The 56,672-nt window shown below is 64.9% G+C and carries 51 protein-coding genes and 1 pseudogene (2 of these 52 running past the window's edge); 26 read left to right on the top strand and 26 right to left on the bottom strand.

The features are described 5' to 3' along the window. A protein-coding gene (locus QW868_RS10925) for an N-acyl homoserine lactonase family protein (RefSeq protein ID WP_315738992.1) crosses the window boundary here: on the top strand, positions 1-493 show its 3' portion. 302 nt of this gene lie to the left of the window's left edge; only the last 493 of its 795 coding nucleotides appear in the window; its start codon lies beyond the left edge, outside the window; its stop codon occupies positions 491-493. 12 nt (positions 494-505) lie between these two features. Here QW868_RS10925 and QW868_RS10920 read toward each other — a convergent pair whose 3' ends face one another. Beyond that, positions 506-1,348: a uroporphyrinogen-III synthase gene (locus QW868_RS10920; protein ID WP_315738991.1), complete on the bottom strand. Its 843-nt coding sequence runs from the start codon at positions 1,346-1,348 to the stop codon at positions 506-508. 156 nt (positions 1,349-1,504) lie between these two features. On the opposite strand from QW868_RS10920, the gene purU reads away from it, so the two are divergent. Beyond that, the gene (gene purU, locus QW868_RS10915; RefSeq protein WP_315738990.1) at positions 1,505-2,368 is read left to right on the top strand and encodes a formyltetrahydrofolate deformylase; all 864 of its coding nucleotides are present in this window, start codon (positions 1,505-1,507) and stop codon (positions 2,366-2,368) included. A gap of 15 nt (positions 2,369-2,383) precedes the next feature. Here the strand turns inward: purU and QW868_RS10910 are convergent, their stop codons facing one another. Next, the gene (locus QW868_RS10910; protein ID WP_315738989.1) at positions 2,384-2,635 is read right to left on the bottom strand and encodes a hypothetical protein; all 252 of its coding nucleotides are present in this window, start codon (positions 2,633-2,635) and stop codon (positions 2,384-2,386) included. A gap of 332 nt (positions 2,636-2,967) precedes the next feature. On the opposite strand from QW868_RS10910, the gene QW868_RS10905 reads away from it, so the two are divergent. From QW868_RS10905 to QW868_RS10880, 6 genes are all read left to right on the top strand, one after another. Beyond that, positions 2,968-4,146: an ABC transporter substrate-binding protein gene (locus QW868_RS10905; RefSeq protein ID WP_315712906.1), complete on the top strand. Its 1,179-nt coding sequence runs from the start codon at positions 2,968-2,970 to the stop codon at positions 4,144-4,146. Positions 4,147-4,384: 238 nt separating this feature from the next. Continuing rightward, a complete protein-coding gene (locus QW868_RS10900) occupies positions 4,385-5,254 on the top strand; it encodes a branched-chain amino acid ABC transporter permease (RefSeq protein ID WP_315738988.1) in 870 nt (289 codons plus the stop codon). Positions 5,255-5,261: 7 nt separating this feature from the next. Then, positions 5,262-6,299, top strand: coding sequence for a branched-chain amino acid ABC transporter permease (locus QW868_RS10895; RefSeq protein WP_315738987.1), 1,038 nt, complete (start codon positions 5,262-5,264; stop codon positions 6,297-6,299). After that, the gene (locus tag QW868_RS10890) at positions 6,296-7,042 is read left to right on the top strand and encodes an ABC transporter ATP-binding protein (protein WP_315738986.1); all 747 of its coding nucleotides are present in this window, start codon (positions 6,296-6,298) and stop codon (positions 7,040-7,042) included. Before QW868_RS10895 ends, QW868_RS10890 begins: the two co-directional genes overlap by 4 nt. Then, positions 7,042-7,758, top strand: coding sequence for an ABC transporter ATP-binding protein (locus tag QW868_RS10885; RefSeq protein ID WP_315782789.1), 717 nt, complete (start codon positions 7,042-7,044; stop codon positions 7,756-7,758). The genes QW868_RS10890 and QW868_RS10885 overlap by 1 nt, the downstream gene beginning before the upstream one ends. Before the next feature lie 423 nt (positions 7,759-8,181). Continuing rightward, positions 8,182-9,300 carry a cobalamin-independent methionine synthase II family protein gene (locus QW868_RS10880; RefSeq protein ID WP_315777076.1) on the top strand — a complete coding sequence of 373 codons (1,119 nt, stop codon included), beginning with the start codon at positions 8,182-8,184 and terminating at the stop codon, positions 9,298-9,300. Positions 9,301-9,601: 301 nt separating this feature from the next. On the opposite strand, the gene QW868_RS10875 is transcribed toward QW868_RS10880, so the two are convergent. From QW868_RS10875 to QW868_RS10855, 5 genes and pseudogenes are all read right to left on the bottom strand, one after another. Then, positions 9,602-9,931: an addiction module antidote protein gene (locus tag QW868_RS10875; protein WP_315777077.1), complete on the bottom strand. Its 330-nt coding sequence runs from the start codon at positions 9,929-9,931 to the stop codon at positions 9,602-9,604. A gap of 3 nt (positions 9,932-9,934) precedes the next feature. Then, positions 9,935-10,227 (bottom strand): annotated as a pseudogene (locus QW868_RS10870) (type II toxin-antitoxin system RelE/ParE family toxin). A gap of 100 nt (positions 10,228-10,327) precedes the next feature. Beyond that, on the bottom strand, positions 10,328-11,452 hold the full coding sequence (locus tag QW868_RS10865) for an acyltransferase (RefSeq protein ID WP_316230546.1): 1,125 nt from the start codon (positions 11,450-11,452) through the stop codon (positions 10,328-10,330). Between the two features lie 86 nt (positions 11,453-11,538). Next, on the bottom strand, positions 11,539-12,231 hold the full coding sequence (locus QW868_RS10860) for an SGNH/GDSL hydrolase family protein (protein WP_315796585.1): 693 nt from the start codon (positions 12,229-12,231) through the stop codon (positions 11,539-11,541). Positions 12,232-12,288: 57 nt separating this feature from the next. Next, positions 12,289-12,666 carry a DUF2147 domain-containing protein gene (locus tag QW868_RS10855; RefSeq protein WP_315738976.1) on the bottom strand — a complete coding sequence of 126 codons (378 nt, stop codon included), beginning with the start codon at positions 12,664-12,666 and terminating at the stop codon, positions 12,289-12,291. Positions 12,667-12,954: 288 nt separating this feature from the next. Here QW868_RS10855 and QW868_RS10850 point away from each other — a divergent pair, with 288 nt between their 5' ends. The 3 genes from QW868_RS10850 (at position 12,955) to ahcY (ending at position 17,101) form a co-directional block, all read left to right on the top strand. Further along, positions 12,955-14,304, top strand: coding sequence for a hypothetical protein (locus QW868_RS10850; RefSeq protein WP_315796586.1), 1,350 nt, complete (start codon positions 12,955-12,957; stop codon positions 14,302-14,304). 57 nt (positions 14,305-14,361) lie between these two features. Continuing rightward, positions 14,362-15,558: a methionine adenosyltransferase gene (gene metK, locus QW868_RS10845; RefSeq protein ID WP_315738974.1), complete on the top strand. Its 1,197-nt coding sequence runs from the start codon at positions 14,362-14,364 to the stop codon at positions 15,556-15,558. 121 nt (positions 15,559-15,679) lie between these two features. Beyond that, entirely contained in the window at positions 15,680-17,101 is a 1,422-nt protein-coding gene (gene ahcY / locus QW868_RS10840) for an adenosylhomocysteinase (protein ID WP_315759149.1), read from the top strand. A 234-nt stretch (positions 17,102-17,335) separates the two neighbouring features. Here ahcY and QW868_RS10835 read toward each other — a convergent pair whose 3' ends face one another. The 5 genes from QW868_RS10835 to QW868_RS10815 form a co-directional block, all read right to left on the bottom strand. Next, positions 17,336-18,358, bottom strand: a complete 1,023-nt coding sequence (locus QW868_RS10835) for a hypothetical protein (protein ID WP_316230545.1) — start codon at positions 18,356-18,358, stop codon at positions 17,336-17,338. 262 nt (positions 18,359-18,620) lie between these two features. Further along, complete coding sequence (locus tag QW868_RS10830; protein WP_315782779.1) at positions 18,621-19,202, bottom strand: cytochrome b/b6 domain-containing protein; 582 nt, start codon at positions 19,200-19,202, stop codon at positions 18,621-18,623. 47 nt (positions 19,203-19,249) lie between these two features. Then, positions 19,250-19,522 carry a PepSY domain-containing protein gene (locus QW868_RS10825; protein ID WP_315777082.1) on the bottom strand — a complete coding sequence of 91 codons (273 nt, stop codon included), beginning with the start codon at positions 19,520-19,522 and terminating at the stop codon, positions 19,250-19,252. Positions 19,523-19,792: 270 nt separating this feature from the next. Beyond that, positions 19,793-22,147 carry a TonB-dependent receptor gene (locus tag QW868_RS10820; protein WP_316230544.1) on the bottom strand — a complete coding sequence of 785 codons (2,355 nt, stop codon included), beginning with the start codon at positions 22,145-22,147 and terminating at the stop codon, positions 19,793-19,795. A 327-nt stretch (positions 22,148-22,474) separates the two neighbouring features. After that, entirely contained in the window at positions 22,475-22,852 is a 378-nt protein-coding gene (locus QW868_RS10815) for a hypothetical protein (RefSeq protein WP_315771464.1), read from the bottom strand. Between the two features lie 466 nt (positions 22,853-23,318). Here QW868_RS10815 and QW868_RS10810 point away from each other — a divergent pair, with 466 nt between their 5' ends. After that, complete coding sequence (locus QW868_RS10810; protein ID WP_316230543.1) at positions 23,319-23,810, top strand: ATP-binding protein; 492 nt, start codon at positions 23,319-23,321, stop codon at positions 23,808-23,810. Between the two features lie 147 nt (positions 23,811-23,957). Here the strand turns inward: QW868_RS10810 and QW868_RS10805 are convergent, their stop codons facing one another. Both QW868_RS10805 and QW868_RS10800 read right to left on the bottom strand, forming a co-directional pair. Beyond that, on the bottom strand, positions 23,958-24,689 hold the full coding sequence (locus tag QW868_RS10805; protein ID WP_316230542.1) for an alanyl-tRNA editing protein: 732 nt from the start codon (positions 24,687-24,689) through the stop codon (positions 23,958-23,960). Positions 24,690-24,864: 175 nt separating this feature from the next. Beyond that, complete coding sequence (locus QW868_RS10800; RefSeq protein WP_315738964.1) at positions 24,865-25,590, bottom strand: hypothetical protein; 726 nt, start codon at positions 25,588-25,590, stop codon at positions 24,865-24,867. 60 nt (positions 25,591-25,650) lie between these two features. Here QW868_RS10800 and QW868_RS10795 point away from each other — a divergent pair, with 60 nt between their 5' ends. Then, positions 25,651-27,201: a flavin-containing monooxygenase gene (locus tag QW868_RS10795; protein ID WP_410051289.1), complete on the top strand. Its 1,551-nt coding sequence runs from the start codon at positions 25,651-25,653 to the stop codon at positions 27,199-27,201. 172 nt (positions 27,202-27,373) lie between these two features. Here QW868_RS10795 and QW868_RS10790 read toward each other — a convergent pair whose 3' ends face one another. Continuing rightward, the gene (locus tag QW868_RS10790) at positions 27,374-27,826 is read right to left on the bottom strand and encodes a MarR family winged helix-turn-helix transcriptional regulator (protein WP_315739133.1); all 453 of its coding nucleotides are present in this window, start codon (positions 27,824-27,826) and stop codon (positions 27,374-27,376) included. A 101-nt stretch (positions 27,827-27,927) separates the two neighbouring features. On the opposite strand from QW868_RS10790, the gene QW868_RS10785 reads away from it, so the two are divergent. From QW868_RS10785 to QW868_RS10775, 3 genes are all read left to right on the top strand, one after another. Then, on the top strand, positions 27,928-29,850 hold the full coding sequence (locus tag QW868_RS10785; protein WP_316230541.1) for an FAD-binding monooxygenase: 1,923 nt from the start codon (positions 27,928-27,930) through the stop codon (positions 29,848-29,850). Between the two features lie 136 nt (positions 29,851-29,986). Next, positions 29,987-30,232, top strand: coding sequence for a PilZ domain-containing protein (locus QW868_RS10780; RefSeq protein WP_315712872.1), 246 nt, complete (start codon positions 29,987-29,989; stop codon positions 30,230-30,232). Between the two features lie 85 nt (positions 30,233-30,317). After that, positions 30,318-31,187 (top strand): tetratricopeptide repeat protein, encoded by an 870-nt coding sequence (locus tag QW868_RS10775; RefSeq protein ID WP_315738962.1) that lies wholly within the window; start codon positions 30,318-30,320, stop codon positions 31,185-31,187. Positions 31,188-31,269: 82 nt separating this feature from the next. Here the strand turns inward: QW868_RS10775 and QW868_RS10770 are convergent, their stop codons facing one another. The 4 genes from QW868_RS10770 to cpaB are packed head-to-tail and all read right to left on the bottom strand — an operon-like array spanning position 31,270 to position 35,608. Next, positions 31,270-32,538, bottom strand: a complete 1,269-nt coding sequence (locus tag QW868_RS10770; RefSeq protein ID WP_316230540.1) for a CpaE family protein — start codon at positions 32,536-32,538, stop codon at positions 31,270-31,272. Continuing rightward, positions 32,535-33,272: a CpaD family pilus assembly protein gene (locus tag QW868_RS10765; protein ID WP_316230539.1), complete on the bottom strand. Its 738-nt coding sequence runs from the start codon at positions 33,270-33,272 to the stop codon at positions 32,535-32,537. Before QW868_RS10765 ends, QW868_RS10770 begins: the two co-directional genes overlap by 4 nt. Before the next feature lie 33 nt (positions 33,273-33,305). After that, positions 33,306-34,775: a type II and III secretion system protein family protein gene (locus QW868_RS10760; protein WP_316230538.1), complete on the bottom strand. Its 1,470-nt coding sequence runs from the start codon at positions 34,773-34,775 to the stop codon at positions 33,306-33,308. 17 nt (positions 34,776-34,792) lie between these two features. Continuing rightward, positions 34,793-35,608, bottom strand: coding sequence for a Flp pilus assembly protein CpaB (gene cpaB, locus QW868_RS10755; RefSeq protein ID WP_316230537.1), 816 nt, complete (start codon positions 35,606-35,608; stop codon positions 34,793-34,795). Positions 35,609-36,282: 674 nt separating this feature from the next. Here cpaB and QW868_RS10750 point away from each other — a divergent pair. From QW868_RS10750 to QW868_RS10735, 5 genes are all read left to right on the top strand, one after another. Then, complete coding sequence (locus QW868_RS10750; RefSeq protein ID WP_316230536.1) at positions 36,283-36,975, top strand: PilZ domain-containing protein; 693 nt, start codon at positions 36,283-36,285, stop codon at positions 36,973-36,975. Positions 36,976-37,150: 175 nt separating this feature from the next. After that, the gene (locus tag QW868_RS10745) at positions 37,151-37,306 is read left to right on the top strand and encodes a hypothetical protein (RefSeq protein WP_315738952.1); all 156 of its coding nucleotides are present in this window, start codon (positions 37,151-37,153) and stop codon (positions 37,304-37,306) included. Positions 37,307-37,528: 222 nt separating this feature from the next. Then, positions 37,529-38,458, top strand: coding sequence for an aspartyl/asparaginyl beta-hydroxylase domain-containing protein (locus QW868_RS10740; protein ID WP_316230535.1), 930 nt, complete (start codon positions 37,529-37,531; stop codon positions 38,456-38,458). A 276-nt stretch (positions 38,459-38,734) separates the two neighbouring features. After that, positions 38,735-39,148: a GIY-YIG nuclease family protein gene (locus tag QW868_RS33530; RefSeq protein ID WP_410051288.1), complete on the top strand. Its 414-nt coding sequence runs from the start codon at positions 38,735-38,737 to the stop codon at positions 39,146-39,148. 256 nt (positions 39,149-39,404) lie between these two features. Then, positions 39,405-42,341 (top strand): hypothetical protein, encoded by a 2,937-nt coding sequence (locus tag QW868_RS10735; protein ID WP_316230534.1) that lies wholly within the window; start codon positions 39,405-39,407, stop codon positions 42,339-42,341. Between the two features lie 1,003 nt (positions 42,342-43,344). Here the strand turns inward: QW868_RS10735 and QW868_RS10730 are convergent. The 3 genes from QW868_RS10730 to galE form a co-directional block, all read right to left on the bottom strand. Then, positions 43,345-44,046, bottom strand: coding sequence for a fumarylacetoacetate hydrolase family protein (locus QW868_RS10730; protein ID WP_316230533.1), 702 nt, complete (start codon positions 44,044-44,046; stop codon positions 43,345-43,347). 32 nt (positions 44,047-44,078) lie between these two features. After that, entirely contained in the window at positions 44,079-45,884 is a 1,806-nt protein-coding gene (locus QW868_RS10725; RefSeq protein WP_316230532.1) for an ABC transporter ATP-binding protein, read from the bottom strand. A 102-nt stretch (positions 45,885-45,986) separates the two neighbouring features. Beyond that, positions 45,987-47,000: a UDP-glucose 4-epimerase GalE gene (gene galE, locus QW868_RS10720; RefSeq protein WP_315738944.1), complete on the bottom strand. Its 1,014-nt coding sequence runs from the start codon at positions 46,998-47,000 to the stop codon at positions 45,987-45,989. Between the two features lie 129 nt (positions 47,001-47,129). Between galE and QW868_RS10715 the strand changes: the two genes are divergently transcribed. Then, entirely contained in the window at positions 47,130-48,176 is a 1,047-nt protein-coding gene (locus tag QW868_RS10715; RefSeq protein WP_316230531.1) for a glycosyltransferase family 4 protein, read from the top strand. On the opposite strand, the gene QW868_RS10710 is transcribed toward QW868_RS10715, so the two are convergent. From QW868_RS10710 to waaF, 3 genes are all read right to left on the bottom strand, one after another. Next, on the bottom strand, positions 48,158-48,685 hold the full coding sequence (locus tag QW868_RS10710) for an HAD family hydrolase (protein WP_315759124.1): 528 nt from the start codon (positions 48,683-48,685) through the stop codon (positions 48,158-48,160). The genes QW868_RS10715 and QW868_RS10710 overlap by 19 nt on opposite strands. Next, on the bottom strand, positions 48,686-49,225 hold the full coding sequence (locus QW868_RS10705) for a D-sedoheptulose 7-phosphate isomerase (RefSeq protein WP_409998114.1): 540 nt from the start codon (positions 49,223-49,225) through the stop codon (positions 48,686-48,688). Between the two features lie 110 nt (positions 49,226-49,335). Next, positions 49,336-50,400, bottom strand: a complete 1,065-nt coding sequence (gene waaF / locus QW868_RS10700; protein WP_316230530.1) for a lipopolysaccharide heptosyltransferase II — start codon at positions 50,398-50,400, stop codon at positions 49,336-49,338. A 147-nt stretch (positions 50,401-50,547) separates the two neighbouring features. On the opposite strand from waaF, the gene rfaD reads away from it, so the two are divergent. The 4 genes from rfaD to QW868_RS10680 are packed head-to-tail and all read left to right on the top strand — an operon-like array spanning position 50,548 to position 56,222. Continuing rightward, on the top strand, positions 50,548-51,528 hold the full coding sequence (rfaD, locus tag QW868_RS10695) for an ADP-glyceromanno-heptose 6-epimerase (RefSeq protein ID WP_315798960.1): 981 nt from the start codon (positions 50,548-50,550) through the stop codon (positions 51,526-51,528). Positions 51,529-51,565: 37 nt separating this feature from the next. After that, entirely contained in the window at positions 51,566-53,038 is a 1,473-nt protein-coding gene (rfaE1, locus tag QW868_RS10690) for a D-glycero-beta-D-manno-heptose-7-phosphate kinase (RefSeq protein ID WP_316230529.1), read from the top strand. Further along, the gene (locus QW868_RS10685; RefSeq protein WP_316230528.1) at positions 53,035-54,312 is read left to right on the top strand and encodes an O-antigen ligase family protein; all 1,278 of its coding nucleotides are present in this window, start codon (positions 53,035-53,037) and stop codon (positions 54,310-54,312) included. The genes rfaE1 and QW868_RS10685 overlap by 4 nt, the downstream gene beginning before the upstream one ends. Continuing rightward, positions 54,309-56,222: a nucleoside-diphosphate sugar epimerase/dehydratase gene (locus tag QW868_RS10680; RefSeq protein WP_316230527.1), complete on the top strand. Its 1,914-nt coding sequence runs from the start codon at positions 54,309-54,311 to the stop codon at positions 56,220-56,222. The genes QW868_RS10685 and QW868_RS10680 overlap by 4 nt, the downstream gene beginning before the upstream one ends. A gap of 4 nt (positions 56,223-56,226) precedes the next feature. Here QW868_RS10680 and QW868_RS10675 read toward each other — a convergent pair whose 3' ends face one another. Continuing rightward, positions 56,227-56,672, bottom strand: the end of a protein-coding gene (locus QW868_RS10675) for a glycosyl transferase (protein WP_316230526.1). The gene runs 556 nt beyond the window's last position; 446 of the gene's 1,002 nt are visible here — the last part of the coding sequence; the start codon falls outside the window, past its right edge — the gene reads right to left on this strand; the stop codon is at positions 56,227-56,229.

The following is a 56,672-nucleotide window of genomic DNA, read 5'->3' as shown; positions in this document are numbered from 1 at the left end:
GGCGACGGTCATTCTGTCTCATGCGCATTTCGACCATGTCGGCAATGCGCGGCTGTTCGCGCATGCCACGTGGCACATCCAGCGGGACGAGCATCGGGCGATGTTCGGTCCCGACTATCGACAGCATGGCTATGTGCCTTTGCTTTATGAATGCCTGAGGCAGGCAAAGGTCGAACTGATGGACGGAGACCATGACATGTTCGGTGATGGTTCGATCCGTGTGATCGCGACCTCAGGACATACGCCAGGGCACAGTTCGCTGCTGGTCCGGCTCGCGAACACCGGGCCGATCCTGCTGTCAGGCGACGTTGCGCATGACCGCTACAACATGGAGCATCGCCGCGTGCCGACCATGAACGCCGATGCGGAGCAGTCGCAACGATCGATGGCGCGCGTCGATGCCGTCGTTCGGGCCGAGGGGGCGCAGCTCTGGATCAACCACGATATCGTGCAGAATGCGACGATCGCACACGCGCCGTCCTACTTCGATTGAGTTCCGGGCCGTTCAGCTCGTCGCCGTCCGCGGCGGCTTTCCACTGAGCGTCACCGCCATGGCCGAGATCAGCGGTTTCATGAAATAGGCCTCGCCCGCGGGCGTGATCGTCGGCGCAACGCCATGGGCATGCAGCTCCTCGGTGACCACAGGCCCCACGGAGGCGATCGGCGTGCGCGCCAGTCCCTGGCGCAGGCGGTCTTCGACGCCATGTGCCTTGGCGACGTCGAACAGCCGCCGCGGCTGGCCCGAGCTCGTCAGCGCGATCGCGTCGACCTTGCCGGCGATCATCTCGTCGATCGCGGTGAGGATGTTCGCATCCGCGGCCTTGGCGTCGTAGACGTAGGGCAGCACCGGATCGACCTCGGCGCCCGCGGCCGCGATGGCGCCGATCAGCGCCGCATGATCCTTGTCGGGATAGAGCTGGAGGCCGAGCCGGTGGCCTTTGAGGTCGAAGCGCGCCAACAATTCGGCGACGCCTTCCGACGTCGGCTTCTCGGTCGTGACCTGCGGCTCGAGCCCGAGCTCGCGCAAGGCGCGGCCCGGCTTGGGGCCGCGGGTGAACTTGCGGGCCTTGCGAAGCGCCGCGATGAATTCGGTCTCGAGCCCGATTCTCCGCACCACCGTCATCAACCGCCGCAGACCTTCGCCGGTCATCAGCACGAGATCATCCAACGGCCGCTCGATGCAGCGGCGGATCCAGGCTTCGATCGGCGCGGGGTCCGGCGCATCCTGGATCGTGAACATCGGACATTGCAGCACGTCGGCGCCTTGCTCGGCGAGCAGCCGCGAGAACTGCGCCTCCTCGCGGGTTTCCAGGATCAGGATGCGGTTGCCGGTCAGCCTGTCAGCCATGGCGATGCTCGAAGTTTGAGAGTTGATGTTTTGTTCATCCTGCCCCCGCGCCGAGCGTTGGCGCAAGGGCGTGGAGGGTGATAGAGCAGGGCCCGAACGGGCGCCAAGCCTGCCGCATCATTCATCCTCACATCATCCGCCCGGTACGTCATCGCCATGTCCGACCACCAGTATGTCCTGACCCTGTCCTGCCCGGATCGTCCCGGGATCGTCTCGGCCGTCTCCACCTTCCTCGCCCATAACGGCCAGAACATCCTCGATGCCCAGCAGTTCGGCGACTTCGAGACGGGGCACTTCTTCATGCGGGTGGTGTTCACGGCCGCCGATCTCGCCGTCAACCTGCCGGCGCTGCAGACCGGCTTCGCCGCGATCGCCGAGCGCTTTGCGATGGACTGGCAGATGCGTGACCGCGCCGGGCAGCGCCGGGTGATGCTGCTGGTGTCGAAGTTCGACCATTGTCTGGTCGACATCCTCTATCGCTGGCGCACCCGCGACCTCGCGATGATTCCGACCGCCATCGTCTCCAACCATCCGCGGGAGACCTATGCCGGGCTCGATTTCGGCGACATCCCGTTCCACCACATGCCGGTGACCAAGGACACCAAGCGCGACCAGGAGCAGGCGATCCTGAAGCTGGTCGATGAGACGAAGACCGATCTCGTCGTGCTGGCGCGCTACATGCAGATCCTGTCGGACGAGATGTCGGCGAGCCTGTCGGGCCGCTGCATCAACATCCATCATTCGTTCCTGCCGGGCTTCAAGGGCGCAAAACCCTATCACCAGGCCTATGAGCGCGGCGTCAAGCTGATCGGCGCCACAGCTCACTACGTGACCCGGGATCTCGATGAGGGTCCGATCATCGACCAGGATGTCGAGCGCATCAGCCATCGCGACACGCCGGAGGACCTCGTGCGCAAGGGCCGCGACATCGAGCGGCGCGTGCTGGCGCGGGCGATCCGCTATCACCTCGAGGATCGCGTCATCCTCAACGGGCGCAAGACCGTCGTCTTCATGGATTGATGTCGCGACCGCCCGTCAGCGGCCGGGGACGGTCGCCTGCGCGTTGGCGTTCGACTGCGTCTCCTTGTCGCGTTCGGCGGCCGGCATCTGCCGCTGCCGCTCGCGCTCCTGCATGAAACGGTCGTATTCCGGGGTTCCTGGACGGGGCGGCGCACCGGCCGGCAGGCCGCCGGCCCATTGCGGCATCAGATCGCCCATCCCCGCGCCGACCTTCTCATTGATCGACGAGCAGCCGGCGAGGATCGGCCCGGCCACGGCCAGAAGCATCGTTGCGGCCGGAAAGAGCCTGGTCCGAGGGTGGCGTCTGGCCAGCATTGATGGGGGACCTTTCGTGCTGCGGGCGACCCGCGGCCCGGACCCTAACGATTTGCCATCAATTGGTAAAATTTGGCCGTTCGATGATGTCGGTATTAATATACCAATCACGGATTGGTGGTCCGTTGCGGAAACCTACCGTTCACGAAGCCTCCCATGATCGCCATTGACAACGGGGTCCCGAGTCCGCAGCGATGCGCCCGCGATATCGTGAACGAGATCGCACGGTTAAGACAACAATGGCCGGGGGCTGCGGTCCTGATCCGACCAGGGAGGTAGTTTCAATGTTCGTGCGAAGCAAGACACTGACGCTCGCCAGTGCGGCTCTTGCCGCGGCTGCGCTCGCGTCCGGTGCGGCGCGGGCCGAAGACGCATTCAAGATCGGCTTGATCGTGCCGATGACCGGCGGCCAGGCGTCGACCGGCAAGCAGATCGACAATGCCATCAAGCTCTATATGCAGCAGAACGGCGACACCGTCGCCGGCAAGAAGATCCAGGTCATCCTCAAGGACGACGCCGCGCTGCCCGACAACACCAAGCGTCTGGCGCAGGAGCTGATCGTCAACGACAAGGTCAACGTGATCGCCGGCTTCGGCGTGACGCCGGCGGCTTTCGCCGCCGCGCCGCTTGCCACCCAGGGCAAGATTCCGGAAGTCGTCATGGCCGCCGGCACCTCCATCATCACCGAGAAGTCGCCGTACATCGTCCGCACCAGCTTCACCCTGCCGCAGTCCTCCACCATCATCGGCGACTGGGCGGTCAAGAACGGCATCAAGAAGGTCGCCACCCTGACCTCGGACTACGCGCCGGGCAACGACGCGCTGGCCTCGTTCAAGGAGCATTTCACCGCCGGCGGCGGCGAGATCGTCGAGGAAATCAAGGTTCCGCTGGCGAACCCCGACTTCGCTCCCTTCCTGCAGCGCATGAAGGACGCCAAGCCGGACGCCATGTTCGTGTTCGTGCCGGCCGGCCAGGGCGGCAACTTCATGAAGCAATATGCCGAGCGCGGCCTCGACAAGAGCGGCATCAAGGTGATCGGACCGGGTGACGTCACCGACGACGACCTGCTCAACGACATGGGCGACGCCGTGCTCGGCGCCGTCACCGCGCACATCTATTCGGCGGCGCATCCGTCGGCGAAGAACAAGGAGTTCGTCGCGGCCTACAAGAAGGCGTTCAACAGCCGTCCAGGCTTCATGGCGGTCGGTGGCTACGACGGCATCCATCTGATCTACGAGGCGCTGAAGAAGACCGGTGGCAAGACCGACGGCGATTCCCTGATTGCTGCGATGAAGGGCATGGCCTGGGAGAGCCCGCGCGGTCCCATCTCGATCGATCCGGAGACGCGCGACATCGTTCAGAACGTCTACATCCGCAAGGTCGAGAAGGTCGACGGCGAGCTCTACAACGTCGAGTTCCAGACCTTCGACGCCGTCAAGGACCCGGGCAAGGCCAAGAAGTGACGCGATAGGCGTCATCTCAAGCGCGCACGGACCGTGCGCTCCTTCCCCCGCCTGCGGGGGAGGGCTGGGGTGGGGGCACCCCACGGCACACGCGTCGTGTGGAGAGATTTCCCCCACCCGGATCACATCGTTCCGATGCGATCCGACCTCCCCCGCAAGCGGGAGAGGCGCAGACCGAGCAAGCGTTGTATGCATGCCCTTCGGATGAAGGGATGACCGGGGACTGAAACTCGACTCCATGACCGCCATCCTCACCAACCTGTTCGACGGCGTCGCTTACGGCATGCTGCTGTTCGTGCTGGCCTGCGGGCTCGCCGTGACGCTCGGCCTGATGAACTTCGTCAACCTCGCCCACGGCGCCTTCGCCATGGCCGGCGGCTATGTCTGCGCCGTGCTCGTCAACCGAATGGGATGGCCGTTCTTCGCAGCGCTGCCGCTGGCCTTCGTCGCGAGCGCCATGATCGGCGCGCTGCTGGAGCGGACACTCTATCAGCATCTCTATGCGCGCAGCCATCTCGACCAGGTGCTGTTCTCGATCGGACTCGTCTTCATGACGGTGGCCGCTGTCGACTACATCATGGGCTCCTCGCGAATCTTCATCAAGCTGCCGGACGTGCTGCAGGGCCAGTTCGACGTCTTCGGCGTCGGCATCGGCCGCTACCGGCTGATGATCATCGTGATCTGCGGCCTGCTCACAGTGGGGCTGCAGCTGGTGCTCTCCAAGACGCGGTTCGGCAGCCGGCTGCGCGCCGCGGTCGATGATCCGCGCGCGGCGAGCGGCCTCGGCATCAACGTGCCGCAGGTGTTCGCCTTCACCTTCGCGTTCGGCTGCGGACTGGCCGGCCTCGGCGGCGCGCTCAGCGCCGAGATCCTCGGCCTCGATCCGTACTTCCCGCTCAAGTTCATGATCTACTTCCTGATTGTGGTCACCGTGGGCGGCTCGTCCTCGATCACCGGGCCGTTCCTGGCCTCGCTGCTGCTCGGCATCGGCGACGTTGCCGGCAAATATTACGTGCCGAAGCTTGGCCCTTTCGTCATCTACACCATCATGATCGTGATCCTGATCTGGCGCCCGAACGGTCTGTTCGGTCGCACGGCGACGCGGTGAGGATCGCATGACGACGAATGCACAAACCGAGGTCGGATTTCACGCCAGGCAGCACGGCCGCTGGCACTGGAGCGAGTTCGCCTTCTGGATCGTCGTGCTGGCGGTTGGCCTCGCGTTTCCATCGCGCTACCTGATCATGACCGAGATCCTGCGGCTGGCGCTGTTCGCTCTGTCGCTCGACCTGATCCTCGGTTACGCCGGCATCGTCTCGCTCGGGCACGCGGCCTTCTTCGGCGTCGGGGCCTATTGCGCGGGCCTGCTCTCGGTGCACGGCATCATCAATGAGCCGGTGCTGGCGCTGATCGTGGCGGGACTTGCCGCCACTGTGCTTGGCTTCGCCACCAGCTTCCTGGTCATCCGCGGTGTCGACCTGACGCGACTGATGGTGACGCTCGGCATCGCGCTCTTGATGGAGGCGCTGGCGGAGCGCTTTTCCAACATCACCGGCGGCACCGACGGTCTCCAGGGCATCGACATCCAGCCGATCTTCGGCGTGTTCGCCTTCGACATGTTCGGCAAGACGGGGTTCTTCTATGCGCTTGCGGTGCTGTTCGTGCTGTTTCTGCTGGCGCGGACGATCGTGCACTCGCCGTTCGGCCTGTCGCTGCGCGCGATCAAGAACAATCCGCTGCGGGCCGCCGCCGTCGGCATTCCCGTCAACAAGCGCCTGATCGCGATCTACACGGTCGCGGCGTTCTATGCTGGCATTGCCGGGGCGCTGTTCACCCAGACCACGGCACTGGCCTCGCTCGACGTGTTCTCGTTCGAGCGCTCCGCAGACCTGGTGCTGATGCTGGTCATCGGCGGCTCCGGCTATCTCTATGGCGGGCTGATCGGCGCCGCCGTGTTCCGGATGCTGCAGGAGCTGTTCCAGTGGATCACGCCGCAATACTGGATGTTCTGGATCGGCCTCGTGCTCGTCGTCATCGTGCTGGTGGGCCGCCACCGCATCCACGCCTATGCGCTGTGGTTGCCCAACCTCATCCTGCGCCAGATCGCCGGCCGCAAGGCCGCGGTGGCCCTCACCGATAACGAGGCGCCATGACCTACGCATTGGAAACCCGCGGCCTCGACAAGCATTTCGGCGGCCTTCACGTCACCCGCGACCTGTCGCTGCAGATCGTGCCGGGCGCGCGCCACGCGCTGATCGGCCCGAACGGCGCCGGCAAGACCACGGTCATCAATCAGCTCACCGGCGTGCTGGAGCCGAGTGCGGGGCGCATCCTGCTCGAAGGCCAGGACATCACGGATCTGCCGGTGCACAAGCGCGTGCTGCGCGGCCTGTCGCGCACCTTCCAGATCAATCAGCTCTATCCGGACCTGACGCCGCTGGAGACCATCGGGCTTGCCGTGTCCGAGCGCCTCGGCGGCGGCGGCAATTGGTGGCGGCGCATGGGCACGCGCGACGACATCAATGCCGAGATCGCCGAGACGCTGGAGAGCTTCCGCCTGCTCGACGTGATGAATGATCGTACCTCGACCTTGCCCTATGGCAAGCAGCGCCTGCTCGAGATCGCCGTCGCGATCGCCGCCAAGCCCCGCGTGCTGCTGCTCGACGAGCCCGCCGCCGGCGTGCCCGAGGGCGAGCGCAAGGACATTCTCGCCGCCGTCGCCGCGCTGCCGCGCGACGTGACGGTGCTGCTGATCGAGCACGACATGGATCTCGTCTTCTCCTTCGCCGACCGCATCTCGGTCCTGGTCTCCGGCGCTCTGCTGGTCGAAGGCACGCCGGACGAGGTCGCGCGCGATCCGCAGGTCAAGGCGGTCTATCTCGGCGAGGCTGCGTGATGACCGATCTGCTGACCATCGAGAACCTGCGCGCCGGCTACGGTCAGGCGGTCGTGCTGCCGAACATGTCGCTCAAGCTGCCCGAGGGACAGGTGCTGGCGCTGCTCGGCCGCAACGGCACCGGCAAGACGACGCTGATCAATTCCATCGTCGGCGTCACCCGCCGCTTCTCCGGCAAGCTGGCCTTGGCGGGCACCGACATCACGAGCCTGCGCGCCGATCAGCGCGCCCGTGCCGGCATCGGTTGGGTGCCGCAGGAGCGCAACATCTTCCGCTCGCTCACGGTGGAGGAAAACATGACCGCGGTGGCGCAGCCCGGCCCCTGGACGGTCGAGCGCGTCTACCAGATGTTTCCGCGGCTGAAGGAGCGCCGCAACAATTTCGGCAACCAGCTGTCGGGCGGCGAGCAGCAGATGCTGGCGATCGGCCGCGCGCTGACCCTGAACCCGAAGGTGCTGCTGCTGGATGAGCCGACCGAGGGCCTGGCGCCGATCATCGTCGAGGAGCTGCTGGCCGCGATCGGCACCATCAGCCGGGCCGGCGGGCTGTGCTCTGTTATCGTCGAGCAGCACGCGCAGAAGCTGCTCGCGCTGGCCGATCGTGTCGTCATCCTGGAGCGCGGCACTATCGTGCATGATGCACCGTCCAGCGCGTTGAAGGCCGATCCGGCGCCGCTTGAGCGGCATCTGGGGGTTGCGAGCGCGGCGGCGCATTGACCCGATCAACCGGCTCGACGGCAGCCGAGCAGCGTTATCTTCGGTTGCAGTTGTGATATGGTTCACGCACGCGGTGCGGGGGTCGATTGCGGTGTGCCGCGCCGCCTCTGCCACATTGGTATGCAGGATTCGCCATCGCAGGGAACGATCGTGAAGCGCCGACAAAGGGCAACCCGGCCCTTCCGCCTCGGCCCACCCGGAGACGGTCGCAAAATCACCCCTGGATGATTTCTGGCAGCCCAGGCGAGCGGTGTGGCTGGGGACCGGGCCAAGCTCCCCGTTCCAACGGAATTGTATACCGATCGGATACGGGGTAGGGGATGGACCCGTCCATGACGCTTTGCCCGGATCGCACGCCAAGGCAGATCGCAACCAGCCCAACAAGTCTATCCAACGAATCGACGCCTTCCAAGGAGTGAGCACATGCAACGCACCAAGCCCCCATTCCGCGCCGACGAAGTCGGCAGCCTCTTGCGGCCCCAGAAGATCAAGGAAGCCCGCGCCAAACTCGAGAAGGGCGAGATCTCGGCCGACGATCTCCGAAAGATCGAGGACATGGAGATCGAGAAGGTCGTGCACCGCCAGGCCTCGACCGGCCTGAAGCTTGCGACCGATGGCGAGTTCCGCCGCTCCTGGTGGCATTTCGACTTCCTCGCCAAGCTGACTGGCTGCGAGCTGTTCCATCCCGACACCGGCATCCAGTTCACGGGCGTGCAGACCCGTCATGACGCGGTGCGCGTGATCAGCAAGCTCGACTTCCCGACCGATCATCCGATGCTCGACCATTTCCGCTTCCTGAAGAAGCACGCCGACACTGCGCATGTGACGGCGAAGATGACGATCCCGTCACCGGCCGTGCTGCACTTCCGTGGCGGCCGCAAGTCGATCTCCAAGGACGTCTATCCCGATCTCGACGCCTTCTATGAGGATCTCGGCAAGACCTATCGCAAGGCCGTCAAGGCGTTCTACGACGCCGGCTGCCGCTATCTGCAGTTCGATGACACCGTGTGGGCCTATCTGTGCTCGCAGGACGAATTGCAGAAGGCCAGGGAGCGTGGCGACAATCCCGATGGCCTGCAGCAGATCTATTCGCGCATCATCAACTACGCGATCGCCGAGCGGCCCGCCGACATGACGATCACGACCCACGTCTGCCGCGGCAATTTCCGCTCGACCTGGATCTCCTCGGGCGGCTACGAGCCGGTGGCCGAGACCATGCTCGCCAACACCAACTACGACGGCTACTTCCTGGAGTATGACAGCGAGCGCGCCGGCGGCTTCGAGCCGTTGCGCTTCCTGCCCAAGGGCAACAAGGTCGTCGTGGTCGGTCTCGTCACCTCGAAGGTCGGCGAACTCGAGAAGAAGGACGACATCAAGCGCCGCCTGGAGGAGGCCTCGAAGTTCGCCCCGCTCGACCAGCTCGCGCTGTCCCCGCAATGCGGCTTCGCCTCGACTGAGGAAGGCAACATCCTGTCCGAAGAAGAGCAGTGGGCCAAGCTGCGCCTCTGCGTCGAGCTCGCCGAGGAAATCTGGGGGAAGTAAGCCTGCGGACAGGAGCCCATTGAAGTCAGACCCGTACCTTACCCGGGGCAGCTGACTAAGACGGTCGCTTCGGAACAGGATCGCCGCGGCAAATGCGCGGCGATCCTTCACGGCGATGGATGCAAGAGCCGCCATGTCCGTGACCTGATTTTGACGATTGCGATTTCAATAGGTCTGGCCGAGGTGGACTCATCAAGCCGCCCAAGCAATCCCGTCGGATCTTGGCTCTGTTGCAAGAGGCCGATGATCTGCTGAATGGCTGGTAACGACCAGCACATTCAATGCCGTCTCGAAGATCTCACTACGCGGCCCGGCGGCCCGCCTTCTTGGTGGTCTTCCGCTTCGGAGCCGTCTTAGGCGGAGCCGAGGTGAGCTTCACGCCGAGAGCGCGGAGCACTTTCAGGATGGTGGCGAACTCCGGGTTCCCGTCTTCACCAAGCGCCCGATAGAGCTGTTCGCGACGGATGCCGGTTGCCTTTGCGACTTCCGACATGCCGCGCGCCCGGGCAATTGTGTTGATCGCGGCGCGGATTTCATCAGCGGTGCCGTCCTCAAGCGCCGCGGCCAGAAACTCGGCTTGGGCCTCCGGCTCTGCAAGATATTCCGCGGCATCGAAGCGCGTTGTTGCCATTCGCTACCCCTCTCTCTCGGCCAGTTCTTGAGCGCGCCGGATATCGGAACGCTGGGTGCTCTTGTCACCACCGCAAAGCAGGATCACCAAGACGTTGCCTTTCTGGCGAAAATAGACCCGATAGCCGGGGCCGTAATCGATCCGCATTTCGGAGACGCCCCCACCAACGGGCTTGCTGTCCCGAGGTTGCCACCTTCAGCACGGGCAATGCGGGCAGCAATACGTGCCTTTGCTCTCGCATCTCGCAGACCAAGAAGCCATTCCTTGAATTCGCTGGTCTGCCGGATTTCGAGCATGAAAGAGTGTATCTTAAAAGGTACAGAGGTGCAAGGGTGCGAGAGCGAGGCGCGCCGGCAATGCCCTCCTGCCCGAGCGCTGGGCTCGGCGGTCTTGCGATCAAGGTTGGGCGGCCGGAGCAATCCGCCCCGTTTCGTTTTTGCGTAGCAGTGCGCGACGAATCAGCCGCTGCGCTGGCGCCTCGAACCCGCGATAGGTGACGTACGCCGCCGACAGGGTCAGCGCCATGAAGCCAATCCAGAACGACTGGCTGCCGTATGGAATTGCTCGTCCTAGAAAGCCAAAAACCAGTGCGATCGCAAGCTGGATCGGGAAGTGCAGCAGATAGCAGGAATAGGTCATGTTGCCGGCGGCCTGCAGCAGGTTCTCGATGCGCCGCGGCAGGGCGATCGGCCTCGCGCAGGCGAACAACAGGATCGGCGTGGTGACCAGCAGCAGAGCTGCGGCCCGCTCGGCCAGCTCAATGCCGGAGATCCAGAGAGCGATCGGAATTCCGACAGCCGCGCTCAAAGCGAGGGCCTCGAGCTTCGGCCGATACCAGGCATCGGCGACGCTCTGCCGCGCCATGGCGGCCAGTCCGCCGGCATAGAAGAACACGAAACACTTGCCGACCAGTGTCCCGCTCGCGATGCCGGCCAGGATCATCGCCAGGTTCAACAGCGGTGATGTGGTGACGAAACGCAGCGCCAGGAAGAACACCGCATAGGCAAGGACCTCGATCGAGACCGACCAGATCGGGCCGTTGAAGCTGACCCCGGTCGGCGGCAGCCAGTCGCTCGCCATGAAAAGCTGGGCGACGAAATGAGCGAGATCGTTGCTCTGGTAGACGAAGAAGAAGCCGTGCTGCGCGACATAGAGGGCCTGCAACCCCGCGACCAGCAGCAGCGTTGCGAGATGCAGCGGATAGAGCCGCGACAGCCGGTTGACGAAGAAGGTCCAGCCGTCGACCGTGCCATCCGGGATGATCGCGCCGTACTTCCAGAAGAAGATGAAGCCCGAGATGCACCAGAAGATCACGACGCCGTATTCGCCGAGCTCATAGAACGGAAACAGGACATTGTAGAACGGCAGCTCGCTGCGGACGAGATCGACGGGGGCATCGGCGATGTAGGCGAAGTGCGGGTAGTGCCACAGCAGCACCGAGATGGTGGCGAGGAAACGCAGCAGCTCGAGCCCGAGCAGCTTGTGAGTCCCAGGCGATGTCGATGTGTAGGGCAGGGCCATGCGGTGATCGTTAACCGTCTCGACGGGATGTGCGGCCCAATCCTAGCCGGCGCGAAGTGAAGGATTGTTTTCGCTGCCTGCGGGGATCAGCGGCAGGCGAGCTCGGTTCCCTGCAGGATCGCCTGGTCCCAGGATCGATAGCCTGTGGCATTCAGATGAATGCCTTCGAGCGTGAACGGCGACTCCATCGGCGGCAGGGGCAGGAAGGTCGCGCCGGTGCGCCTCGCGAGGTCCGGCAGCTCGGCGCGGTAGCCGGCGATGCTCGCCATGGCGGCCTTCTCCATGGCTGGCGTGAATGGCCCGCGCGCCTCGACGAGGGGAAACTCAGCGATGAAGATGCGCGTGGTGAGCTTTGACAGCTCGCGCAGCAGGGCCTCGTAGCGTCCAGCGAAGACCTCACTGGAGTCGGGCTTGGCGGTCAGTGCATCGTTCACGCCGAGGGAGACGATGATCGCGAACGGCCGTTTCGGCCCGAGTGCGGGCTTGAGCCAGCCGGCGAGGTCGCTGCGCGTCCCGGCGCCGGCGAGACCGGCGTTGACGACCGGATGCCCGCAGGCGCTGGCCGGCAGCGTCGCCGCCTCGACGATGCTGTCGCCAAGCACGATGATCGGATCATCGGGGCGCGCCAGCAGGTTGTAGTGGACGATGAGCTGGCGAACCGTCCGGTGGTCGCTGCCGGACGGCGCCGCAGAGCGGCGCACCAGCACGAACGTCGCGGCTGCCGCGGCAATCACCGCAAACAGCACAAAACCCAGTCGCGCCTGTGCCTTCGCTGCCATGTGGACGATTGGTGCCCTCGATCGGTGAGACCGTAGTGCAAATTCGCAAACGGAGCTCTAATTCGCCCGCGTCCAGGTCGAGGACCGGCAGACGATGCCGCCGAGCGCGCAGCCCGCGGTCGTCAAGGTGCCGCCCGACAGCGTCATCTTGGCATCGTAGGTCTTGCCGTCATCGGGATTGCTGTAGCTGCCGGCCCAGGCATTGGGTCCGGTCGGCTTCATCCCGGAGAACAGCCGCTGGCCGACCTTGGCCGGGGTGTCGGTGCCCTCCTTGATCCAGACCAGTGTGCCGCAGATGGCGCCGCCGCAGGGGGTGAACTTGACCTTGGAGGCGCCGCTCTCGCGCAGCCAGACGCCGGTGACGTCGTCGGCGAGCGCCGGGCCTGCGGCCAGCGCGAGCGAGAACCCAAGTCCAAGGACAAAACGACCGATCATGCGTGCCTCCCTAATCCTTCGAGACGAGCTTGTTGCTGGCGGATCGTGTCGACGATGCGGCAGGCCGACGGCGATACGCTTCGTCTCCATTGTTCAACAAGGATAGCAGGATTCGGACATGCTGCACCTCGCGACCGGGCGTGCCGATGTGGCGCGACAGCGCCGTATTCGGTGTTTCTGCGTCCGGAAGGTTCCGGGTTCGGGCTCTTTCCAATGGTGGGCAGATGGTGCTAGGAGGTTGGGCCAAGGGCGTGCTGCCCACTCATGTTTCCCAACCCGCCGGGCCGAATGAAGAACGACCAGCTGCTCGCCCAGATCACGGAGTTCTGCCGCCAGTCCGACATGGCGGAATCAACGTTCGGCCGCCGCGCCGTCAACGACGGCAAGCTGGTGCAGCGGCTGCGCGAGGGCAAGCGCATCACCATCGACACGCTCGACCGCATCCAGGCCTATATCGCGGCATCCACCGGCACCCTGCCGCCGCCGCGGCTCGATGTCGTGCCCGAGAAGCGCGATCCCAAGAGCAATTTCCGCTTCTTCGAGAATCGCCAGAAATATCTCTTGTTCGTGCACACCTGCAGCGAGAAGCGGGTGGTGGCGGAACGGGTGGGGCTCGAGCTCGCCAGCATCCATCCCCGGCCCCCGGCGCTGCGCCTGTTCGATGCCGGCGTCGGCGACGGCACCGTGCTGTCGAAGGTGCTGCGGACCATGCATGGCCGCTTTCCCCACATCCCGTTCTATGTCGCCGGCAAGGAGCTGAGCCTCGAGGACGTCCGGCTGACCTTGGAAAAGGTGCCGGACCGGCTGTTCGAGCACCCCGCCAGCGTGTTCGTGTTCACCAACATGAACTATGCCGAGGCGCCCTGGCTGACCCCGGCCTCGCCGTCGGTGGCGGCCTCGATGATCTGGCACGAGGTCGTGCTGCAGGGCGATTCGTCGGGGGATTTCGAGACCCAGATCGCGGCGCTGAAGCCGTTCCTGGAGCAGAACTGGCGCGCCAACGTCTCCCAGCGCACGGGCATGCCGGTCTATGAGCGGCCGATCGCGCTGGTGCTCTACCGCGAGGATCACCGCTTCCTGCTCGACGGCATCATCCCGCGGGCCGGGCGGGTCGAGGCCAATTTCGACCTGATCATCGCCTCGCAGCCCTACCGGGCCCGTTCCTCGGTCAATTTCCGCGCCAAGCGCATCATCGCACCGCTGGCGAGGGCGCTGAAGCCGGGCGGGCGGCTGATCGGAATCCACTCCCATGGCGAGGATCCGGGCCTGGAGATCATCCAGGCGGTCTGGCCCGGAGAAAATCCTTTCTCGGTCAGCCGGCATGAGCTATTGCGCGCCGTCAAGTACGAGTTGGGGTCCAGTGGGCGGGACTTAAATTTTAACGCCTATGCGGACAATCGCTCGATTTTCAGGTATGAGATGGAGGCTCTGCCCAACGAGGTCACCGGTACCATCGGAACCTCGACGGCCTTTGCAGCCTGGAACGCGGCGGTGTATGTCGCGCAGATCGAGGAAGACCGCCTGATGGAGGTCGCACACTCGTCTCGTGCGCTCGACGCCGCCAGAGAGGTTCTGCGAAAGCACAACGGGCTGTGGTTCTACGACGAGTCCTACGTCATCTCGCGGCGTCGCGACTGACATTCCTTAGGGATCAATACAAACGACCGCCGTGGGCGGCGAAGAAGGGGTTGCTTGATGCGCGCGTCATATCTGTTCACCTCGGAGTCGGTGTCCGAAGGCCATCCGGACAAGGTTTGCGACCGTATTTCCGATGAGATCGTCGACCTGTTCTACCGCGAAGGGCCGAAGGCCGGCATCGACCCCTGGCAGATCCGCGCCGCGTGCGAGACGCTCGCCACCACCAACAAGGTCGTGATCGCCGGTGAGACCCGCGGCCCGGCTTCGGTTACCAACGAGCACATCGAGCACGTCGTCCGCGAGGCCATCAAGGACATTGGCTACGAGCAGGAAGGCTTCCACTGGAAGACCTGCGACATCGAGATCCTGCTGCATCCGCAGTCGGCCGACATTGCGCAGGGCGTCGACGCGCTGCAGCCGGGCGAAGTGAAGGAAGAGGGCGCCGGCGACCAGGGCATCATGTTCGGTTACGCCTGCAACGAGACGCCCGATTTGATGCCGGCGCCGATCTTCTACGCCCACAAGATCCTGCGCCTGATCTCGGAAGCCCGCCATTCGGGAGTTGAGAAGGTGCTGGGCCCGGACTCCAAGAGCCAGGTCACCGTGCGCTATGAGAATGGCAAGCCGGTCGGCGTGCGCGAGATCGTCGTCTCGCACCAGCACCTGGTCGAGGACATGACCTCGGCGCAGGTGCGCGAGCGCGTCGAGCCCTACGTGCGCGAGGCGCTGCCGAAGGACTGGATCACGAAGGACACGATCTGGCACATCAACCCGACCGGCAAGTTCTACATCGGCGGTCCCGATGGCGACACCGGCCTCACCGGCCGCAAGATCATCGTCGACACCTATGGCGGCGCGGCCCCGCACGGCGGCGGCGCCTTCTCCGGCAAGGATCCGACCAAGGTCGACCGCTCCGCGGCCTACGCCGCCCGCTACCTCGCCAAGAACATCGTCGCTTCCGGTCTCGCCGACCGCTGCACCCTGCAGCTCGCTTATGCCATCGGCGTGGCGCGGCCGCTGTCGATCTACATCGACACCCACGGCACCGGGAAGGTTTCCGAGGACAAGCTCGAGAAGGCGGCGGCCGAGGTCATGAACCTTACCCCGCGCGGCATCCGCTCGCATCTCGACCTCAACCGCCCGATCTACGCGCGCACCGCGGCCTACGGCCATTTCGGCCGCACGCCGGACAACGAGGGCGGCTTCTCCTGGGAGAAGACCGACCTCGCCGAAGCGTTCAAGCGCGCGGTGTAGTTGTTAGGGCCGTCATTCCGTGGCAGCGCAATAGCGCTGAACCCGGAATCTCGAAGTGATGGATTCCGGGTTCGCGCTTACGCGCCCCGGAATGACGTTTTTTGACAAACAGGAACCCCACATGACCGCCAAGCCAGGTTTCACCGACTACATCGTCAAGGACATTTCGCTCGCCGAGTTCGGCCGCAAGGAGATCTCGCTCGCCGAGACCGAGATGCCCGGCCTGATGGCGACGCGTGAGGAGTATGGCCCGAAGCAGCCGCTGAAGGGCGCGCGCATTGCGGGCTCGCTGCACATGACCATCCAGACCGCGGTGCTGATCGAGACGCTGAAGGCGCTCGGCGCCGACATCCGCTGGGTCTCGTGCAACATCTACTCGACCCAGGACCACGCCGCCGCGGCGATCGCCGCCGCCGGCATTCCGGTGTTCGCCGTCAAGGGCGAGACGCTGGTCGACTACTGGGACTACACCGCCAAGCTGTTCGACTGGCACGGCGGCGGCCATCCGAACATGATCCTCGATGACGGCGGCGACGCCACCATGTACGTCCATCTCGGCCTGCGCGCCGAGAACGGCGACGCGGCGTTCCTCGACAAGCCTGCCTCCGAGGAGGAGGAGGTGTTCTTCGCGCTGCTCAAGAAGCAGCTCAAGGAGAAGCCGAAGGGCTACTTCGCCGAGATCGCCAAGTCGATCAAGGGCGTCTCGGAGGAGACCACCACGGGCGTGCACCGTCTCTACGACATGCAGAAGGCCGGCACGCTGCTGTGGCCCGCGATCAACGTCAACGACAGCGTCACCAAGTCGAAGTTCGACAACCTCTATGGCTGCCGCGAGTCGCTGGTCGACGGCATCCGCCGCGGCACCGACGTGATGATGTCGGGCAAGGTCGCGATGGTTGCGGGCTTCGGCGACGTCGGCAAGGGCTCGGCCGCCTCGCTGCGCCAGGCCGGCTGCCGCGTCATGGTGTCCGAGATCGATCCGATCTGCGCGCTGCAGGCGGCGATGGAAGGCTATGAGGTTGTGACGATGGAGGACGCCGCGCCACGCGCCGACATCTTCGTCACCGCCACCGGCAACAAGGACATCATCACCATCGAGCACATGCGCGCGATGAAGGATCGCGCCATCGTCTGCAACATCGGCCACTTCGACAACGAGATCCAGGTCGCCTCGCTGAAGAATCTGAAGTGGACCAACATCAAGCCGCAGGTCGACGAGATCACCTTCCCCGACGGCAAGCGCATGATCCTGCTGTCCGAAGGCCGCCTGGTGAACCTCGGCAATGCGATGGGCCACCCGTCCTTCGTGATGTCGGCGTCCTTCACCAACCAGACCCTGGCGCAGATCGAGCTCTACGCCAACAACAAGGACGGCAAGTACAAGAAGGAAGTCTACGTGCTGCCGAAGTCGCTGGACGAGAAGGTGGCGATGCTGCACCTCGCCAAGATCGGCGTGAACCTCACCAAGCTGCGCCCCGACCAGGCCTCCTACATCGGCGTCAAGCCGGAAGGCCCGTTCAAGTCGGACCACTACCGCTACTGATAATCCGGCGCGACGCGCGGCGGAGACGGTGAAGGCCGGGGCATTGCCCCGGCCTTTTGTTTTGTCGTCATCGATGCTCCGAAGATGGGACGTCGTCATTGCGAGCGAAGCGAAGCAATCCAGGGTGTCGCGCGCGACTCTGGATTGCTTCGTCGCTTCGCTCCTCGCAATGACGGAGAGAGTGTGCGCTCTACGAAATCAACGAGATACTGCCACCTGCAGTGTACGTGACAATCAACCCGTCCGCCGTGAGGCCAGCGCCGACGCGCGCACCGCCTTCGCGCGCTTCGCGGCGTGATGCTCCGGCCGCGCGGCGAGGCGCTTGCCCTTCTTCGTCTCCGCCGCCGCCACCCTCACCGCAGGCGCGCGATGCTTGGCATATTCCTCGCCGTCGACCGGGCCGACATGTGGCGGGTCGCGATCGAGATAGGGCCGGCCGATGCCAAAGCTCTTGCCGTTGGCGTCGACCCATTTCCACAGCGCCTCGGTCGCCACCCAGCGCTGTGCGCGCGTCGCGCCGTTGACGCTGACGATGTCGGCCGCGAGTCCGTGGCCGTAGCCGCCGCGCAGGCTGCCGCCGTGATAGGAGCGGTTGCTGGCGGCCTTCAGGCCGCTCGCGATCTCCTGGCGATAATCGTCGCGGAAGCCGCTGGTGATGCCCGGCGCGAGACCCGCGGCCTCGGCGGCGTGCAAGGTGTGAAACAGCTTCAGCTTGAAGCCGCGGTCCATGCCGCCGATCACGTACTCCATCATGCTGCGGCCGACGCGCTCGGCCGCCTTCGGATCCTTCCAGGTGAAGTCATTGTCGACCAGCTTGGTGAAGCTGCGCGTCACCTTCACCATGCGCCCCTTGCGCTTGACCGTGACGACGCGGCGCTCGGTCTCGCGGATCTTGTCGAGCTTCGGCGCGCGCTCGTACAGCGCCCACAGATAGCGATCGATGCAGGCATCGATGGCGGGGCACTCGTCGAGGATCTCGATGCGGTCGGCGCTGGCGACGGTGGGCCGAGGCGGTTCGGTCGCTGCGCTGGGCGCGGCCTGTTCGTCCGCTGGCAGGACGGCCGATGGCGTGATCGACGCGGTCGTCAGCGCGGGCTCGGCTGCGGTCGGCTGCGGCGACGTCGCGATCGGCTCCGCGACGACGGGCGGCGTCGCCGCCTCGATCTCGGCGGCGGCCGCGGGCCATGCCGCCGCACAAGCTATCAGGACAACGGACCGACACAACGCACGCGTCGAAAGCTGCTGCGAGCTCATCATCCGGCCTCCCCAAAATCCGAGCCCCTGCTGGTGAGGGGCGGTCAGGCATCCGATACCTGCGATTGTTCGGCGCAAGACGGCCCGGCGCAATAACGCATCTCCGCGCCCGCGCAGCTTTTGCGAGAACTGTGGCCTGCGTGCAACGCTCGTGAGTTCCGGGTGTGGCGCGATTCGCCGCGAACGATCGTTCGGCGACGACAGATGATGGAGACCGCAGGGCCTCCGGCTGACGCCCTACGCCGTACTCGGCTGAGCCGGCCAGTCAGCTCGTGCGCGAGCTGCGCCGCAGCAGCTTCCGCCCTGTCAGCATGGCGCGGGCGAGATTCTCGCGCTGCAGGCGGCTCACCAGCACCACGCCGGCGACATGCAGCACCACCAGCGGGATCAGCAGATATGACGTCACCTCGTGGGTGTCCTCGACCCACCAGATGCCGAAGAAGCGCACGGTCACCTGCATCGCGCCGGTCACCACGGAGACGATGAGCAGAAGCAGCAGTGCGAGCTGCATCGCCGTGCCCGCAGGGTTCAGCCCGAGATAGCGTCCGGTCCTGCCGCGCCGCAGATTCCACAGATAAGCGGGCGTCGCGCGCAGCCGGGCGCCGATGCTGCGGAAGCGCGAATGGCGGGTGCCGATGATGCCCCAGATCAGGCGGAACGCAAGCAGTCCGAGGATCGCGTAGCCCGCGATCCGGTGCAGGCCGTCATGGACGTTCGGCGTCACCCAGGCGACGAGCACCAGCACGGCCAGCATCCAGTGCCACAGCCGCAGCGGCAGGTCCCAGACCCGTACTGTCTCGGCGGCGTCCCGGTGTTTCAGGCTGGCGCGGGGGGCTGTGCCGTGCATGGCTCTCACGTCAGGTCATCCAGCACGCTGGACGACGCTTGCGCCAACTACTTGGCGATCGTGTGCTTCAGGCTGAGATCCTCCGGGCTGTAGAACAGCTCATACAGCTTGTCGCCCTTGACGCCGTAGACCTCGTAGCAGGTGCCCTCGACCTTCGAGCGGCGCACCTCGTAGCCCGCATCCTTCGCCTTGGCTTCCGCCTCGGCCGCCGGCTTCCACGACGCCTTGTCGAGCTTGGTGCAGTCCTTGTAGCCGTCGGCCAAGGCCGGCGAGATGGCGGTAAACGCGACAGCGAGCGCGGCCGCAATGGTCAGTCTCATCAATCCCTCCAATGAGCAAATACAAATACGATGCATCGTGGGATCAGTGGAGACGGCAACCGCCCCGATGTGTCAACGGAGCGGCGGCTGGAATTGCTCTTAGAGCTTTTCCAAATTCGCCAGGGCCGCGATTTTTCAGCCGAGAATCGCAGACGGTGTGATGCGCGACGTTACGTCTCGCTCGCGCTGCTCATCGCGACACTGTGGTCGTCTGGCGTCCGCTCTCGCCCGGTCCCGCTGGCGGGACAGGGCGAGATGCGAATGCCGGCGTCAGAATTCCAGGTTCGCACCCAGATAGAACGAACGTCCGGGGCCGGGAACGGCGGTGCCCCACATCGTCGCGGTGCCCGATACGCCGCCGCCGGTGGCAGCGACGGTGCCGGCCTCCTTGTTGAACGACATCGATGCACCCTCGCCGATATAGGCGCCGCCGAGCGGCAGGTAGTAGAGCTTGTTGAACAGGTTCTCGACGCCGAAGCTGATGCGCAGCTTCTGCCAGCTGTAGTTGCTGCGCAGGTTGACCAGGCCGTAGGCCGGGGTCTTGAGCTCGTTGCGCGCGACGGAGACGTCGGACTTGCGGCCCACCATCACCAGCTCGAGGCCGCTGTCCCAGCCGTCGAGCCGGTGCGTGAGCGTCAGCGTGCCGTTGATCGGCATGATGTTGTAGAGGCCGCCTCCGGTGTCGAGGTTCCTGCCGTTGGTATAGCTCAGGACTCCTTTCAGGCCGAAATCGCCGATCGGCGTCCTGCCCAGCGGCACCTTGCCGGACAGATCGAAGCCGTACAGCCGTGCCTGCTGGTTCATGTACTTCATGATCACGAACTGGTTGGCGACGGCAGGCACGGCAGCGGTGTTGGTGGCGGCCTTCCACTGCACCGCATCGATGTAGTCGCGCACATGGGTGTAATAGGGTGTGAGCCGTATCTCGGCCTCATGGTCGGCGCTGTGCCAGGCGCCGGTGAAGCTCACGGTATGGGCGACCTCGGGTCTCAGATCGGGGTTTCCGAGATAACCGTTGCCGTCGCCGACGAAATTGTTCATCTCCAGCGCCATGGTGTTGCGCGACCAGGAATAGCGTTCGTACAGATTTGGCGACCGGGTCTTCTGCATCGCGCCGAACTCGAAGGTGAGATGGGCGCTCGGCGTATTCCGGAACAGCGCCGTCAGATCGACATTGTTGTCCTTTCGCGAGCGATCCATGGCGTTGAACGCCGCGCGGGAGCCGACCGAGCTCGTCTCGTACATGCCGGACATGAATCCCGATGTCAGCGGCGTGGTGCTGGTGTTGTAGCCGACGACCGGTCCGGTGTCGGTCTCGACGCGTTCGAACCGCACGCCCAGCAGCGACAGCCAGGACGGGCTCCACTTCGCCTCCCACTCGCTGAACACACCGGCCCGGTCGCGCTTGCCGCCGTTGATGTTCCAGAACGTCAGCGGCGCCATGCCGCCGATGCAGTTGCCGACGCCGCAATCGGGGGCCGGCGGCCACCAGTCGTCGAGACGATAGGTCTGCAGGTCCACGCCGACGCGGACCACGTCGCGGGGCGACAGCGTGATGTCGGCCTTGGAGGTCAGGCCGTTGGTCTTGGTGCGCGTATACATCGGCATGCCGTTGACCGGATAGCTCGCACCCGTCGTGTTCGGCGGGCGCAGCGTGCCATACGAGAGCAGCCGATCGCCGCCGAAGTTCATGTAGTGATCGACGGACTGATGATAGAGGCGGGTGTCCAGATCGCCCCAGTCGAACCGGCCGAGATGGTGCAGGTTGAGGCTGTAGGCATCGTTGCCCAGCATGTCCATGCGCTGGTTCGGGTAGAGCTGATAGGGGACCTCCTGCACTCCCGCCTTCAGCTCGATGAGCTGGCCGTCCTTGCTCCAGGCGATGCCCATCAGATGATTCCTGGTCTCGTAGGCGGATGAGCCGACCTGATCGAGGGGAAGCACCGGCGTGATCGAACTCCTCAGGGTGAAGTTCTTGAAGTTGCCGCCGGCCGTATAGTTGTCTGCCTTGACCGCAGCGCCGCTGTAGCTGACGCTGTAGTTCTCGGTGGCCATGGTGGCCGACAGGTTGACGCCGCGCACGTTGCCGTTGCTGCGGTAGAACGTGCCGATGCTGCCTTTTGTCAGCAGGCTCTGCCCCGGCGCCGCGAACAGGGCCGCCGGCGAGCTGACGGCGACGGTGCCGCCGATCGAGTCGCCGCCGACGCTCACGGGAGTGATGCCCGCCCAGACCTTGGCTGCGGCGACCTGGGCCGGATCGATGTAGGACAGCGCCGGATTCATGTGATTGGGACATGAGGCGATGGTGTCCATGCCGTCGACCTTGATGCGCAGGCGGTCGTCGGCGAGGCCATGGATCGCCGGCAGGCTCGAGACCCCGCCGGCCGAATAGAGGCTGACGCCGGGTACATCGGCAAACAGCGCAGCGGTGTCGTTCGTGATGGCGCGCTTCGCCAGGATGTCACCCGGCGCAACCGAAGTGGCGCCGGGAGGCGAGGCGACGCCGTCGGATGAGGTCGCCTGCGGCGGCGGCGCGCTTGCCGGATTGGTCGTCGCCGCATGTGCGCCCCTGCGGCGGACGGCCGTTCGGGCGGCCGGGCGGGGCTGCGGGACAGTGACCGTCACCTGCGGCAGCGTGGCGGCAGAGCGAGCCCGCGATGGGTCCTGCGCAAGCACGGGGCTCGAGAGGGCGAATGCCAGTAGCGCAGGCGATGTCAGCACGGTGGTTGAGCGGAGCAATCGCCGCCGGACGGGTGTCGAACATTGGTCCATGATGGGATCTCGGAATAGGAATGGGAGAGGCGTCCGGCGGCGAGCGCGCCGTGGCCCCGTGAACATGTCGCGACGAGGCGGCTGCGGGCACGGCTGCGGCGACCGCCGGACGGCAGCCCACAGCGCGCGCGGACGAGACCGGCCGCATCGTGACGGGATGAGATGTCTGGAGTGATCGGCCTAGACGGCCGCCGGTGGTCCGCGAGCGACCGGCAGTTCGAGCGCGGGCCGGAGCGCCGCAACGACGTCGATCCGCTCGATCAGGATCGCCACGACCACCGGCATCGGCCGCGCCACGGCGGGTACGTGCGGGACGGTGACGCCGCGTCCGAGCGCACAGAACGGACAGCTCGCGCATTGCTTGGCCGCAGTGCCGATATCGTCCGACGGCGGACCGTCGGTGGAGCTCTGACAGATGATGGCGGTGTCGGGAGCCGCAACCGCAGCGCTCATCGCGGAGAGCGCCAGCACGGACTGGAAGATCAGGGCCCATGCCGCGAACCAGACGAGAGCGCCGCCGAGCCGCGACAGCGCTGCGCGCCGCCGCGCCGAGCGCATGCGCGCCTCACGTCGTCCTGATGCGATGCCTTGTAGTTGACGCCCCTGACGAGCCACCGACTGACGCCCCCGTCCCTTGGAATGACCTACAGGAGCGGACATCGCATTGGCAATGGAGTATCTGCGGCGTCGTCGACTCCCGTCGGGGTGGATCAATTCGGCCACAGTGAAATGACCTCAACTCAGTCGTGAGCCGCAGCGTGAGTGAAATGCTGGTGCCCGCGTCCTGCGAGTCAAACTCAATCGCGATGCGGTCTCGAGCGATGGATGAGGCCGGGTCTGGACGCCGTCGCCAATAACTGTCAAATACATCCTCATGACCTTCCGCATTCACATCGCAGGCGCTGCACGGAGCAGCCGAATTACCGACCCGGCCTGATCCGTCGGGCCGGGCGCTTCTGCCTGTGAGAATTGCCTGTGAATGCTCTTGGCGCCCGAGGAGGCGCCGTATGCGAGGTCTGTATCCGTGTCTCCCAACCAACCGACGCTGCACCTCGTGTGCGGCAAGATCGCTGCCGGCAAATCGACGCTCACTGCCGCGCTCGGCCGGCGCTCAGGCACCATCGTGATTGCCGAGGACGACTGGCTGGCGCGGCTCTATCCCGGCGAGCAGAGCACCCTGGCCGACTACGTGCGCAATTCGTCTCGGCTGCGCAGCGTGATGGGGCCGCACGTCGTCGCGCTGTTGCGAGCCGGCGTTTCGGTCGTGCTCGACTTCCCCGCCAACACGCCGGCGAGCCGCGCCTGGATGCGCGGCCTGTTCGAAGCCGCGGGCGTGCCGCACCAATTGCATCACCTCGACGTCCCCGACGAGGTCTGCAAGGCGCGGCTCCGCGCCCGCAACGCAGAAGGCCGCCACGCCTTCACCGTGACCGACGAGGAGTTCGACCTGTTCACGTCCTACTTCGTGGCGCCGACCCCCGAGGAGGGATTCGAGGTGATCGCGCATCGGACGTGATGCCGCTCGCAATAAACAGAGCGATCGTCAACGTGCTCGTAGCCCGGATGAGCGAAGCGACATCCGGGTTCACCGGCACACTGCGTGAGACCCCGGATGTCGCTTCGCTCATCCGGGCTATGCGTCGTGAGCCGCTGCAAGTCGCTCCTAAGCGCTGTGCATTCCGATCCTGAGGCGCCGATTCTGCCGGCCCTTGTTGTCCACCTTCAGGATGCGGATGGGCCGGGCCTGCGCCGTCGAGACCAGATGCGTGCCGCCGCAGGCTTGGCGGTCGAGGCCGTCGATGTCGACGATGCGGATCAGGCCGTCGGCCTGGCGTGGCGGGGCGACGGATTTGGCGCGGAACAGGCCAGCGGTCGCCTGCGCCTCGTCGTAGCCCATGTCGAAGGCGCGGACCGGGCGATCGTCCGAGATCGCCGCGTTGACCGCGTCCTCCACCGCGCGCAGCTGCTCCGGCGCCACCTTGGGCAGATCGAAATCGACACTGAACTCGTCGGTCTCGGTCATGCGGACGCCGGTCAGCAGCGCGCCGTCGAACAGCGTGTAGACGGCACTGTTGACGAGATGCGCCACCGTGTGCTGCTCGCTCATGCGCTGCCGGAACGCCGGATCGACGCGCAGCTCGATCGCCCCGTCCGGGATGGCGTCATCACCGATCAGGTGCCAGATGCCGTCGGCGGTCGGCTCGAACCCGGTGACGACGCGGACGATCCCGTTCCACGCGATCGTGCCGCGGTCCGGCAACTGGCCGCCGCCGCCGGGATAGAACGGCGAGCGCGCTACCAGCACCGCGCCGGGGCGCGCGTCGAGCGCGGTGATGTCGAGATCCAGCACGTCGGGACGATCGACAGCGAAAGGGCGGGGCAGGAAGTCGGTCATGCAGAACGGCTCGCAATCGCATAGCCCGGATGAGCGGCGCGACGTCCGGGTTCATCGAGACGGCGTGTGAGGCCCCGCATATGGCTGCGCTCATGCGGGCCACGAAGCTACGACGATACGCAGCATCGTCGCGCTGCGCAAATGGCCGTTCCTGGCTCGGCCGCAGCGCCGGGTCTCAACGGCATGCGGCCACCGTGAACCACGGCATGCGAAACGCGCCATCGCCCAGGCGCAGGCACACGGTGTCGCCCGGCTGCAACCTTTCGTACAGCGCCTGCGCAACATGTGCATCGGTGGCTCTCGCGAACGGGCCCCACGGCTCGAGCGTCACCTGATGTGTGGCGAGCCGGCTGTGGCCGAGATGCTTGGCGAGCACACGGCTGCGCAGCAGCGCCGGCGCCGAGCGGTCGAGTGCGGTGTTGAACTGACCAAGCGCCCCGAACGCATAGGCGGCGACGAAGAGAGCGGCGAGCAGCAGCCGCCAGCCGCGGCGGCGGAGCTGGGTTTCGAACCGCGCGGCGACGATGAGGAAAATGATCGCGACCGCGGTCGCGAAGGCCGTCAGCGGCAGCCAGTCGACGAGGTTGATGTCCGACAGCGTGCGCGCGGCGAGCGTGCCGGCCGCCACGATGCAACCGGTGCCGAGATTGGCGCCGTAGCCGGAGCCGAGGCCGATGCGGAACCGGCCGGGAAAGCGCAAGGTGAGGACGAGCGCCAGCAGCGGGATGACGGTGACGACCGCGATCAGCTGGCCGGCCGGAAAGCTCGGGAACAGCGACCAGGCTGCGAGCCCGATTGCGAACAGCGAAAAGCCCAGGGCGATGCGCTGCGACGGCGCGCCACTGCCGTCCCGGCTGTCGCTGTCGCCGGGCCTGTCGTCGCGCGGGTGGGGAGCGTTCATCACCAGATCCGTATCGAGGGTGTTTCCCGCTGATAGCGAAAGAGGGTTGACCGACGACGAATGCGCCGGCGATTTGACAGCGACGAGCCGGGTTGCGACTGTCCGCAGCCAGAGCAAGAAAGCCGCACCAGGAAACGCCAGGAACACCTCATGTCAACAGAGCATGTCGACGTGCTGATCGTCGGCGCCGGGCTGTCCGGCATCGCCGCCGCCTATCATCTGCAGCACAAGTGCCCGGGCAAGCACTTCGCGATCCTGGAGGGGCGAGGCGCGATCGGCGGCACATGGGACCTGTTCCGCTATCCCGGCATCCGCTCCGACAGCGACATGTACACGCTCGGCTATTCGTTCAAGCCGTGGACCGATCCGAAGGCGATCGCCGACGGGCCGCAGATCCTGAAATATGTCCAGGACACCGCGACCGATAACGGCATCGACCGCCACATCCGCTTCAACCATCGGGTCCGGCGCGCGTCGTGGTCGAGCGCGGACGCACGCTGGACCGTCGAGGCCGAGCGCCGGACGGAGCAGGGCACGGTCGAGACCGTGCGGATGACCTGCGGCTTTCTGTTCATGTGCTCCGGCTACTACCGCTACGAGTCGGGCTATCTGCCGGACTTCAAGGGTATGGCCGATTTCAAGGGCCGCATCGTGCATCCGCAGGCCTGGCCTGAGGATCTCGACTATGCCGGCAAGCGCGTCGTCGTGATCGGCTCCGGCGCGACCGCGGTCACATTGGTGCCGGCGATGGCCAAGTCCGCCGCGTATGTGACGATGCTGCAGCGCTCACCGACCTATGTGGTGTCGCGCCCGGCGCAGGACGCGCTCGCCAACAAGCTGCGCCGGCATCTGCCCGCTGGTCTCGCCTATCACCTGATCCGCTGGCGCAACGTGCTGTTCGGGATGTACTTCTTCCAGCTCAGCCGGCGCAAGCCGCAGCGGGTCAAGCAGCTGATCCTGGGCGGGGTGCGCGCCGCGCTGGGTCCCGATTACGACGTCGCCACCCATTTCACGCCGCGCTACAACCCGTGGGACCAGCGGTTGTGCCTGGTGCCGGACGGCGACCTGTTCAAGACCATTCGCGAGCAGCGCGCCTCGGTGGTGACGGCCGGGATCGAGACCTTCACCGAGCGCGGCCTGCGCCTCGCCGACGGCCGCGAAATCGAGGCCGATATCGTGGTCACCGCGACCGGGCTGGTGCTGCAGGTGCTCGGCGGCATCGAGGTTGTCGTGGATGGCCGCACCGTCGATTTCGCGAAGACGCTCAACTACAAGGGCATGATGTATTCCGACGTGCCGAATCTGGCGGCGACGCTCGGCTACACCAACGCGTCCTGGACGCTGAAATGCGACCTCACTTGCGAATATGTCTGCCGGCTCCTGAACTACATGGACCGGCACGGCTATCGCCAATGCGTGCCGCACAATGACGATGCCAGCGTCACGCCGCTGCCGTCGTTGAGCTTCAGCTCCGGGTATGTGCAGCGCGCGGTTGCCGATCTGCCGAAGCAAGGCTCGAAGCGGCCGTGGCGGCTGTACCAGAACTACGCCCTCGACATCGTCTCGCTGCGCTTCGGCAAGGTCGACGACGGCGTGATGCGGTATTCGTGAGGGAAGGGGGGGCGTGCGGCGCTCACCTCTATGACGTCAGCTTGGGGCGGCTCTCTCCACATCGTCATGGCCGGGCTGATCCGGCCATCGATGTCGTTGGGCTTGGAAGAACGCGGATGCCCGGAACCGGTCCGGGGCATGACGGGTAAGCAACCAGCAGTTTGCTTGGCGCTTACCGCTCCGCCGCCCCCTCCCGCAGCGGCGCGCGGCTGAGTTCGTTGGCGGCCGCAATCGCCTTGCGCATGAGGCGCACCAGCTCGTTCGCCTCGGCCTCGCTGAGGCCGCGCACCATCAGCCGCTGCGCCGCCTCGACCGCCGGCGTGATCGCCTCCAGCGTCCTTCTCCCCTCATCGGTGATCAACAGCTCCCGTGACCGGCGGTCGCGCGCGCTCGCACGGCGGACGACGAGGCCCTTCTGTGCGAGCCGGTCGATCACGCCGGTGATCGTGGTGCGGTCATAGGCGATCAGGCCAGCGAGCGTGATCTGGTCGATGGCCGGGTTGGCCGCGATCGCGGCCAGTGCCGCATATTGCACCGGCGTGAGGTCGAAGCCGGCCGCTTCCACCTCCGCCAGGAACACCGCCACGGCGATCTGCTGAAACCGGCGTGCCAGGTGCCCCGGCATGTCCTGCATCTCGGTCAATTCGAATCTCCTGTCACCAGCTTGACAAGCATACTGATGATCATCATACTGATCAATAAGGAACAGCGAGGGAGGGTTGTCACGTGCAGTTTCATCTCAACGGCTTCCAGCCGGGCGATCCCGAGATCTTCGACGCGGCCGAACGTGTCGCGAGCGCCGGCGCGACCAGCCCGCTGCCACCCGAAGCCGATGTCCTCATCGTCGGCTGCGGCCCGGCGGGGTTGAACCTCGCTGCCCAGCTTTCCGCTTTTCCGGACATCAGGACCTGCATCGTCGAGCAGAAGCCGGGCCGGCTGCTGCTTGGCCAGGCCGACGGCATCGCCTGCCGCACCATGGAGATGTTCCAGGCCTATGGTTTTGCCGAGAAAGTGCTGAGGGAAGCGTGCTGGATCAACGAGACCACGTTCTGGAAGCCGAGCGACCAAGACAGCAAGCATATCGCGCGCAGCGGTCGCGTGCAGGACGTCGAGGACGGCCTGTCGGAGATGCCGCATGTCGTGCTCAACCAGGCTCGGGTCCACGATTTCTTCCTGGACGTGATGCGCCGGTCGGCCGCGAAGCTCGAGCCGCATTACGCGCGGCGACTGCGCGATCTGCGGATCGATCCGGCCGCAGGCGTCGACGCACACGGCGTGACCGTCAGCTTCGATCGCATTGATCCGGAGCATGAAGGCCAAGTGGAGACGGTGCGCGCGCGCTACGTCGTCGGCTGTGATGGCGCGCGCAGCGTCGTGCGCAAGGCGATCGGCCGCGAGCTGCACGGGGATTCCGCCAATCATGCCTGGGGCGTCATGGACGTGCTCGCCGTGACCGATTTTCCCGACATCCGCTTCAAGTCGCTGATCCAGTCCGCCAAGGACGGCAGCCTGCTGGTGATCCCGCGCGAGGGCGGCTATCTCGTCCGGCTCTATGTCGAGCTTGCCAAGCTCGAGGTCGGCGAGCGCGTGGCGGGGCGCAACATCACCGTCGACGAAGTGATCGCCAAGGCACGGCGCATTCTCGCGCCATATACGCTCGAGGTGAAGGAGGTCGCGTGGTGGTCGGTCTATGAGATCGGCCAGCGCATCACTGACAAGTTCGACGACGTGCCGGAGGCCGAGGTCGCAACGCGGCTGCCGCGCGTGTTCATCGCCGGCGACGCCTGCCACACCCACAGCCCGAAGGCGGGGCAGGGCATGAACGTGTCGATGCAGGACACGTTCAATCTCGGCTGGAAGCTCGCCGCCGTCCTGGGCAAGCGTTGCGCGCCGCAGCTCTTGCACAGCTATTCGGCGGAGCGGCGGGCCATCGCCCAGGAGCTGATCGATTTCGATCGCGAATGGGCAGGAATTCTTGCCTCCGCCGCCAAGCAGGGCGGCGCCGATGCGGCCAAGACCCAGGACTATTTCGTCCGTCACGGCCGCTACACGGCGGGCACCGCCACGCACTATCGACCCTCCGTTCTCACCGGCGACGACACCTTCCAGCCGCTCGCCGCCGGCTTCGTGATCGGCAAGCGCTTTCACTCGGCGCCCGTGATCCGGCTCGGCGATGCCAAGCCGGTGCAGCTCGGCCATGTCGTCCAGGCCGACGGCCGCTTCCGCATCTTTGCGTTCGCGGCGGCGGAGGATCCAGCCGCGCCGGAGTCCGCCATCCGCCGCCTGTGCAAATTCCTCAGCGAGGATTCGGCCTCACCCGTGCGCCGCCACACCCAAGCGGGCGCCGACATCGATTCCGTGATTGATCTGCGCGCCGTGTTCCAGCAGGGGCATCGCGAGCTCGCGCTCGAACACATGCCGGAGCTGCTGCTGCCGCGGAAGGGGCGTTACGGCCTCATCGACTACGAGAAGATGTTCTGTGCCGATCTGAAGAGCGGCCAGGACATCTTTGCGATGCGCGGCATCGATCGCGCGGCGGGCTGCATCGTGATCGTGCGGCCCGATCAGTATGTCGCCGACGTCCTGCCGCTCGACGGCGTCGGGAGACTGTCGGCGTATTTCGACGGCGTGCTGCTGCCGGTCCGCTGAGGCACGCCGATGGTAAACGAAACCCAAATCCGCCCCTCGGATTTCTGGGCTTTGCGCTAGTCAGATCCCAAGGTTTCCTTGCTACAAACGAGGTCTCCGGAATGGACGATTGAGTGGGTGAGACGTCGAAATGTTGATGTTGGCGAACCGTCGCAAGAGTGAACGTCGGCTGTGCAGGAGGATCGCGAAGATTCACTACGGCAACGGCAGCCTGCCGCGGGACTGCACGGTCACGGATATTTCCGACGGCGGCGTCAAGGTGATCGCCGAATTCGTCGAGATTCCCCCGCAGTTCACCATCGTCTTCGCGCCCGACCACCAGCGCAAGTGCCGGCTGGCCTGGCGCATCGGCTGCGAGTTCGGCGCCGAATTCATCGATTGAGGCGGGCCGGCCGCGCCCGCTTAACGGGACCTTAGGGTTAATCTGCCAGCGTGCAGATCATCTGGTCCCGAAGTAGTTCAGTTGCATGCGTACGCGGCCCCTTCGCTCTCTCCCTCTGCTCCGGCCGGCCGCGTTCGCGCTGTCGTTCACGGCCGTGCTGCTCGGTCTCGGCGCCTGCCAGACCACCGATCTCAGCGAGGTCACGGGGGCACTGGGCGGCAATCCCGAAAAGAGCCGCGCGGCCGCCGCCGACCCGCGCGCCGAGATCGATCAGCTCCGCGAGCGCTTCCGCGCCAATCCCAACGATCCCGAGGTGGCGCTGCGCTATGGCAGCGCCCTGCGCGGCACCGGCCAGCGCTCGCAGGCCGTCGCCGTGCTGGAGCAGGCGAGCATCGCCAGCCCCGGCAACAAGGCGCTGCTGGCGGCCTACGGCCGTGCGCTCGCCGACAACGGCAATTTCCAGCAGGCGTTCGACGTGCTCAGCCGCGCGCATTCGCCCGAGGATCCCGACTGGCGCATCCTGTCGGCGCAGGGCGCCACGCTCGACCAGATGGGGCGCAACGAGGAGGCCCGGCAATACTACATGACGGCGCTGAAGATCGCCCCTGACGATCCCTCGGTGTTGTCCAATCTCGGCCTGTCCTACGCGCTCTCCAACGAACTGCCCAAGGCCGAGGAGCAGTTGCGCAAGGCCAGCGCACACCCGGATGCCAGCCCGCGGGTCCGGACCAATCTCGCCGTCATCGTCGGGCTGCAGGGCCGGATGAGCGAGGCCGAGAGCATCGCGCGGTCGGGGCTGCCGCCGGAGCAGGCCAATGCCAGCGTCGCCTATGTGAAGCGCATCCTGGAGCGCCGCAAGATCGCGCAGCGCGAGCTGTCGCCGCGCCGCGACCGTCCGGTGGCCGGCGAGCCCGACAAGGCGCTGGCGCGGGCGCTCAGCCGGTCCGACGACTAGAGCATGATCCGGAAGAGTGGAAACCGGTTTTCCCTCGCGACAAACGCCAAAGGCGTTTGCGCGGAGATCATGATCTAAGGCGCTATTTCGCGCCGAGCAGTTTCGCGATCGGCGCCAGCAGCGAGCCGCGCTGCGGCTTGTGGTCGATGCGTCCGGTGAGCCGGTTCGCGATCTCCTGGAACAGCTTTGGCGTGCGGCTCAGCCCCGATATCTCCGCGATCATCTGGCCGTTGTTGGCGGCGGTGCCGAACAGCTTGCAGTCGAACGGGATGATCGCGACCGGCTCGGCCTCGACGGTCTTGGCGAAGCGCTTCAGGTCGATCTCCGGCCGCTTGGGCATGCCGACCTGGTTCAGGCAATACAGCGGCGGCCGGTCGTTCGGGCGCGAGGCCTTGAGCACGCTCAGGAGATTCTTGGCGTTGCGCAGATTCGCCAGATCGGGCTCGGCGACCACCAGGATGTCGTCGGCATTGATCAGCGCATGCCGCGTCCAGGCCGACCATTGGTGCGGCACGTCGAGCACGATGCATTGCTGGGTCATGCGCAGGGTGTCGAAGATGGCGTCGAACGCGTCGGCGCCGAAATCATAGACGCGGTCGAGCGTCGCGGGTGCGGCGAGCAGGTTGAGATTTTCGGTGCATTTGGCGAGCAGGCGCTCCATCAGCGCCGTATCCGGCCGGTCCGGCTGGAACACGGCGTTGGCGATGCCCTGCAGCGGATCCTGGTTGTAGTCCAGTCCCGCGGTGCCGAACGCCATGTCGAGATCGATGACGACGGAATCCAGCGTCAGGTCGCGCGCCATGCTCCAGGCGACGTTGTGGGCGACGGTGGAGGCGCCGACGCCGCCCTTGGCGCCGACCACGGCGATGATGCGGCCGGTGATGACGGCCTCCGAGGCCGAGAACAGGCTGCAGACCGAGCGGATCACGTCGATGGTCTCGACCGGGCCGATCACATAGTCGTTGACGCCGCGCCGGACCAGCTCGCGATAGGCGACGCCGTCGGACGGGCTGCCGATCAGCACCACGCGGGTGCCGGGATCGCAGACGCTGGCGAGGTCGTCGAGGCCGCCGAGAATGTCGCCGCCGGGCCTGGTCTCGATCAAGATGACGTTCGGCGTCGGCTGCGAGTGATAGGTCTCGATCGCGCGCGGCATGCCGCCCGCCTTGATCGTGATGTGCGCCTTGCCGAGTCTTCGGTCCTGGCTCGCCGCGAGGATCGCGGCCGAGGTCTGGTCGGTCTCGCAGAATGCCTGCACCGAGACGCGCGGCACCGGCGCGATGTGATCGTCGAGGGCCGGGCCGGTGGGGCCGGGCTGCTCATCCTGGCTCTGACGGGACGCGTTGATCATTTGCCTGTATCGCTGAGCTTGGCCTTGTCTGACTCCGGATACGCCACTGCCGTCGACTCGCCCTTGCGGTACTTCTCGAACAGCGCGGAGCGGCGCGGCGTGTAGGCGGCCATCTCCGAGCGCGGCTGCTCGAGATCGGCCGGGTTGTCGATCATCGCAGCGAGATTGCGCTGCGTGGCGCAGCCGAAATTCTGATAGTGCTGGTTGCTGCTGTAGCCGGGATTGTTGATGTTCGGCCCGAGATCGTCCGGCCACAGCCCGCAGGGACCGGCGACGGCGGCGATCTTCGGATAGCTCAGCCGGATGACGGCGAGCTGCCGCGGATCGTCGGGCATGGTGTTGCGCATCGAGATCGCGTGCGAGGGAACGCCGCCGGCGGTCAGCACGGCGCGGATATCGCGATAGGCGTCGGCCGCGGCGCGCGCATTCGACGTGCCTGCCGGCACCTCCGCCATGATCCCGCCGGTGCCTTCGCGCAGCCATGAGCGCGCGAGCCCCGCGACGTCCACGCGCTGCTGGTAGGTCAGGCCGCCGCGGCCGCTGCCGATGAAGACGACGGTCGACTGCCGGCCTTCCTCGATCGCGATCGGATGGCGGATCTTGTAGTCATCCGGGATCGTCGCGACGACCTCGCCGGTGGTGGTGTTGCAGGCGCCGAGCGTGAGCGCCAGCCCCGCGATGGCGCCGATCCGGCGCAGCGTGCGTCCGCCGTCTGGTGTGGATGTTGCCGACATGATCGTTCCCCCGTGCCCCGTCGTCCCGCAATCTCAGTCGATGATGAAGCCGAAGCCGGCCGGCTGCCCCGTGGCCGCGTCGACCCTGGCGGCGATGCCGTACAGCCGGTTCATGCGGCCGAGCAGCGCCGACTCCGAGTCGGTGGCCGGCGCGAAGCCGTCGTCCGGACGCGACAGCTCCTTCTGCGCCACGGCGCGCACGACATAGGGCGTCACCAGCACCATCAGCTCGGTCTCGTTGTTGACGTAGTCCTGGCTGCGGAACAGCTGGCCGAGCACCGGCAGCTGATTGAGCCCGGGCAGGCCGTTGATCGCCTGCTTGGTCTGGTTCTGGATCAGGCCGGCCATCGCCATCGAGCCGCCGGAGGGGATCTCGACCGTGGTCTCGGCGCGGCGGGTGCGGATCGCGGGGATCGTCACCGACGACGTCGAGGCCGAGGTCAGCGCATACGACACCGTGATCGCATTGTCGTTCGACAGCTCCGACACCTCGGTCATCACCCGCAGGCTGATGCGTCCTTCGCTGAGCACGACCGGCGTGAAGTTGAGCGAGATGCCGAACTTCTTGTAGGTGATCGAGGTGCTGCAGACCCGCGTGGTGGGATCGCAGGAATAGCCGCCGGGAATCGGGAATTCGCCGCCGGCGATGAAGGTCGCGGATTCGCCGGAGATCGCGGTCAGATTGGGCTCGGCCAGCGTCTTGGTCACGCCCGCCGTCTCCATCGCGCGCATCGTCGCCGAGACCGACGACAAGCCGCCGCCGGTGGCGGAGAGGCCGTTGGTGCCGACCAGCGACCTGCCATAGGCGGTGAACGGGTTGGTGTTGTTGAAGTTCACGACCGCGGTGCCGTAGGTCATGCTGGCGCTGAGATCGATGCCGAGCTGCTTGACGATCTCGCGCCGGACCTCCGACACGTTGACCTTCAGCATCACCTGGTCGCGGCCGCGCACGACGATCGAGTTGACCACCTTGTCGGCACCGCCGACGAGGCGAGCGGCGATCTCGCTGGCTTGCTGCGCCTCGACCGGGCTCGACACCGAGCCGGTCAGGATCACGCCCTCGCCGACGCCGTCGATCTTGACGCCGGGAATGCTCTGGCTCAGCGCCTGGCGCACGCCGTTGAGATCGCGCTTGATCGCGATGTCATAGGCCGCGACCTGCTGTCCCTCGCCGTCGAAGAACACGACGTTGGTCTGGCCGACCGCCGCGCCGATGATGTAGGCGCGCCGGGCCGAACGGACGACGGCGTTGGCGACCTTGGGATCGGCGACCAGCACGTCCTTGACGTCCTGGGGGAAGTCGACGACCACGGACTTGCCGATGCCGAGCGAGAGGAAGCGAACCTTCGACGACCCGACCGACACCACAGGCGTCTCCAGCCTGTCGTCAGCCGCCTTCACCGGCGTCAGCACCGGATTGAGCGCGAGGCCGATCACGGCCGATGTCGATAGCGCGCGGACGACCCACGTCCCGAATTTTGCGCGTTGATGCCCACCCATCATCTTCCTCGTCCTTTCGGTCACTTCTGCGCCGTGAGCGAGCTCGTGATCCCATAGCGAATGATCTCGATGGCGCTGCCCCGTCGCGCCATCTGCTGCTGCTGTTGCTGCATCTCGGTCTTGTTGCCGTCGGCGGCGTTCACGTCGGCGATGCTGCGAAGCGCCAGCGCCAGCGAGCCGGCCTGTCGCGCGCGCGCCAAAGTCTCAGCCTGCTCGGGCTTGAGCTCGAGCGTCACCGTCTTGCCGACGACGGTGTTCTGGCCTTCCTTCTCCTTCGGCGCCTGGTCGATCGCGAGCACGCGGACGTTGGAGAGAATGATCTCGGAGCTGACGAAGTCGGCGGCGCCGGGCCTGTCCGGATTCTTGTCGCGCTTCGACAGGATGACGTCGACGCGGTCGTTCGGCAGGATGAAGCCGCCGGCGCCGGTCTCGGGCGAGATCTCGGTGGAGATCGCGCGCATGCCTGCAGGCAGGATCGCCGCCATGAAGCCGGAGCCGTCCGCCTTCACCAGCTTCTGCTCGCGGATCGGCTCGCCGATCACGAACGGCGAGCGGGCGATGGTGCCGACCAGCTGATTGGCCGCCTCGGGACGGTCGCCGCGCCGGATGAAGATGTTGCTCGCGGCCTCGGGCCAGGTCTGCCAGATCAGGTCGCCGGGCTTGATCGCCTGACCGAGCCCGATGTCGTTCTTGGCGACCAGCACCTCGACCGTCGGCAATTGCACGACCGGCGCCGCCGGCGTCTGCCGCTGGCCGTCGGAATTGCTGACCAGATAGGCCGCAACGCCGCCCGCGCCGAGAGCGATGGTTAACACCACGATGCGTGCGGTCATCATACGCGTGACTACTTTGCTTACTCATACGCCTGGGGCGACGCGCGAGCCGACTGACAGCCGTCCCCCTCACTTACGACTAAGCGGCAATAGTATATGCGAAATTGAACAGCATAGGCGGCAGCCGCTGCCGTGCGGACCGATTGCGCAAGTGGTGAACAGGTTGTTAGCGAGCAAATAGCGAAACGACACGAACGTGTTAGCTGTTTGCTGGCAGCGCGGTTGCGCGCGCTGATAGTTGCTCACCCGATTGAATGAAATTGTGAGTTGCAGCCGCGCCTCGGTGGTCGCCCGTTAGGATGAATCATTGACTAATCACGTTGAACGCGAACGCACGCTCATCGTGAGACGGTGTACGTCTTGACGCGATCGCGCCGCGGCTGATGCGATTAGCCGTTCGTGCCTGGGACGAACACGTGCCGCGCCCCACCGTAATCTGACGGGCCGGCATTTTCAGAAAGCGGAAACGGGTTGGACATACGATTTCGTTGAGCGGGATTTCCGTTTCGGATTCAGATTTCCTCAAGAATTTGCGCGCACGGTCCGGGGCATGGCGGCTTTGCCCAATTCGATTTAGTTCGGCCGAAAATGCACGCAGAAATTGTAACAGGCATATCGTGCCTCGGCGGGGGCCGGGCCATCGTCGGGGACATCATGGGTTCGAGGGGAGACGTGCAATGTCGGTTGCTCGATTCCTGAAGCAGCGCGCGGTCAGGATTCAGACGGTCGGGTCCTACACGCTTTCGAACTGGTATTCCCCGGAAGGACGGCTGCGATCCTTCGCCTGCCGCACCACGCGGGTGTCGCCGTTTCGCGCGCTGCTCGAGGTGCCCGTGGTCGGCAAGGTCGGCGATCGTCTGACCTCGTATTTCCGCGACTTCGGCAAGTTCGAAGGCGAGATCAGCGACACCGTGCATGGCGGCTTTCTGCTCGAGCTGGAGATGACGCGCGCCGAGCGCGCCAAGCTCGCCGAGAAGCTGGTCTGGCTGGAGAAGAAGCAGAAGGATCCGTCGATCCGCGACTCCCGCCGCGATGCGCGCTTCGTGCCGAACTCGCCGCATTCGGCGCTGACGCTCGCCGACGGCAGCTGCATCCCGTGCTTCGTGATCGATGCCTCGATGTCGGGCGCGGCGGTCTCGGCGGAGATCCAGCCGGAGATCGGCACGCCGCTGGCGGTCGGCAGTTGCATCGGCCGCGTCATCAGGCATTTCCCCAGTGGCTTTGCCGTCCGCTTCGTCGACCAGTTGGCCGGCGCCAACGAGCTCGAACGGCGGGTGATCACGCCGCCGGCGCGCCCGATGCGGCGGAAGCTCGTGGCCCACGGCGATGACCGCCTGATCGGGGCGCCCGAGGACTTCTTCCTGGTGTGACGGCGGCGCTCCTGCGGCGTTCGACGGCGGCCGCTCCGGCCTGCGCGGTTTCGCGTATGGAGCGAAGGCGGGAATCGCGGCATGGGAACTGGCGGCCGTCCGCACGGTTAACGCGATGTTAATCGGCATCGTGAAAGCTTGCGTTGCCGGGTGCATTGCCAGGAGGACCAGTCCCATGGAGGCCCAGAAGACCGCGGTGGATGCCATCGTCGTCCTCACCGGCTGCGACCGCGACGCGGTGGCCGTCTTCATCCGCCGCATGTATCTCGCCGGCGTCCGGGACCCCAAGCGGCTGACCTTCAAGGGCCTGCAGGAGCTGACGCGGGCTTAGCATGATTGCAGCCGGGGCCGGCGGCTGTTGCAGGCGGGTCACGCCGCAGAACTTTCAACCCCGATTCCCGTTCACAACCCATGTGCGAAGGGATGCGGCCGGCCGCGCTTGCGGCTAAATTGAGGCGCTTGGCCGGCATCAGAGCACCATCTGAATCCTCGCCCAGAAGGCGACACGGTTCTGCGCAACACGCTCTGAGCGGCCGGATCATGGGTACCGGACATGCTCAGACAGCTCTTCGCGCCACAGCTCATCGGCCTCTACATCCTGATCGGGGCCACCCTCTACGTCCACTTCCGCGGCAAGCAGCGGCTGCGCTTTGCCCGCCAGCTCGGCGACCACTCGACCTATCTCGCCCCCTACAACGTGCTGATGTATGCCGGCTCGGCCGTGCCCAACACGCCGGTGATCCCGGTCGAGCAGTTTCCCGAGCTGAAGACGCTCACCGACAATTGGCAGGAGATCCGCGAGGAGGCGATGCGGCTGTTCGACGAGGGCTTCATCCGCGCCGCCGCCAACAACAACGACTGGGGCTTCTACTCGTTCTTCAAGAGCGGCTGGAAGCGCTTCTATCTGAAATGGTACGACGATTTCCTGCCGTCGGCGCGCACGCTGTGCCCGAAGACGGTCGAGCTGCTCAACGCCATCCCGAACGTCCACGGCGCGATGTTCGCGATGCTGCCGCCCGGCGGCAAGCTCGGCGCTCACCGCGATCCCTTCGCCGGCTCGCTGCGCTATCACCTCGGCCTGGTGACGCCCAACTCCGACAAGTGTCGCATCCTGGTCGACGGCGTGCCCTGCGTCTGGCGCGACGGCGAGGCCTTCATGTTCGACGAGACCTTCATCCACAGCGCCGAGAACTTAACCGACGTCAACCGCATCATCCTGTTCTGCGACGTCGAGCGCCCGATGAAGCTCGGCTTCATCGCCGCCATCAACCGCTGGGTCAGCCACCACATCGTCAAGGCCTCGGCGACCCAGAACGTCGAGGGCGAGCACGTCGGCGTGCTGAACAAGGTGTTCGGGAAGCTGTACGAGTTTCACTTGGCCACGCGGAAGGTGAAGGCGTGGAATCGGACGGTGTACTACGCGGCGAAGTATACGCTGACGGTGGCGATCGTGGGTGCCATCGTGGTGTCGGCGTTTCGGTGAGGGGGGACAGAGTAGGGCGGATTAGCGGAGCGTAATCCGCCGTTGGTGCGTCGTGGCGGGTTACGACCATAGCATTGTCGACATAGCTGATAGTGGGGCCAGAGAACTCGCCCTTTGCCGAATGAAGTGGCTCCGGCGATCGAGCAGCCGAAAGTTGAGCGCGCCATACGGCACTAGCGGGACGCTATAGCTTTGGTATGCTGGGCTCTTCTGTTGAGGCCCGAATGCAAGACATTCTCACCGAAAGTGAATTGAGATTTCTGAGGAGCCAGGGTCTTGGCCCTGACGACGTCATGGACGTTCGGCATATGTCTCAGTGGCTTTGGTTTAAACGCATTAAGGAGGAAGGCAAGACGATTGCGCTCCGGTAGCAAATGCCGAAAGGCCGGCCACAGGCTAAGGTCCACAAAGGGCCACTGTGTTCAATGCGACACAAAGGTTTTGGCGTTCGCAGCGCGGTTGATCAAGATTGGCGTCTGCAAAGATTTAGATCAACGGATTCGCCAGATATGTAGCGAGCGTCATGGGGACGTCAGGGATTGGGAAGTTATCTACGCCGTTGAGATTGAGCGGGCGGGAGAACTTGAAGATCGTGTGCTTGGTAGGCTAGCTGAGTATTCGATCTACTCGACTTACTGGAAAGACGGAGTGCTTCAGCAATCGATCGAGCTTCGACGTTGCACAAATTAGCCAGGCAATGGAAGCAATGACAACTGAGATCGAAGGAAAGGAGTACTATCTAGCGATCAACTGGCGCAGATAAGTCTGCGTACGAATTCACCTAGTTTCGGATGGACGACACGTTGCGTGCGGCCAACTAACCCGATCCTTTCGAATTCTCTTGTAGGCATATAGGTTTTACTCTCTGCCAGCAAGGACACTCTGCCGTCGCGAAGTCTATCGTGCTATCATGTCTAAGCAAAACGTCTCTTGGTGGGAAATCGATATGTCTTCTATTGATTCTGCCTACTCCCGCGCCGCTGCGATAGTGGCGGAGATTGAGCCGCGCCTCTCCGATGTTCTCACGGAGGAGGATGCGAAGTTGCAACTCGTGACTCGGTTTCTGACAGAAGTACTGGGATGGAGCCACTCGGCCATTTCTGCAGAAAGGAAAAACGATAATGGGTACTCCGACTACATCGTAAACGATGCTGGACGGCCGGCCTTTCTTGTGGAAGCTAAGCGCATTGGTCGGCTTGGAGTTTTGACGAGCGCGATAACCAAGCAGATATATAGAATCTCTGGGCCGGCGTTGAAGCAATGCTTGGATGCCATCGAACAAGCCGCCTCATACTGCGCTCCCGATGGAATTCAGCTGGCAGTGGTCACCGATGGCGTGGTCTGGATTTTCTTCAAGCCGTTCGTACCAGGTGAAAATTACAAGACGAAAGAGGCGATCGTTTTTCCGACTCTTGGTTCTTTGTTGTCTGACTTTTCAAGCTTTTTTGAACTCGGTTCGCGGGAGGCCCATCAGAAGGCGATCTATAAGCATATCTTTGATAGGATACATGACCGGAGACTTCTTCTTACTCTGGGGCTCCACTCCGCCTACTCCGAAGCGGACGTCCACCCAGAGTTCAAATCGCAGTTGGCGTTCGATCTCGACAAAATATTCAACTCGTTCTTTGCTGGCCTGATCGGGGATGCAGATCCAAATATGTTGGTTGAGTGTTTCGTGGAAACAAAAGAGAGCAGAATTGCTGACTTCGCGCTGGAAAAACTGACAACCTACGTTTTGGGTAACATCAGTCCTCCCGAAAAGGGAGTCGATGAAGGATTGCAGCAGCTGATTACAAGTACGATCTCGGATAAGCACGGAGATACGGTTTTTATTGTCGGCCCGTCTGGTGCGGGGAAATCGACGTTCCTTGAGCGCTTCTTTCGATCGACTTTGCCTTCCAATATTAGAGATCGTTGTGTCGTCATCAATGTCAATGCGTTAGATGCCACCGGCGACGCTGGAACGTCGCTTGCCTGGTTTACGAACTGTGCGATCGCCAGTATCGAGAAGCAGCTATATATAAAGGGTTTTCCGAGCTGGGATGAGTTGTTGGGCCTATATTTCAAAGAGTACGTGCGGCGGAGTGAGGGAGTCGATGCTGAGCTGTATAAGCAGGACAAGGATGCTTTCAAAAGAAAATTTGGCGAATACATGGATGAGCAGGTAGAGAAGGATAGAGAGGGATATCTGCGGAGGCTGTTGATCGATGTCGTTGAGAATCGAAGGCGATTGCCGATCTTTGTTGTCGACAACACAGACGAATTTTCCTTAGATTTCAAGCAGTCTCTATTTCAGTACTTCCAGGCACTAAGGCGTCATGTAACGCACTGTCTACTCTTGTTTCCGCTGACAGATCGATCGGCGTGGTCATTCTCTAAGACGGAGTTGTTCAATATCTATTCGTCGAAATCATACTTTCTTCCAACGCCTGCACCAAGGGAGGTTTTTAGAAAGCGCCTTGAATATTTGAGATCGAAAATGGAACTTGAAGGTAGAACTGCCGGTGTTTACGACGCGGGAAGCTTTCGTATTAGGCTTGAAAGCTTGGAGGCATTTGCGTCTGCTGTAGAAGATATATTTGTCCTTCAGGACTACATATCGAACAGACTAGGTAGTTTGGCAAATTACAACATTCGAAAAACATTGGGCCTTGCGCGGCGCGTTATAACGTCAGCGTCACTTCAAATCGAGGATCTGCTGAGGTCTTATGTTGCAGGTAAGCAAGAGCCGCTTTCGCCCGAAAAATTCATGCGGGCGCTGATCCTTGGTGACTATAACTTTTATAAGCGGGGAGACTCTCATCTTCTATTCCCAATTTTTGACGTAAGCTCTGATATTGCTCAGAGCCCTCTAATGAGTGTCAGGGTGCTTTCGTTATTGAAGGCTGTTCACGATGCGAGGTCGTCGGATGATAGTCGGTACATTTCTGTGCCATCTATCGTTCAGTATTTCGATGGGATGGGGTATGCGGAGCTTGCCGTAGATTGTGCGCTTTCCGCTCTTATGGATGCGTCTCTAGTCGAGCCGCATGATCCGAGTATTGGCGGTTTGTCGATGGCGCAGCGAGTAGCAGTCACCTATAGCGGATTGTCGCACCTTGAGCTCGCGCTGTTCAACACAACGTTTTTTGGTCAAATGGCACTAATTACATCTGTCTCGGATGCGGAGGTAGCAAATCAGATTAGGTCTCTACATTCGGCCGCAGAGGCGAAGACATTTAGGATGAAGAAGGTGCGAGAGGTGTTTGCGCTTTTTTTAATTGCCGAAGATGAGAAGTTCGGTCGGCTGCCGGATGCTCCGCAATATTTGGTGCAAAGGGCGGTGACAAGCGAGATTCGCAAGTTCGCGGGAGGAGCTTCAGAGCCTGAACTCGCAAGTCGCGATGTTGTAAGAGAAAGTGCAAGAGAGGGGGTAATTGCCACGGCGGTTAACGCCGTTGTCGATTGGTATGACGAAATGAAAGGTTATGGGTTCGTATTGGTTGATCAGCTTGGAGAGTCGGCTTTCTTGCACGCGTCAATTCTTGAGAAATCGGGTATCGCCGTCGTTCATGATGGGGATGAGCTGATCGTTGATGTATCAAGAACTCGCAAGGGAATTTCAGTTTCGGATGTTCGAAAGCCAGATGGAGTTCTTGCGGGGGATGCGACGCTGTATAAGGCGAGAGTCGTAAAGATTTTCGATCAGCGTGGCTACGGGTTTGTTTTTGTTCCGGCGCTTTCAAAGGATGCCTTTTTCAATCTTTCAAGGCTATCCGCAGAAGACCGGTCTTCGATAAAGATCGGGGCGGAAGTTCAGGTTGAGTTGAATAGAGATTCGAAGGGGCGGGGTATGCAGGTTCGGAGGTTTGCGCCGCCCGCCGCAGCTTGTGAAGTGAACTGAGTGGCGCAGTCGTGGGCTTGTTGCTCGTCGGATAACTCACGGTAATCAGAAATTTCTGTCGAAGAGCCGCTTGACAAATTCGCCAAATCAGCATTACAGTCCGCCCATCCCGTTGCACGGTAGGGGACGGTTCGCGGTCGTCACGGACGTTGGCAGCGGGGAGCGGTGGACGCGGGCGGCGGCGTGTGATGAGCACGGACGAACGTGCGGCTCGCGGACGGTGAAGGCGCGTGGTTCTGATACTCCGACGCTAGTATCAACGTTCCGACAAAGCTTCGCTTTGCGCAGCGGATGGTGGCCAGAAAGCCCGGTGCACCAGGAAGAGCGCGCTATAGCTTGTTAAAACCATCGCGCGGGGAAGGCCGGGTCTGTCCGGCTGTACCTGTGGTGACTGCCGCCTGCTTTTTTTCTGCAGGCGGGCCACGGGCCTCAGCCGAGGTCCGGCCTTCCTCGCGCCCTCCATTCGGTGAGGGCGGGATCTGGAGCACAACTCGGGCGCGGGATGCGTCGCGAGACGGTGGATGCTCGTGTCCCTGATCAGCCCGATGCTGTTTGAGATTGTGGATCAGATGATGGTGCATGCCCATGTGCCGGCTGATGTCTTGTGCGGTCGTGCCGCGAGATTGCCGTTTGTGACGGGCCGTATGGTTCGAGACGCGCCGCAAGCGGCGCTCCTCACCATGAGGGGCGAGGTTATCGCCACGGAGGCGGTGAGCTCCCCTCCCCCTTGCGGGGAGGGGGTGGGGGTCTCCGGGCGTTGAACGATCTTGGGGTGCGATTTTTCTCCTCACGTGGCGTGAAGAGGTTGCGCCAAGTGTGCGTGCGCGATCGAGAGACCGGAATTTGGGGACCCCCACCCCCGACCCCTCCCCGCAAGGGGGAGGGGAGGCCACCGTCGGTGGGGCGGGTGGGGTGCTCCCTTCGGATGTCAGGCAAAGGAAAAGGCCGCGCTGGGCGCGGCCTTTTGACAGGTCTGCGGCGGTGAGCCGCCTTGCGAGGCGGCTTACTTCGCCGCCGGGCCGATCGAGACCTTCAGCGTGCCGACGCCGTCGACGCCGCATTCGATCTTGTCGCCGGCGACCACCGCCGCGACCCCGGCGGGGGTGCCGGTCATGATGATGTCGCCGGCCGCCAGTTCGACCTGCTGTGAGAGCTTCCAGATGATCTCCGGCACGTTCCAGATCAGCTCGGAGAGGTCGCCGGTCTGGCGCTCGGTGCCGTTGACGGACAGCCAGATCTTGCCCTTCGACGGGTGGCCGATCTTGGCTGCCGGCTGGATGGCCGAGCAGGGCGCGGAGTGGTCGAACGATTTGCCGACCTCCCAGGGGCGCTGCATCTTGCGGGAGGCGAGCTGCAGGTCGCGGCGGGTGAGGTCGATGCCGACGGCGTAGCCGTAGACGTGCTCGAGCGCCTTGTCGGTGGGGATGTTGAGGCCGCCGCTCTTCAGCGCGACCACCAGCTCGACCTCGTGATGCATGTCCTTGGTCAACGGCGGGTAGGGGATCACGGCGCCGTCCGGCTCCAGCATGTCGGCATGCTTGGCGAAGAAGAACGGCGGATCGCGCTCGTCATTGCCCATCTCGCGGATGTGCTCGAGATAGTTGCGGCCGACGCACCAGATGCGGCGAACGGGAAAAACGCCGGCTTCGCCCACGACGGGAAGAGAGGGCTGCGGCAGGGCCGGAATGACGGTGGAGGCGCTCATGAAACGATCTCGGGTGCGGTGAAATGGGCGGGTCAGGAGGTGGCGGTCATGGGGATCACATTCGGCCCCATGTCGCGCTGTTGCAGGCGGAAGAACGAAGCATAGCGGCCGCCACGGCGCAACAGATCGTCATGCCGGCCGCGCTCGACGATCTCGCCGGCCTCGACCACCAGGATGGCGTCGGCGTTCATGATGGTGTGCAGGCGATGCGCGATGACGATGGTGGTGCGATTCTGGCAAAGATGCTCGATGGCCTCCTGCACCTGCCGCTCCGACTCGGAGTCCAGTGCCGCGGTGGCCTCGTCGAGCAGGATGATCGGCGCGTTGCGGATCAGCGCGCGCGCCACCGCGATGCGCTGGCGCTGGCCGCCGGAGAGCTGGGTGCCGTGCTCGCCGACCGGCGTGTCGTAGCCGAGCGGGAAGCTTATGATGAAGTCGTGCGCGCAGGCGGCCTTCGCCGCCTCGATGATCTCGGCCTCGGTCGCGCCCGGCTTGCCGAAGGCGATGTTGGCGCGGATCGAGTCGCGGAACAGGTAGACGTCCTGGCCGACATAGGCGGCCTGCTCGCGCAGGGAGCGGCGCGACACGTTCGAGATCGACTGACCGTCGATCAGGATGTCGCCTTCGGTCGCCTCGTAGAAGCGAAGGAGCAGCGCCAGCACCGTCGACTTGCCGCCGCCGGACGGGCCGACCAGCGCGGTGACCTTGCCGGGCTCGGCTGTGAAGCTCATGCGGTTGAGCACCGGCTCGTTGTCGCGATAGGCGAAGGAGACGTCGCGCAGCTCGATCCTGGCCTGTGTCAGCTTCAGCGCCGGCTTGTCGTCGTCAGGCTGCTCGCTGGCGGGGCTGTCGACCACTTCGAGCAGCATGCGCGCGCCGACCAGCTGGCTGTTGAGATCGATGTTGAGCCGCGCCAGCCGCTTGGCCGGCTCGGTCGCCATCAGGAAGGCGGTCATGAAGGAGAAGAACTGGCCGGGCGTGGCGTTGAGCGCGACCACGGCATAGCCGCCATACATCAAACAGCCGGCGACCGCGAAGCCGCCCAGCATCTCCATCAGCGGGTTGGAACGGTTGGAGACGCGGGCCATCTTGTTGGCGTTGCGCTCGACCACCGCGATGTTCTCGTCGATGCGGGCGCGCATCGCGTCCTCGAGCGTGAACGCTTTCACGGTGCGGATGCCCTGCAGCGATTCCTGCATCGTCTCGAGGATGTCGGCATTGCCGGTGAACTGGCTGTGCGCGAGGCCCTTGATGCGCTTCACCAGCTTGCGCAACACCAGCATGGCCGGCGGCACGACGACCAGGCCGAGCAGCGACATCCAGGGATCCTGCGCGACCATCACGGCGATCATGCTGATGAGCAGCAGCAGGTCGCGGCCGATCGCGTTGATCAGCATGGTCAGGACGTCGGTGATCGACTTGGCACCGGCGGTGAGGCGCGCGAGGAACTCCGAGGAGTGCCGCTCGGAGAAGAAGCCGATGCTCTCGCTCATCAGCTTCGCGAACAGCGCGCGCTGGTTGTTGGCGAGGATCGCGTTCGAGATTTTCGACAGGATGACGGCGTAGCCGTAGGTCGAGACGCCCTTGACGAACAAGAGCAGCACGGTGACGCCGGAGAGCACCGCGATGCCGGGGATGCTCTTGTCGACATAGGCCTTGTTGATGACCTGGCCGAGGATGTAGGCGGCGCCGGCGCTGGCGCCGGCCGAGACCGCCATCAGCGCGAAAGCGGTGAGATAGCGACGCCAGTAGAGGATGCCCTGTTCCATCACGAGGCGGCGGATCAGGATCGCGGCGCCATAGGGATCGTCGGTGATCTTCTTCGGAAATTCGGCCATTCTGGTCCCTGGCCGCCGGGACAAATCGCCGGGCGGACAGCAGTGCTTGCCCGCTCGGGGCGGCTTTTTCAAGCCCCCCGGCGTCCGGCTAAGTCGTTGATTCTAGGCCGAGGCCCGCTGCAGCGTGCCGCTGTGGCGTTCCAGGAACAGTTTCTCCTCCCAGGTCAGGGCGTGGGCGGCGATTGTTTCCAGATCGTCATAGGTCGGGGTCCAGTCGAGCAGCGCCTTCAAACGGCTGGTGTCGGCGACCATGCTCATGATGTCGCCGGGGCGGCGCGGCGCGTATTGGACGGGAATGGCGCGACCGGAGACGCGCCGGACGGCCTCGATGGTCTCGAGCACGGAATAGCCGCGGCCGTACCCACAATTCAGCGTGACCGAGCCGCCGCCGGTGCGCAGATAGGCCAGCGCGGCGCGGTGCACCTGGACGAGATCGCAGACATGGATGAAATCGCGGATGCAGGTGCCGTCGGGGGTCGGATAGTCGGTGCCGAAGACGTCGATCTTGGCGCGCTGGCCGGTCGCGACCTCCATCGCGATCTTCATCAGATGCGTCGCGCCGACGGTGGCAAGCCCGCTGCGCCCGAACGGATCGGCGCCGGCGACGTTGAAGTAGCGCAGCACCACGTAGTTGAGGTCATAGGCCGAGGCGACGTCGTGCAGGATGATCTCGGCCATCAGCTTCGAGGTGCCGTAGGGCGAGGTCGGACGGGTCGGCGCGCTCTCGGGCACCGGCACCTCGTCCGGATTGCCGTAGACGGCCGCGGTCGAGGAGAACACGAAGCGGCTGACGCCGCGCTTGACCGCCGCATTCAACAGGCTGCGCGTGGTCATCGTGTTGTTGCGGTAGTACAGCAGCGGATCGCGCACCGATTCCGGCACCACGACCGAGCCCGCCAAATGGATGATGCTGTCGACGCCGTGCTGGCTGATGACGCCATCCACGAGATTTTCATCGCCGGCATCGCCGATGAACAGCGGCACGCCGTCCGGGACGAATGCCGAAAAGCCGGTCGAGAGGTTGTCGATCACCACGACGCTTTCGCCGGCTTCCGCCAGCGCCAGCACCATGTGGCTGCCGATATAGCCGGCGCCGCCGGTCACGAGCACGGTCATTGTTTGACGCGATCCCTGTTTGTTTCCGGCAAACTAACGCCGGCGAAGTGAAGGACCTCTTGCGTGCATAGCGAACTGGCGGCGATGCTTAATGTTGCGTATAGGGAACCGCTGCAATTGGAGTGAGTGGTGCAAGCCGAGCGTGTTTCTGCCGCCGATCTCGACGTGATCGTGCCCAACCTGCACCGGCGCTATTCCGGCGTGACGGCGACCAACCGGATGGTGGCGCCGAAGCTGGCGCAGCGCGTGCGCGCCGCCTGGCTCGGCTCCTACGCGCCGGATGGGATTGCGCGGATCGGTGCGAGCGATCTCTTCAAGCTGTGGGGTCGGCGGCGGCCGCTGATCTGGCACGCGCGCCGCAACAACGAGATGATCGTCGGCGTGATCATGCGCGCGCTCGGCTGGCCGTTCAAGCTGGTGTTCACCTCGGCCGCGCAGCGCCATCACAGCTGGATCACGCGCTGGCTGATCCGCCGCATGGACGCGATCATCGCGACCAGCGACATCTCGGCGTCCTATCTGAAGCGCGACGCGACGGTGGTGACGCATGGCGTCGACACCGAGATCTATACGCCGCCAGCGGATCGCGCCGCGGCCTTCGCCGAGAGCGGACTGCCGGGAAAACATGCCATCGGCTGCTTCGGCCGCGTCCGTGCGCAGAAGGGCAGCGATGTGTTCGTCGCCGCGATGTGCCGGCTGCTGCCGCGTTTTCCGGATTTTTCCGCCGTGCTGGTCGGCGCCGTGACGCCCGAGCAGATGCCGTTCGCGAGCGAGCTGAAGAAGCAGATCGCCGCCGCGGGCCTGGAGCAGCGCATCGTCATCACCGGCGAACTCGACATCGCCGAGGTGCAGCGCTGGTACCAGCGTCTCACGATCTACGCCTTCACCTCGCGCAACGAAGGCTTTGGTCTCACGCTGATCGAGGCGATGGCGGCAGGAGCGGCGCTGGTCGCGGCGCGCGCCGGCGCGGCGGAGATCGTGGTCGAGGACGGCATCACCGGCGTGCTGGTGCCGCCGGGCGACGTCGATGCGCTGGTCGCTGCGCTCGAACCGTTGATGCGCGATCCGGATGCGGCGCAGGCGATGGGCGCGCGGGCGCGGCAGCGCGTGGTGGAGAAATTCAGCCTCGAGGCCGAGGCCGACAAGATCGCCGCCGTTTATCGGCGACTGGTCTGAGCGATGATGTCGGCGACGAACGCATCGAGATCGCCGCCGGCGAACAGGAAGCCGGGCAGGCCGGCCGCCTCGGCGGCGGCGATGTCCGAGGTGCGGTCGCCGATCACGAAGCTGCCCTCGCGCCTGATGGGCCAGTGCTGCATCAGGTCGAGGATCATGCCGGGCGCCGGCTTGCGCCAGGGATGCTCGCGCAGATAGCGCTCGACCGAGCCTTCGGTGTGGTAGGGGCAATAGCGGATGTCGTCGATCACAGCCCCCTGCGCCGCGAGCTCCGCCCGCATCCAGTCGTGCAGACCCATGACGTCGTCTTCGCTGAACAGACCGCGGGCAACCCCGGACTGGTTGGTGAACAGGAAGACGTGATAGCCGGAGTCATTGAGGCGCCGGATCGCGTGGGCCACATTCGGCATCCAACGGATGCGCTCGCGCGAGCCGATGTAGTTGTCGTCGTGATTGATGACGCCGTCGCGGTCGAGAAACGCCGCCGGCTTGAGCTGAGCAGTCGTCATCTAGCCCTCGTCCTGCATCAGCGCCGCTTCGATCACCTCGCAGATGCCGTGCGCCGTCGCGAGGTGGATCTGCTGGATCAGCGGCGTGTCGTCGCTCGGCGCCACCAGCATCTCGTCGCACGATTCGCCCATCGCGAGGCCTTTGGCGCCGGTGAAGCCGACCGTGACCAGCCCGCGCTCGCGCGCCTTGCGCAGCGCATTGAGGATGCTCGGCGAGCGGCCGGAGGTCGAGATCGCCAGCAGCACGTCGCCCGGTGTACCGAGCCCTTCGACCTGACGGGCGAAGACATGATCGAAGCCGTAGTCGTTGCCGATCGCGGTCAGCGCCGAGGTGTCGGTGGTCAGCGCGATGGCGGCGTAGGCCGGCCGCTCCTGCTTGTAGCGGCCGACGATCTCGGCCGCTATGTGCTGGGCGTCCGCCGCGCTTCCACCATTGCCGACGATGAGCAGCTTGTGGCCGCCGCGCAGCGCCGCGATGATCCTCGCCGCGATCCGTCGGGCGCTGGCGAGCATCGCGGCATCGTCGGCGGCGCGCTCCATGGCGGCGCGGGAGCGGGCGAGATGGTTGGCGATTGGGTCGGGGGCGCGGGTCACGTGGCGGCTCGGGTTACGTCAGGGCCGGTGTATGGGGCGCGGTGCCGCTTCGCAAGCTAGTGCACGACCGGTATGGCCGCGTCAGCAAGGATCCGCTGGGCGATGGTGGCAACATCGGTCGCCGGAATGTCGCGCATGCAGCGGTGGTCGTTCATCCGGCAGACCGGGCGGTGGCAGGGCTGGCAGAGGACCTGTGTCCTGGTCTGGACCGTCGCCGCAAGACCGTTCAGCGGCGCCCAATGGTAGGGGCTGGTCGGACCGAAGATACCCATGGTCGGCGTCCCCAGCGCCGCGGCGATGTGCATGAGCCCCGAATCATTGGAGATGGCGACGCCGGCCGCGGCCATGGCCAGGATACCGTTGCGCAAGTCGGTTCCAGTCAGGTCGCGGACGGCCGGTCCGCCGGTGGCGACAATCTCGGCGGCCAGCGCCTTCTCGCCGGGGCCGCCGACCACCCAGACGTCGAGGCCGGCATTGCGCAACAGCCGGGCCGCCTCGCCGTAATAGGGCCAGCGCTTGGCGGCACCCACCGACCCCGGTGCCAGCGCCACGGCCGGGCTGTTTCCCAGGTCATTGGCCTCGCGCCAGCGCGCGACGTCCTCAGGCGGCACCCGCAGCTGCGGGACCGGCCATTCCGGCGGCAGCGGCGCCCCGTCGGGCAGCGCCAGCGCGGCATTCTTGTCGATGAAGCGGGGCAGCGCCTTCTCGCCCCAGCGCCAGCGGTTGAGCAGGCCGAAGCGGACCTCGCCGACGAAGCCCACCCGCTCGGGGATGCCGGCCAGCGCCGGTGCCAGCGCCGATTTCCAGGTTCGCGGCATCACCAGGGCGGTCCGATAGCGACGTTCGCGCAACATCGCGGCGAGCTGCCATTGCCGGCCGAGCGCCAGCCGGCTGCGCGGCAGATCCCAGACGATGCCGGAGCGGACCCCGGGCATGTAATCCACCAGCGGCGCGCACAGCGAGGTCACCAGCAGGTCGACCGGCCGGTTCGGCCAGCGCTCCTTGAGCACCCGCACGACGGTGTGGCCGCGCACGAAATCGCCGATCCACATATAGGGAATGATCAGGATCGGGCTGGTGTCCGCCGCGTCCACCTCGACCTTGGTCGAATTCGAATTCATTCTTTGTCTGCCTGGCTTTGGCGCGCTGGTAGCCGCTCGGCCGCCGCAGGTAAAGTGGCCCGAGCGAGCCGACACCAAAGCGCTTACACTTTGCCGTCGCATGCGCTACGCGAGGGCGGGGTTTTCGGGATCAGGACGGGTTGCTGAATGTTGCTGGTGACCGGCGGCGCCGGGTTTATCGGATCGAATCTGGTTGCGGCGTTGAACGACGCGGGACGCACGGATGTCGTGGTCTGCGACACGCTCGGCAGCGAGGGCAAGTGGCGCAACCTCGCCAAGCGGCAGCTGGCGGACGTCGTGCCGCCATCCGATCTGGGCGAATGGCTAAGGGGCCGTCGGCTCGACGCCGTCCTGCACATGGGAGCCATTTCCGCCACGACGGTCACCGACGGCGACCTCGTGATGGAGCAAAATTTCCGGAGTTCGCTGCGCCTGCTCGACTGGTGCACCGAAAGTTCCACGCCGTTCATCTACGCCTCGTCGGCGGCGACCTATGGCGACGGCGCGCAGGGCTTCGTGGATGATCCGTCGCTCGCGGCGCTGAAGACGCTGCGGCCGATGAATCTCTATGGCTGGAGCAAGCATCTGTTCGATATGGCGGTCGCTGCGCGCGCCGAGCGCGGCGAAAGGCTGCCGCCACAATATGCCGGGCTCAAGTTCTTCAACGTGTTCGGTCCCAACGAATACCACAAGGGATCGATGATGAGCGTGCTGACCCGCCGCTTCGACGACATCAAGGCCGGGCACACCCTGCAACTGTTCAAGTCGCACCGTGAAGGCATCGCCGATGGCGACCAGCGCCGCGACTTCATCTACGTCGACGACGTCGTCCGCGTGATGCTGTGGCTGTTGGCCTCTCCCTCCGTCTCGGGCCTGTTCAACGTCGGCACGGGACAGGCGCGCAGCTTCAAGGACATGATGCTGGCGGCCTATGCCACGCTCGGTGCGACGCCCCGGATCGAGTACATCGACATGCCCGAAGCGATTCGCGGCAGCTACCAGTATTTCACCCAGAGCAAGGTCGACCGGCTGTTGGCCGCCGGCTACAACGGCGGCTTCACGTCGCTCGAGGACGCGGTCGCTGGCTATGTCCGAGACTATCTCGATTCTACCGACCGCTTCCGCTAGACGATCTGGTTCTGACCACTCACCGAGACTGCCGCTGATGTTCGACTTTGACGATCTCTCGCAAGCGATCGCCCGCCAGACGGTGCTGTGCATCGGCGACCTCATGCTGGATGAGTTCGTCTATGGCGAGGTGTCGCGGATTTCCCCCGAAGCGCCGGCGCCTGTCATCGCGGTTCAGCGCAGCGAGATCAACATCGGCGGCGCCGGCAACGTCGCGCGCAACATCGCCGCGCTCGGCGCCCGCTGCATCTTCGTCGGCCTCGTCGGGCAGGATGCGGCCGGCGACCAGCTGGAGGCCGAGCTCGCCAAGGAGGGCGGCATCGAGAGCGTGCTTGTGCGCGATCCCTCGCGGCCGACGACGCGCAAGGTGCGTTTCGTCTCCGAGCATTTCTCCACCCACATGCTGCGCGCCGACTGGGAGCGCGCCTCACCGGCGATCGGCGAGGTCGAGCAGAAGCTGATCGAGGCCATCCTGCCGCTGATTGCGCGGGCCGACATCGTGCTGCTGTCGGACTACGCCAAGGGCGTGCTCACCGCGCGCGTCCTGCGCAACGTGATCGACGCGACCCGCAAGGCCGGCAAGCGCGTGATCGTCGATCCCAAGAGCGCAAATCTCGCGATCTATCGCGGCGCGAGCGTGCTGACGCCGAACCGCAAGGAGTTTTCGGAAGCGACCCGCAGCCGGGCCGAAACCGGGCACGAGATCGCCGCAGCCGCGCAGGATGCGATCTATCTCGCCGACTGCGAGGCAATTCTGGTGACGCAGAGCGAGCGCGGCATGACGCTGGTACCGCGCGAGGGCGATCCGATTCACGTGCCGGCCTATCCCGTGAAGGTGCGCGACGTCTCCGGCGCCGGCGACACGGTTGTTGCCGTGCTTGCCGCGACGCTCGCGGCCGGCGCCGCCTGGGCGGATGCGTTGCGGATGGCGAGCGCCGCTGCGGCGGTGGCCGTCAGCAAGCACGGCACCGCCAGCGTGACATCGGCCGAACTGCGCCGAAAGATCCTGCCGCATGCCTATCGTGCCGCTGAGGAAAAGATCATCGAGAGCGATGACGAACTCGCCGCCCGTGTCGAGGGGTGGCGGGGAGAGGGCCTGCGCGTCGGCTTTACCAATGGCTGCTTCGACATTCTGCATCCCGGCCACGTCAAGGTGCTGACCGCGGCGCGCGCCGCCTGCGACCGTCTCGTGGTCGGGCTGAACAGCGATGCCTCGGTCAGGCGGCTGAAGGGCGAGAGCCGCCCCGTTCAGGACGAGCGCGCGCGCGCCGAGGTCCTGGCCGCGCTCGAGGCGGTTGATGTCGTCGCCATCTTCGCGGAGGACACGCCGCTCCGCTTGATCGAGCTGGTCCGGCCAAGCGTGCTGGTCAAGGGCGGCGACTATACGCGCGAACAGGTGGTAGGGCACGAGGTCGTCGAAGCCGCCGGCGGCGAGGTGATTCTGATCGACATCCTGAAAGGGCACAGCACGACCGCGCTGGTCGATCGCGCCCGGAGCGAGGCGCAATGAGCGCGCTGGCAGGTCATCCCGGCCCAGCGCTGCTGGCGCGCCGCTGGCGCGATCCGGCGGCGTGGCGGACGACGGTCGATGTCGTGGCGATTCTGCTGGCGGCGTCGCTGCCGTGGTCGACGTCGCTGGTGTCGATCCTGGGCGTGGTCATGCTGATCACGATGCTGCCGTTTCTCGACGTCGAGCGTCTGCTGCAGGTCCTGAAGCGGCCGATCTCGCTGGCGCCGATCGCGCTCTTCCTGTTGGCGCTGGTCGGAACGCTGTGGTCGGACGTGGCGTGGGGCGCACGGCTCTACGCGGTGGGACCGGCGGCGAAGCTTCTGGTGCTGCCTGCGCTGCTCTACCATTTCCAGCGGTCGGAGCGCGGGCTGTGGGTCTTCGCCGCGTTTCTCGCCTCCTGCGTGCTGATGGTCGTGGTGTCGACCGCGGTCGCGTTCAATCCTGCGCTCGCGCTCAAGGCCAATGCCGATCGCGGCATCTTCGTGAAGAACTACATCGACCAGGGCCAGGAGTTCTCGCTCTGCGCCGTGGCGCTGGCCTATCCGATCGCCCAGCTGCTGCGCGCCCGCCGCTTCGTGCCGGCCGGCCTGCTCACTGCGATCATGATCGCGTTCCTCGCCAACATGATCTTCATCGTTGTCTCGCGCACCGCGCTGGTGACGATCCCGATCCTGCTTGCGGTGTTCGGGCTGATCCATTTGAAATGGCGCGACAACCTGCTGATCGCGGCCGGTGCCCTTGCGCTGGGTCTCGCTGCATGGACCGTGTCCCCGCAATTGCAGGGCAAGGTGGCGACGTTCACGAGCCAATATCAGGACTACAGGAACGATCGCGCCGTCACGTCGATCGGCGAGCGGCTCGAATTCTGGCGCAAGTCGTTGCGGTTCCTGGCCGACGCGCCGCTGATCGGACACGGCTCGGGCTCGACGCGTCACTTGTTCGAGCTGGCCGCGAGCGGGTCGCGCGACCTCTCCTCGAGCCAGGTCGTCGGCAATCCGCACAATCAGACGCTCTACGTCGCGGTCCAATGGGGAGCGTTCGGGATCGTCATTCTCTACGCGATGTGGGCCGCGCACCTCCTGCTGTTCCGCGGTGACGGGCTGGCGCCCTGGATCGGACTTCTCGTGGTCGTGCAGAACATCTTCACCTCGCTGTTCAATTCCCACATCTTCGATTTCCACGAGGGGTGGATGTATGTCATCGGCGTCGGCGTGGCCGGCGGCATGGTGCTGCGATCGAGGATAAAGCCCGATGCGGAGCCCGTCACAGCATGACGCGCCTCTCGCAACTCACCTCCCGGAACCTGCTGATCGCCGCGCATGACCTCCTGGTCAGCGTCGTCGCGCTGTTCGCGGCGTTCTATATCCGCTTCGAAGGCGCCAGCACCTTCTGGGAGCGGGTGCCGCTGCTCTTGCAGATCCTGCCGTACTTCATCGCCTTCAGCTTCGTCGTCTTCTACTTCTCGAACCTTCTGACGACGAAGTGGCGGTTCATCTCGCTGCCGGACGCGCTGAACATCGTCCGCGTCGCGACCGTGCTGACGCTGGCGCTGCTGGTGCTCGACTACATCATCGTCGCGCCGAACGTCCGCGGCACCTTCTTCTTCGGCAAGCTCACGATCATTCTCTATTGGTTCCTGGAGATCTTTGCGCTGAGCGCGCTGCGTTTCGCCTATCGCTACTTCCGCTATACGCGGGTGCGACGGCACGCGCGGTCCGAGGACGCCGCCCCCGCGCTCCTGATCGGCCGTGCGGCCGACGCCGAGGTCGTGCTGCGCGGCATCGAGAGCGGCGCGGTCAAGCGCATCTGGCCGATCGGCATTCTCTCGCCGTCGACCGCCGACCGGGGGCAGTTGATCCGCGGCGTGCCGGTGTTGGGCGGGATCGATGATGTCGAGGACGTCGCCGCCGACTTTGCCCGTCGCGATCGGCCGATCGCGCGCGCCCTGATGATGCCGACCGCGTTCGATCCGGACTGTCATCCGGAGACCTTCCTGATGCGGGCGCGCCGGTTGCGCCTGATCGTGAGCCGCCTGCCGTCGCTGGAGAGTGGCGATGCGCCAAGGCTCGCGCCGGTCGCGGTCGAGGACCTCTTGCTGCGGCCGAGCGAGAAGATCGATTACGGCCGGCTGGAAGCGCTGGTGCGTGGCAAAACCGTCGTGGTGACCGGCGGCGGCGGCTCGATCGGCGCCGAGATCTGCCAGCGCGTCGTGGCATTCGGCGCGGCGCGGCTGCTCATTCTGGAGAATTCCGAGCCGGCGCTCTATGCGATCACCGAGGCGCTCGCCGCCGATCCCGAGGCGAACGTCGCCGTCGAGGGGCGCATCGCCGACATCCGCGATCGCGACCGGGTGTTCGCGCTGATCGGCGAGTTCAAGCCGGATCTGGTCTTCCACGCGGCGGCGCTGAAACACGTGCCGATCCTCGAGCGCGACTGGAGCGAGGGCGTCAAGACCAACATCTTCGGCTCCATCAACGTGGCCGATGCCGCGGTGGCCTCAGGGGCCGAGGCCATGGTGATGATCTCGACCGACAAGGCGATCGAGCCGGTGTCGATGCTCGGTCTCACCAAGCGCTTCGCCGAAATGTACTGCCAGGCGCTGGATCGCCAGCTCGCCGACCGGCCGGCGGGCCGGCCGCCGATGCGGCTGATCTCGGTGCGATTCGGCAACGTGCTGGCGTCCAACGGCTCGGTGGTGCCGAAGTTCAAGGCGCAGATCGAGGCGGGCGGCCCCGTCACGGTGACGCACCCGGACATGGTGCGCTACTTCATGACGATCCGCGAGGCCTGCGATCTCGTGATCACGGCGGCTTCGCATGCGCTGGCGCCGCAGCGCCCGGATGTCTCGGTCTATGTGTTGAACATGGGCCAGCCCGTCCGCATCGTCGATCTGGCCGAGCGCATGATTCGCCTGTCCGGCCTGCAGCCCGGCTACGACGTCGAGATCGTGTTCACGGGCATCCGGCCCGGCGAGCGCCTGAACGAGATCCTGTTCGCGAGCGAGGAGCCGCCGGTCGAGATCGGCGTCGCCGGCGTCATGGCGGCCACCCCGAACGAGCCTCCGATGCAGACGCTGAAGGCATGGATCGCTGCGCTCGATCAGGCGATCGCGCGCAATGATCCGGTGACGATCAAGTCGGTGCTGAAGGATGCGGTGCCGGAATTCGGCTCGAGCGCGGCCTGAGTCTTCAATGGCGCCGCCGCGAGAAGCGGCTCAGCACCCAGGTGACGGCGCCGAGACCGAAGACGAGCAGGATGGCGTCGGCCGTCATGGAACGCTGCGCGACCGAGATGACTGCGAGCGTCGCAAGCACGACATTGAGGATGAACACCTCGCTGACGACGCGCGAGACGGTGAAGCCGTTATCGGTGGCCTGTTGATAGAAATGCGTGCGGTGCGCCGCCCAGAATGGCTCGCGCCGTGCCATCCGCCGCAACAGGGTGAAAGTGGCGTCGATCAGATAATAGAGCGGCAGCAGGAGCGCCGCCGCGACGTAGCCCTGCCAGGCAAGATGGAGCAGGCCCCAGCCGAGCAGCAGCCCGATCGGCAGGCTGCCGACATCACCGAGAAAGACTTTTGCGACGGGACGGTTGAAGGGCGCAAAGCCGAGCATGGCGCCACCCAGCGCCGCAG

This window comes from Bradyrhizobium sp. SZCCHNR1051, assembly GCF_032489615.1.
Lineage (GTDB): Bacteria > Pseudomonadota > Alphaproteobacteria > Rhizobiales > Xanthobacteraceae > Bradyrhizobium.
The sequence above is the reverse complement of the archived record's forward strand: the minus strand, read 5'-3'. Positions and strand labels throughout refer to the sequence as shown.

Bases quoted from the DNA above. Each gene is read 5' to 3' on its own strand.
- QW868_RS10775 (WP_315738962.1), top strand. From the start codon at position 30,318: ATGCGTACGCGGCCCCTTCGCTCTCTCCCTCTGCTCCGGCCGGCCGCG.
- QW868_RS10835 (WP_316230545.1), bottom strand. From the start codon at position 18,358: ATGATGAGCTCGCAGCAGCTTTCGACGCGTGCGTTGTGTCGGTCCGTT.
- QW868_RS10805 (WP_316230542.1), bottom strand. From the start codon at position 24,689: ATGACCGACTTCCTGCCCCGCCCTTTCGCTGTCGATCGTCCCGACGTG.
- QW868_RS10825 (WP_315777082.1), bottom strand. From the start codon at position 19,522: ATGAGACTGACCATTGCGGCCGCGCTCGCTGTCGCGTTTACCGCCATC.
- QW868_RS10830 (WP_315782779.1), bottom strand. From the start codon at position 19,202: ATGCACGGCACAGCCCCCCGCGCCAGCCTGAAACACCGGGACGCCGCC.
- QW868_RS10725 (WP_316230532.1), bottom strand. From the start codon at position 45,884: ATGGCCGAATTTCCGAAGAAGATCACCGACGATCCCTATGGCGCCGCG.
- QW868_RS10680 (WP_316230527.1), top strand. From the start codon at position 54,309: ATGACGCGCCTCTCGCAACTCACCTCCCGGAACCTGCTGATCGCCGCG.
- QW868_RS10900 (WP_315738988.1), top strand. From the start codon at position 4,385: ATGACCGCCATCCTCACCAACCTGTTCGACGGCGTCGCTTACGGCATG.
- QW868_RS10890 (WP_315738986.1), top strand. From the start codon at position 6,296: ATGACCTACGCATTGGAAACCCGCGGCCTCGACAAGCATTTCGGCGGC.
- QW868_RS10855 (WP_315738976.1), bottom strand. From the start codon at position 12,666: ATGATCGGTCGTTTTGTCCTTGGACTTGGGTTCTCGCTCGCGCTGGCC.
- QW868_RS10910 (WP_315738989.1), bottom strand. From the start codon at position 2,635: ATGCTTCTGGCCGTGGCCGGGCCGATCCTCGCCGGCTGCTCGTCGATC.
- QW868_RS10740 (WP_316230535.1), top strand. From the start codon at position 37,529: ATGCTCAGACAGCTCTTCGCGCCACAGCTCATCGGCCTCTACATCCTG.
- QW868_RS10865 (WP_316230546.1), bottom strand. From the start codon at position 11,452: ATGGCCCTGCCCTACACATCGACATCGCCTGGGACTCACAAGCTGCTC.
- QW868_RS10860 (WP_315796585.1), bottom strand. From the start codon at position 12,231: ATGGCAGCGAAGGCACAGGCGCGACTGGGTTTTGTGCTGTTTGCGGTG.
- QW868_RS10760 (WP_316230538.1), bottom strand. From the start codon at position 34,775: ATGATGGGTGGGCATCAACGCGCAAAATTCGGGACGTGGGTCGTCCGC.
- QW868_RS10730 (WP_316230533.1), bottom strand. From the start codon at position 44,046: ATGAGCGCCTCCACCGTCATTCCGGCCCTGCCGCAGCCCTCTCTTCCC.
- QW868_RS10895 (WP_315738987.1), top strand. From the start codon at position 5,262: ATGACGACGAATGCACAAACCGAGGTCGGATTTCACGCCAGGCAGCAC.
- purU (WP_315738990.1), top strand. From the start codon at position 1,505: ATGTCCGACCACCAGTATGTCCTGACCCTGTCCTGCCCGGATCGTCCC.
- QW868_RS10885 (WP_315782789.1), top strand. From the start codon at position 7,042: ATGACCGATCTGCTGACCATCGAGAACCTGCGCGCCGGCTACGGTCAG.
- cpaB (WP_316230537.1), bottom strand. From the start codon at position 35,608: ATGATGACCGCACGCATCGTGGTGTTAACCATCGCTCTCGGCGCGGGC.
- rfaD (WP_315798960.1), top strand. From the start codon at position 50,548: ATGTTGCTGGTGACCGGCGGCGCCGGGTTTATCGGATCGAATCTGGTT.
- QW868_RS10850 (WP_315796586.1), top strand. From the start codon at position 12,955: ATGAAGAACGACCAGCTGCTCGCCCAGATCACGGAGTTCTGCCGCCAG.
- QW868_RS10790 (WP_315739133.1), bottom strand. From the start codon at position 27,826: ATGCCGGGGCACCTGGCACGCCGGTTTCAGCAGATCGCCGTGGCGGTG.
- QW868_RS10880 (WP_315777076.1), top strand. From the start codon at position 8,182: ATGCAACGCACCAAGCCCCCATTCCGCGCCGACGAAGTCGGCAGCCTC.
- QW868_RS10685 (WP_316230528.1), top strand. From the start codon at position 53,035: ATGAGCGCGCTGGCAGGTCATCCCGGCCCAGCGCTGCTGGCGCGCCGC.
- waaF (WP_316230530.1), bottom strand. From the start codon at position 50,400: ATGAATTCGAATTCGACCAAGGTCGAGGTGGACGCGGCGGACACCAGC.
- QW868_RS10795 (WP_410051289.1), top strand. From the start codon at position 25,651: ATGCGCCGGCGATTTGACAGCGACGAGCCGGGTTGCGACTGTCCGCAG.
- QW868_RS10905 (WP_315712906.1), top strand. From the start codon at position 2,968: ATGTTCGTGCGAAGCAAGACACTGACGCTCGCCAGTGCGGCTCTTGCC.
- QW868_RS10780 (WP_315712872.1), top strand. From the start codon at position 29,987: ATGTTGGCGAACCGTCGCAAGAGTGAACGTCGGCTGTGCAGGAGGATC.
- QW868_RS10705 (WP_409998114.1), bottom strand. From the start codon at position 49,225: ATGGAGCGCGCCGCCGACGATGCCGCGATGCTCGCCAGCGCCCGACGG.
- QW868_RS10765 (WP_316230539.1), bottom strand. From the start codon at position 33,272: ATGTCGGCAACATCCACACCAGACGGCGGACGCACGCTGCGCCGGATC.
- QW868_RS10745 (WP_315738952.1), top strand. From the start codon at position 37,151: ATGGAGGCCCAGAAGACCGCGGTGGATGCCATCGTCGTCCTCACCGGC.
- ahcY (WP_315759149.1), top strand. From the start codon at position 15,680: ATGACCGCCAAGCCAGGTTTCACCGACTACATCGTCAAGGACATTTCG.
- QW868_RS10770 (WP_316230540.1), bottom strand. From the start codon at position 32,538: ATGATCAACGCGTCCCGTCAGAGCCAGGATGAGCAGCCCGGCCCCACC.
- galE (WP_315738944.1), bottom strand. From the start codon at position 47,000: ATGACCGTGCTCGTGACCGGCGGCGCCGGCTATATCGGCAGCCACATG.
- QW868_RS10800 (WP_315738964.1), bottom strand. From the start codon at position 25,590: ATGAACGCTCCCCACCCGCGCGACGACAGGCCCGGCGACAGCGACAGC.
- QW868_RS10875 (WP_315777077.1), bottom strand. From the start codon at position 9,931: ATGGCAACAACGCGCTTCGATGCCGCGGAATATCTTGCAGAGCCGGAG.
- QW868_RS10710 (WP_315759124.1), bottom strand. From the start codon at position 48,685: ATGACGACTGCTCAGCTCAAGCCGGCGGCGTTTCTCGACCGCGACGGC.
- QW868_RS10920 (WP_315738991.1), bottom strand. From the start codon at position 1,348: ATGGCTGACAGGCTGACCGGCAACCGCATCCTGATCCTGGAAACCCGC.
- rfaE1 (WP_316230529.1), top strand. From the start codon at position 51,566: ATGTTCGACTTTGACGATCTCTCGCAAGCGATCGCCCGCCAGACGGTG.
- QW868_RS10750 (WP_316230536.1), top strand. From the start codon at position 36,283: ATGTCGGTTGCTCGATTCCTGAAGCAGCGCGCGGTCAGGATTCAGACG.
- QW868_RS10735 (WP_316230534.1), top strand. From the start codon at position 39,405: ATGTCTTCTATTGATTCTGCCTACTCCCGCGCCGCTGCGATAGTGGCG.
- QW868_RS10815 (WP_315771464.1), bottom strand. From the start codon at position 22,852: ATGCGCTCGGCGCGGCGGCGCGCAGCGCTGTCGCGGCTCGGCGGCGCT.
- metK (WP_315738974.1), top strand. From the start codon at position 14,362: ATGCGCGCGTCATATCTGTTCACCTCGGAGTCGGTGTCCGAAGGCCAT.